Annotated in this window: 53 protein-coding genes and 3 pseudogenes (1 of these 56 running past the window's edge); 42 read left to right on the top strand and 14 right to left on the bottom strand. The window is 39.9% G+C overall.

Annotation, left to right across the window (positions count from 1 at the left end):
* The 3 genes from lldR to dld form a co-directional block, all read left to right on the top strand.
* A protein-coding gene (gene lldR / locus KTI78_RS13025; RefSeq protein ID WP_016142560.1) for a transcriptional regulator LldR crosses the window boundary here: on the top strand, window positions 1–258 show its final stretch. 495 nt of this gene lie to the left of the window's left edge; only the last 258 of its 753 coding nucleotides appear in the window; its start codon lies off the left edge, out of view; the stop codon is at window positions 256–258.
* A complete protein-coding gene (gene lldD / locus KTI78_RS13020; RefSeq protein WP_002009553.1) occupies window positions 255–1,406 on the top strand; it encodes an FMN-dependent L-lactate dehydrogenase LldD in 1,152 nt (383 codons plus the stop codon). Before lldR ends, lldD begins: the two co-directional genes overlap by 4 nt.
* 314 nt (window positions 1,407–1,720) lie before the next feature.
* Window positions 1,721–3,427 carry a D-lactate dehydrogenase gene (gene dld, locus KTI78_RS13015; RefSeq protein ID WP_262446328.1) on the top strand — a complete coding sequence of 569 codons (1,707 nt, stop codon included), beginning with the start codon at window positions 1,721–1,723 and terminating at the stop codon, window positions 3,425–3,427.
* 48 nt (window positions 3,428–3,475) lie between these two features.
* Here dld and KTI78_RS13010 read toward each other — a convergent pair whose 3' ends face one another.
* Both KTI78_RS13010 and KTI78_RS13005 read right to left on the bottom strand, forming a co-directional pair.
* On the bottom strand, window positions 3,476–4,690 hold the full coding sequence (locus KTI78_RS13010; RefSeq protein ID WP_262446327.1) for an aromatic amino acid transaminase: 1,215 nt from the start codon (window positions 4,688–4,690) through the stop codon (window positions 3,476–3,478).
* A 335-nt stretch (window positions 4,691–5,025) separates the two neighbouring features.
* Window positions 5,026–5,160: pseudogene (locus KTI78_RS13005) on the bottom strand (hypothetical protein).
* Between the two features lie 45 nt (window positions 5,161–5,205).
* Between KTI78_RS13005 and KTI78_RS13000 the strand changes: the two are divergent.
* From KTI78_RS13000 to acnD, 4 genes are all read left to right on the top strand, one after another.
* Complete coding sequence (locus KTI78_RS13000; RefSeq protein ID WP_001153627.1) at window positions 5,206–5,916, top strand: GntR family transcriptional regulator; 711 nt, start codon at window positions 5,206–5,208, stop codon at window positions 5,914–5,916.
* On the top strand, window positions 5,909–6,793 hold the full coding sequence (prpB, locus tag KTI78_RS12995; protein WP_004706036.1) for a methylisocitrate lyase: 885 nt from the start codon (window positions 5,909–5,911) through the stop codon (window positions 6,791–6,793). Before KTI78_RS13000 ends, prpB begins: the two co-directional genes overlap by 8 nt.
* Before the next feature lie 329 nt (window positions 6,794–7,122).
* Window positions 7,123–8,280, top strand: a complete 1,158-nt coding sequence (gene prpC, locus KTI78_RS12990; RefSeq protein WP_004795430.1) for a 2-methylcitrate synthase — start codon at window positions 7,123–7,125, stop codon at window positions 8,278–8,280.
* A complete protein-coding gene (gene acnD, locus KTI78_RS12985) occupies window positions 8,280–10,886 on the top strand; it encodes a Fe/S-dependent 2-methylisocitrate dehydratase AcnD (RefSeq protein WP_262446326.1) in 2,607 nt (868 codons plus the stop codon). The genes prpC and acnD overlap by 1 nt, the downstream gene beginning before the upstream one ends.
* A 47-nt stretch (window positions 10,887–10,933) precedes the next feature.
* Here acnD and KTI78_RS12980 read toward each other — a convergent pair whose 3' ends face one another.
* Window positions 10,934–11,068, bottom strand: coding sequence for a hypothetical protein (locus tag KTI78_RS12980; protein WP_262446325.1), 135 nt, complete (start codon window positions 11,066–11,068; stop codon window positions 10,934–10,936).
* Window positions 11,069–11,244: 176 nt separating this feature from the next.
* Window positions 11,245–11,982: a hypothetical protein gene (locus KTI78_RS12975; RefSeq protein WP_262446324.1), complete on the bottom strand. Its 738-nt coding sequence runs from the start codon at window positions 11,980–11,982 to the stop codon at window positions 11,245–11,247.
* A gap of 641 nt (window positions 11,983–12,623) precedes the next feature.
* Here KTI78_RS12975 and KTI78_RS12970 point away from each other — a divergent pair.
* From KTI78_RS12970 to KTI78_RS12960, 3 genes are all read left to right on the top strand, one after another.
* Window positions 12,624–12,758 (top strand): zinc ribbon-containing protein, encoded by a 135-nt coding sequence (locus KTI78_RS12970; RefSeq protein WP_001983336.1) that lies wholly within the window; start codon window positions 12,624–12,626, stop codon window positions 12,756–12,758.
* 124 nt (window positions 12,759–12,882) lie between these two features.
* Window positions 12,883–13,458 carry a DUF4126 domain-containing protein gene (locus tag KTI78_RS12965; protein ID WP_262446323.1) on the top strand — a complete coding sequence of 192 codons (576 nt, stop codon included), beginning with the start codon at window positions 12,883–12,885 and terminating at the stop codon, window positions 13,456–13,458.
* A 266-nt stretch (window positions 13,459–13,724) separates the two neighbouring features.
* A complete protein-coding gene (locus KTI78_RS12960) occupies window positions 13,725–14,225 on the top strand; it encodes an NUDIX hydrolase (RefSeq protein WP_262446321.1) in 501 nt (166 codons plus the stop codon).
* Between the two features lie 355 nt (window positions 14,226–14,580).
* On the opposite strand, the gene KTI78_RS12955 is transcribed toward KTI78_RS12960, so the two are convergent.
* Window positions 14,581–14,865: a hypothetical protein gene (locus KTI78_RS12955; protein ID WP_262446319.1), complete on the bottom strand. Its 285-nt coding sequence runs from the start codon at window positions 14,863–14,865 to the stop codon at window positions 14,581–14,583.
* Window positions 14,866–15,536: 671 nt separating this feature from the next.
* The gene (locus KTI78_RS12950) at window positions 15,537–16,229 is read right to left on the bottom strand and encodes a tetratricopeptide repeat protein (protein ID WP_262446318.1); all 693 of its coding nucleotides are present in this window, start codon (window positions 16,227–16,229) and stop codon (window positions 15,537–15,539) included.
* Window positions 16,230–16,490: 261 nt separating this feature from the next.
* On the opposite strand from KTI78_RS12950, the gene KTI78_RS12945 reads away from it, so the two are divergent.
* The 10 genes and pseudogenes from KTI78_RS12945 (at window position 16,491) to KTI78_RS12895 (ending at window position 24,210) form a co-directional block, all read left to right on the top strand.
* Window positions 16,491–19,283 carry a type VI secretion system Vgr family protein gene (locus KTI78_RS12945; protein WP_262446317.1) on the top strand — a complete coding sequence of 931 codons (2,793 nt, stop codon included), beginning with the start codon at window positions 16,491–16,493 and terminating at the stop codon, window positions 19,281–19,283.
* Window positions 19,280–20,398 carry a hypothetical protein gene (locus KTI78_RS12940; RefSeq protein WP_410374418.1) on the top strand — a complete coding sequence of 373 codons (1,119 nt, stop codon included), beginning with the start codon at window positions 19,280–19,282 and terminating at the stop codon, window positions 20,396–20,398. The genes KTI78_RS12945 and KTI78_RS12940 overlap by 4 nt, the downstream gene beginning before the upstream one ends.
* Window positions 20,399–20,412: 14 nt before the next feature.
* On the top strand, window positions 20,413–20,928 hold the full coding sequence (locus KTI78_RS12930; protein WP_224993604.1) for a hypothetical protein: 516 nt from the start codon (window positions 20,413–20,415) through the stop codon (window positions 20,926–20,928).
* 54 nt (window positions 20,929–20,982) lie between these two features.
* Window positions 20,983–21,338 (top strand): annotated as a pseudogene (locus KTI78_RS12925) (hypothetical protein).
* A gap of 40 nt (window positions 21,339–21,378) precedes the next feature.
* Window positions 21,379–21,594: a hypothetical protein gene (locus KTI78_RS12920; protein ID WP_262446316.1), complete on the top strand. Its 216-nt coding sequence runs from the start codon at window positions 21,379–21,381 to the stop codon at window positions 21,592–21,594.
* A complete protein-coding gene (locus KTI78_RS12915) occupies window positions 21,595–21,888 on the top strand; it encodes a hypothetical protein (protein ID WP_224993606.1) in 294 nt (97 codons plus the stop codon).
* Between the two features lie 517 nt (window positions 21,889–22,405).
* A pseudogene (locus tag KTI78_RS12910) lies at window positions 22,406–22,893 on the top strand (hypothetical protein).
* An 8-nt stretch (window positions 22,894–22,901) separates the two neighbouring features.
* Window positions 22,902–23,312 carry a hypothetical protein gene (locus KTI78_RS12905; RefSeq protein WP_262446314.1) on the top strand — a complete coding sequence of 137 codons (411 nt, stop codon included), beginning with the start codon at window positions 22,902–22,904 and terminating at the stop codon, window positions 23,310–23,312.
* On the top strand, window positions 23,266–23,688 hold the full coding sequence (locus KTI78_RS12900) for a hypothetical protein (RefSeq protein ID WP_224993611.1): 423 nt from the start codon (window positions 23,266–23,268) through the stop codon (window positions 23,686–23,688). Before KTI78_RS12905 ends, KTI78_RS12900 begins: the two co-directional genes overlap by 47 nt.
* Before the next feature lie 45 nt (window positions 23,689–23,733).
* Complete coding sequence (locus tag KTI78_RS12895; protein WP_224993613.1) at window positions 23,734–24,210, top strand: hypothetical protein; 477 nt, start codon at window positions 23,734–23,736, stop codon at window positions 24,208–24,210.
* Window positions 24,211–24,287: 77 nt separating this feature from the next.
* On the opposite strand, the gene KTI78_RS12890 is transcribed toward KTI78_RS12895, so the two are convergent.
* The 5 genes from KTI78_RS12890 to KTI78_RS12870 all read right to left on the bottom strand — a co-directional run bounded on the left by KTI78_RS12890 (window position 24,288) and on the right by KTI78_RS12870 (window position 28,490).
* Window positions 24,288–25,346 (bottom strand): zinc-binding alcohol dehydrogenase family protein, encoded by a 1,059-nt coding sequence (locus tag KTI78_RS12890; RefSeq protein ID WP_224993615.1) that lies wholly within the window; start codon window positions 25,344–25,346, stop codon window positions 24,288–24,290.
* A 5-nt stretch (window positions 25,347–25,351) separates the two neighbouring features.
* Window positions 25,352–26,245 (bottom strand): AvrD family protein, encoded by an 894-nt coding sequence (locus KTI78_RS12885; RefSeq protein WP_224993617.1) that lies wholly within the window; start codon window positions 26,243–26,245, stop codon window positions 25,352–25,354.
* Window positions 26,246–26,300: 55 nt separating this feature from the next.
* Window positions 26,301–26,978, bottom strand: coding sequence for an AAA family ATPase (locus tag KTI78_RS12880; RefSeq protein WP_224993619.1), 678 nt, complete (start codon window positions 26,976–26,978; stop codon window positions 26,301–26,303).
* 82 nt (window positions 26,979–27,060) lie between these two features.
* Window positions 27,061–27,678, bottom strand: a complete 618-nt coding sequence (locus KTI78_RS12875; RefSeq protein ID WP_224993621.1) for an FMN-dependent NADH-azoreductase — start codon at window positions 27,676–27,678, stop codon at window positions 27,061–27,063.
* A 110-nt stretch (window positions 27,679–27,788) separates the two neighbouring features.
* Complete coding sequence (locus tag KTI78_RS12870) at window positions 27,789–28,490, bottom strand: SDR family NAD(P)-dependent oxidoreductase (protein WP_262446313.1); 702 nt, start codon at window positions 28,488–28,490, stop codon at window positions 27,789–27,791.
* Between the two features lie 79 nt (window positions 28,491–28,569).
* Here KTI78_RS12870 and KTI78_RS12865 point away from each other — a divergent pair, with 79 nt between their 5' ends.
* From KTI78_RS12865 to KTI78_RS12835, 7 genes are all read left to right on the top strand, one after another.
* Window positions 28,570–29,160: a TetR family transcriptional regulator gene (locus KTI78_RS12865; RefSeq protein ID WP_224993625.1), complete on the top strand. Its 591-nt coding sequence runs from the start codon at window positions 28,570–28,572 to the stop codon at window positions 29,158–29,160.
* A 120-nt stretch (window positions 29,161–29,280) separates the two neighbouring features.
* On the top strand, window positions 29,281–29,865 hold the full coding sequence (locus tag KTI78_RS12860; protein ID WP_224993627.1) for a TetR/AcrR family transcriptional regulator: 585 nt from the start codon (window positions 29,281–29,283) through the stop codon (window positions 29,863–29,865).
* A 197-nt stretch (window positions 29,866–30,062) separates the two neighbouring features.
* Entirely contained in the window at window positions 30,063–31,262 is a 1,200-nt protein-coding gene (locus tag KTI78_RS12855; RefSeq protein WP_262446312.1) for an MFS transporter, read from the top strand.
* A 683-nt stretch (window positions 31,263–31,945) separates the two neighbouring features.
* Window positions 31,946–32,647 carry a DUF1003 domain-containing protein gene (locus KTI78_RS12850; RefSeq protein WP_239969007.1) on the top strand — a complete coding sequence of 234 codons (702 nt, stop codon included), beginning with the start codon at window positions 31,946–31,948 and terminating at the stop codon, window positions 32,645–32,647.
* 111 nt (window positions 32,648–32,758) lie between these two features.
* Entirely contained in the window at window positions 32,759–33,424 is a 666-nt protein-coding gene (locus KTI78_RS12845) for an RluA family pseudouridine synthase (RefSeq protein ID WP_262446311.1), read from the top strand.
* Window positions 33,425–33,551: 127 nt separating this feature from the next.
* The gene (locus tag KTI78_RS12840) at window positions 33,552–33,932 is read left to right on the top strand and encodes a ribonuclease E inhibitor RraB (protein ID WP_004795383.1); all 381 of its coding nucleotides are present in this window, start codon (window positions 33,552–33,554) and stop codon (window positions 33,930–33,932) included.
* Window positions 33,933–33,960: 28 nt separating this feature from the next.
* On the top strand, window positions 33,961–34,338 hold the full coding sequence (locus KTI78_RS12835) for an ester cyclase (protein WP_262446310.1): 378 nt from the start codon (window positions 33,961–33,963) through the stop codon (window positions 34,336–34,338).
* Between the two features lie 45 nt (window positions 34,339–34,383).
* On the opposite strand, the gene KTI78_RS12830 is transcribed toward KTI78_RS12835, so the two are convergent.
* A complete protein-coding gene (locus KTI78_RS12830) occupies window positions 34,384–36,474 on the bottom strand; it encodes a TonB-dependent receptor (protein ID WP_262446309.1) in 2,091 nt (696 codons plus the stop codon).
* A 74-nt stretch (window positions 36,475–36,548) separates the two neighbouring features.
* Here KTI78_RS12830 and KTI78_RS12825 point away from each other — a divergent pair, with 74 nt between their 5' ends.
* On the top strand, window positions 36,549–37,694 hold the full coding sequence (locus tag KTI78_RS12825) for a DUF1624 domain-containing protein (RefSeq protein ID WP_262446308.1): 1,146 nt from the start codon (window positions 36,549–36,551) through the stop codon (window positions 37,692–37,694).
* A gap of 40 nt (window positions 37,695–37,734) precedes the next feature.
* Here KTI78_RS12825 and KTI78_RS12820 read toward each other — a convergent pair whose 3' ends face one another.
* Complete coding sequence (locus KTI78_RS12820; protein ID WP_001247568.1) at window positions 37,735–38,202, bottom strand: Lrp/AsnC ligand binding domain-containing protein; 468 nt, start codon at window positions 38,200–38,202, stop codon at window positions 37,735–37,737.
* 136 nt (window positions 38,203–38,338) lie between these two features.
* Here KTI78_RS12820 and KTI78_RS12815 point away from each other — a divergent pair, with 136 nt between their 5' ends.
* The 5 genes from KTI78_RS12815 (at window position 38,339) to KTI78_RS12795 (ending at window position 44,503) form a co-directional block, all read left to right on the top strand.
* On the top strand, window positions 38,339–39,604 hold the full coding sequence (locus KTI78_RS12815; RefSeq protein ID WP_262446307.1) for a D-amino acid dehydrogenase: 1,266 nt from the start codon (window positions 38,339–38,341) through the stop codon (window positions 39,602–39,604).
* A gap of 20 nt (window positions 39,605–39,624) precedes the next feature.
* A complete protein-coding gene (gene alr / locus KTI78_RS12810; protein ID WP_262446305.1) occupies window positions 39,625–40,728 on the top strand; it encodes an alanine racemase in 1,104 nt (367 codons plus the stop codon).
* A gap of 10 nt (window positions 40,729–40,738) precedes the next feature.
* Window positions 40,739–41,098, top strand: a complete 360-nt coding sequence (locus KTI78_RS12805) for a RidA family protein (RefSeq protein WP_016142534.1) — start codon at window positions 40,739–40,741, stop codon at window positions 41,096–41,098.
* 161 nt (window positions 41,099–41,259) lie between these two features.
* The gene (locus KTI78_RS12800) at window positions 41,260–42,699 is read left to right on the top strand and encodes an amino acid permease (protein ID WP_262446304.1); all 1,440 of its coding nucleotides are present in this window, start codon (window positions 41,260–41,262) and stop codon (window positions 42,697–42,699) included.
* A 370-nt stretch (window positions 42,700–43,069) separates the two neighbouring features.
* Window positions 43,070–44,503, top strand: a complete 1,434-nt coding sequence (locus KTI78_RS12795) for an amino acid permease (RefSeq protein WP_262446303.1) — start codon at window positions 43,070–43,072, stop codon at window positions 44,501–44,503.
* A gap of 55 nt (window positions 44,504–44,558) precedes the next feature.
* Here KTI78_RS12795 and KTI78_RS12790 read toward each other — a convergent pair whose 3' ends face one another.
* A complete protein-coding gene (locus KTI78_RS12790; protein ID WP_016142532.1) occupies window positions 44,559–45,440 on the bottom strand; it encodes a LysR family transcriptional regulator in 882 nt (293 codons plus the stop codon).
* 166 nt (window positions 45,441–45,606) lie between these two features.
* On the opposite strand from KTI78_RS12790, the gene KTI78_RS12785 reads away from it, so the two are divergent.
* The 9 genes from KTI78_RS12785 to KTI78_RS12745 all read left to right on the top strand — a co-directional run bounded on the left by KTI78_RS12785 (window position 45,607) and on the right by KTI78_RS12745 (window position 57,423).
* The gene (locus tag KTI78_RS12785) at window positions 45,607–47,124 is read left to right on the top strand and encodes a CoA-acylating methylmalonate-semialdehyde dehydrogenase (protein WP_262446302.1); all 1,518 of its coding nucleotides are present in this window, start codon (window positions 45,607–45,609) and stop codon (window positions 47,122–47,124) included.
* A gap of 11 nt (window positions 47,125–47,135) precedes the next feature.
* Window positions 47,136–48,026, top strand: coding sequence for a 3-hydroxyisobutyrate dehydrogenase (gene mmsB, locus KTI78_RS12780; protein ID WP_262446301.1), 891 nt, complete (start codon window positions 47,136–47,138; stop codon window positions 48,024–48,026).
* A gap of 77 nt (window positions 48,027–48,103) precedes the next feature.
* Window positions 48,104–49,753 (top strand): AMP-binding protein, encoded by a 1,650-nt coding sequence (locus KTI78_RS12775; protein WP_262446300.1) that lies wholly within the window; start codon window positions 48,104–48,106, stop codon window positions 49,751–49,753.
* A gap of 11 nt (window positions 49,754–49,764) precedes the next feature.
* Window positions 49,765–50,892 carry an acyl-CoA dehydrogenase family protein gene (locus KTI78_RS12770; protein WP_262446299.1) on the top strand — a complete coding sequence of 376 codons (1,128 nt, stop codon included), beginning with the start codon at window positions 49,765–49,767 and terminating at the stop codon, window positions 50,890–50,892.
* A 21-nt stretch (window positions 50,893–50,913) separates the two neighbouring features.
* A complete protein-coding gene (locus tag KTI78_RS12765) occupies window positions 50,914–51,687 on the top strand; it encodes an enoyl-CoA hydratase (RefSeq protein WP_016142527.1) in 774 nt (257 codons plus the stop codon).
* Window positions 51,688–51,699: 12 nt separating this feature from the next.
* A complete protein-coding gene (locus KTI78_RS12760) occupies window positions 51,700–52,725 on the top strand; it encodes an enoyl-CoA hydratase/isomerase family protein (protein ID WP_262446298.1) in 1,026 nt (341 codons plus the stop codon).
* A 121-nt stretch (window positions 52,726–52,846) separates the two neighbouring features.
* A complete protein-coding gene (locus KTI78_RS12755) occupies window positions 52,847–54,199 on the top strand; it encodes an MFS transporter (protein WP_262446297.1) in 1,353 nt (450 codons plus the stop codon).
* Window positions 54,200–54,467: 268 nt separating this feature from the next.
* Window positions 54,468–55,184 (top strand): LuxR family transcriptional regulator AbaR, encoded by a 717-nt coding sequence (abaR, locus tag KTI78_RS12750; RefSeq protein WP_262446296.1) that lies wholly within the window; start codon window positions 54,468–54,470, stop codon window positions 55,182–55,184.
* Between the two features lie 385 nt (window positions 55,185–55,569).
* The gene (locus KTI78_RS12745; RefSeq protein ID WP_262446295.1) at window positions 55,570–57,423 is read left to right on the top strand and encodes an alpha/beta fold hydrolase; all 1,854 of its coding nucleotides are present in this window, start codon (window positions 55,570–55,572) and stop codon (window positions 57,421–57,423) included.
* The last annotated feature ends 248 nt before the right edge of the window (window positions 57,424–57,671 follow it).

The raw sequence follows: 57,671 nt of genomic DNA, 5'->3' as shown, positions 1-57,671 counted from the left end.
ATGCGTAGTTTGTTCGATTTGCTGCAATACAACGTCTTGTTAGGGCGTAAGAAAGTTTATAACGACCCCGTAAATGGTGACTTGCTCAGTGAGCAGCATTTTCAGGTGATGGATGCTATTGATCGTAAAGATCCCGAGGCCGCACGCCAAGCTGTCTGCGGTCATATTGAATTTGTGATTAATCATGTGCGTTCTCTGGATGAAGACGAAGCTCGCCAGAAACGTGCAAATCGTTTAAATAGAGTTGATTCAAAATGATTATTTCTTCTGGCAATGATTATCGTGCTGCGGCACAGCGTCGCTTACCTCCATTCTTATTTCATTACATTGATGGTGGAGCGTATTCGGAATATACCTTAAAGCGTAACGTACAAGATTTGTCAGAAATTGCATTGCGTCAACGTGTGCTCAATGACATGTCAGCGTTAAGTTTAGAGACAAAACTGTTTAACGAAACCTTGTCGATGCCGGTTGCGTTGGCACCAGTTGGTTTAACAGGCATGTATGCGCGTCGTGGTGAAGTTCAGGCGGCGATGGCAGCCGACAAAAAGGGCATTCCATTTACGCTTTCAACAGTTTCTGTTTGTCCGATTGAAGAAGTTGCACCTGCAATTAACCGTCCTATGTGGTTCCAGCTTTATGTATTACGTGACCGTGGTTTTATGCGTAATGCTTTGGAGCGTGCAAAAGCGGCAGGCTGTTCAACACTGGTGTTTACTGTAGATATGCCTGTGCCAGGGGCGCGTTATCGTGATGCTCATTCCGGTATGAGTGGACCAAATGCAGCGATGCGTCGTTATATGCAGTCTGTATTCCATCCGCATTGGTCATGGAATGTCGGCTTAATGGGGCGTCCACATGACTTGGGTAATATCTCTAAATATTTAGGTAAACCGACTGGACTTGAAGACTATATTGGTTGGTTAGGCTCGAACTTTGACCCATCAATTTCATGGAAAGACCTTGAGTGGATTCGTGAGTTTTGGGATGGCCCAATGGTAATTAAAGGCATTTTAGACCCTGAAGATGCCAAAGATGCTGTGCGTTTTGGTGCAGATGGGATTGTGGTGTCTAACCATGGTGGTCGTCAGTTAGATGGCGTGATGTCGTCTGCTCGTGCATTGCCTGCAATTGCTGATGCGGTCAAAGGTGATTTGGCGATTTTGGCTGACTCCGGCATTCGTAATGGTTTAGATGTCGTGCGTATGTTGGCACTTGGCGCCGATACAGTTTTACTTGGCCGTGCGTTTGTTTATGCCTTGGCAGCAGCAGGTGGGCAAGGCGTGTCGAACCTGCTTGATTTGATTGATAAAGAAATGCGTGTTGCGATGACGCTGACAGGTGCTAAGTCGATTTCGGATATTAATGCGGATTGTTTAGTACAGGCGATGAAGCAAGGTTTTTAAGAAATAATTTTTAAGTGAAGCAGTAAGCACAGCCTCAAAATTTGATGATTTGCTAATGTTTTGCGTATAGGCATTTGTCACTTTTGAAAGGTCAAAAGTAACCAAAAACCTTTTGTTGAGCAAACCGCACTTCCTTGTACGGTTGCTCAACAGGCGGCATCCATGCCGCCCCACGATAGTAAATGTAGGGCTAATTCGAATTAGAGAATGGGCTAATTAAATTATAAATTACAAATAGTAAGCTCCGTCGTGCTGATCTGGTTCTAGCGTGGATTACAGCTAGATCTTATATGGATGACTAAAAGGAAACCATCATGCAAACATTTTCTCCTCAAGCAGTGATTGAACGTTTACAAAACATTGTAGGGCGTTCGCATGTTTTGACCGATGACCAAAGCACGCGTCAGTACCGTCAAGGCCGCCGTTTTGGTGAGGGGAAAGTGCTTGCTGTAGTGGTACCAGGCACATTGTTAGAGCAATGGCAGGTGCTTCAAGCTGCCATTGATGCAGATTGTATTGTTATTATGCAGGCGGCAAATACGGGACTCACAGGTGGTTCAACGCCATATGGCGATGACTATGACCGTCCTGTTTTAGTCATGAGTACGCGTCGTTTAAAGGGTATACAAGTTATTCATGATGGTAAGCAAGTGATTTGTTTACCGGGTGCGACCTTAGATAATTTAGAGCAAATTTTAAAAGGTTATGACCGTGAACCACATTCGGTGATTGGTTCATCTTGTATTGGTGCATCGGTACTTGGCGGTGTGTGTAATAACTCGGGCGGTGCCTTGGTACGTCGTGGCCCTGCATACACTGAACTGGCGTTATATGCTCAGGTGAATGCTGCCGGTCAATTAGAATTAGTGAACCATTTAGGGGTTAATTTAGGCGCGACTCCCGAAGAAATTTTGACGCGTTTAGAAAAACAGCAGTACCAAGCGGTAGATATTTTAGATGATAGCGAAAAGCAGGCATCGGACCATCGCTATGCGCATGATGTGACTCAAGTTGATGCAGATACGCCTGCTCGTTTTAATGCAGATCCATCACGTTTGTTTGAGGCATCGGGTTCGGCAGGTAAAGTCTGTGTGTTTGCGGTACGCCTTGATACTTATGAAAAAGTAGAAAGTAATGTCTTTTATATTGGTACTAATGATGCCGATGACTTAACAGCCATTCGTCGTTATTTACTGACCTCACTGCCAAGTCTACCGATTGCGGGGGAATATATTCACCGAGACGCTTACTTAATTGGTGAAAAGTATGGAAAAGACACCTTCTTATTTATTGAAAAGTTCGGTACAGCCAATGTTCCAAAAGCTTTTGCGATGAAAGATAAAGTTGATGGCTTTTTAGAAAAATTTAAAATTAAAGGCTTAACAGATCATATTTTGCAGGCCATTACGTTCTTTTTACCGAGTCATTTACCTAAGCGTATGACCGAATATCGGGATCGTTATGAGCACCATTTAGTTTTACGTGTCGAAAATAATTCGAAAGCACAGACTGAGCAGTTTTTAAAAGAATATTTTGCAGTGCATCCGTCAGGCAGCTATTTCGTATGCAGCGAAGAAGAAGGGCGAAAAGCGTTCTTACACCGTTTTGCGATTGCAGGGGCGGCTATTCGTTATCGCGATACGCACCGTAGTGAAGTTGAAGATATTGTCGCGCTTGATATTGCGTTACGTCGTAATGACCGCGAATGGGTAGAGCAACTGCCAGCCGAGATGGAAAAGAAAATTCTCTATAAGCTCTATTATGGGCATTTCTTTTGTCATGTTTTTCATCAGGACTATATTCTTAAAAAGGGCCATGACCCATTAGAAATGGAACATCAAATGTGGAAATTACTCGATGCACGACGTGCTGAATATCCGGCAGAGCATAATGTCGGGCATCTCTACATTGCTAAACCTGCATTGGCCAATTTCTACCAAAAACTCGACCCAACCAATAGCTTTAACGTAGGTATTGGACATACCTCAAAACTGAAATATTGGGGCAAAGCTAAATCTTAACCTCGATAAATAAAAAAAGGCGCCGAAGCGCCTTTTTTAATGGATGATTTATGCTGCTTCTACAGATTTAGCAAGCACTTCTGCCATCGCTTTAGCAACAGTGTAAACATTGTTCATGTTTAAACCTGCTACACAAATACGACCACTACGTACTAAGTAGATTGCATATTCTTCACGCAAGATATCAACTTGCTCAGCAGTTAAACCAGTGTAGCTGAACATACCTTTTTGGTTTACAAGGTAGTTAAAGTCACGGTCTGGTAATGCTTTAGTGAGTTCATCTTTCAAGATGCTACGCATTTTAATAATACGCTCACGCATTTCTTTTACTTCGCCTTGCCATTGTTGGTTAAGTTCAGCGTCATTTAACACTTCATCAACTAACCAAGCACCTGTTGTAGGAGGGCTAGAGTAAATACGGCGTACAGTTGCTTTTAACTGACCAAATGTACACTGAGCAGCTTCTGCATCGTCACATACGAAAGTTAAACCGCCAACGCGCTCACCATATAAAGAGAAGATTTTAGAGAACGAGTTGCTCACAATGAAGTTTAGACCCGCTTGGTCTAAAGCACGGATTGCATACGCATCTTCTTCCATACCGTCACCAAAACCTTGGTAAGCGATGTCTAGGAATGGAATAAGGTTACGGTCTTTTAATACCGCAATTACTTGGTCCCACTGCGCTGGGTTTAAGTCAGCACCCGTTGGGTTGTGGCAGCATGGGTGCAATAACACAATGCTTTGCTCAGGCAAAGTTTTAAGTGTTGAAAGCATACCGTCAAAATCTACACCACGCGTTTCGTTATCGAAATATGGGTAGAAATGAGTTTTGATACCAGCGCCATTGAAAATCGCAACGTGGTTATCCCAAGTTGGTTGGCTTACCCAAACGTCAGAATTTGGGAAATAAGTTTTTAAGAAATCCGCACCAACTTTCAATGCACCTGAACCACCAAGCGTTTGGATGGTTACAGCACGGCCAGCTTTAACTGCTGGGCTGTTTGCACCAAATAAAAGTGCTTGAATTGCTTCACGGTAAGGTTTGAAGCCTTCCATTGGCAAATAAAGTTTGGTTTTACCGTTTTTAGGCTCGATACGCTTTTGCGCTTCAATAATGGTCTCTAACTGAGGAACAATACTGTCTTCGTTATAATAAAGACCAATACTCAAGTTTACTTTTCCAGAACGAGTATCAGCATTGAACTGTTCCATTAAAGAGAGAATTGGGTCGCCTGCGTATGGGGGGATATGTTGAAACATCAAAAAAGTCCTTTCATTCAACAATATGCATAGTGCTGGGTTTTTTCTGTCTCGAAAAATACGCCACAACTATGTCGATGCTCAATAATGTATCAATAAAGCTACCGTGAAGCACCTGATAATTTCACTAATATCGATATTTTCTGGCTGAAAATGATAAAAAGATTTAAAAGAAATTACGGTAAATAGATACTAATTTCTAACTCATGAATTCATTCAAGCAGATTGTCTACAATCTTGCTGTAATACATTGGTTGTAGACTAAAGTTTGAAACAAAAGATTAGAGGCCCAAAAGCAACTGAAAAAGAGCCATAAAAACATAGATAAATTGAAACTAAGTTATTGTCTTATAAATATTAAATAGCAAGTGGTGTAATGCTTTAAATATAAGGTGATATAAGCGGTCAAACGATAAAAATTGACCTGATGCGTTCTATAAAGTGTCAACAATCACCTTGATTTTTTTCATTCACCCCGCTATAAAACTCATAATTGATTAAAAATTGTCGACAATATGCAAGATTTGACCTTCGCACCAGAGCCATTACAAAGTCAGGGAAGAACACTGACCGAGAATGTATTTAAACAAATACAGACGGCAATTGTTTTGGGTCAAATTCCGGCAGGTAGCAAAATTTCAGAACCTGAACTGGCACGGACTTATGGCATTAGCCGCGGGCCTTTACGTGAAGCGATTCATCGCCTTGAAGGGCAACGTTTGGTTGAGCGCACGGCACATGTGGGCGCGCGCGTGGTTTCGCTGTCACTGCAACAGTTTAAAGAGCTTTACCAGATTCGTGCATCATTAGAAGGTTTGGCTTGCAAACTTGCTGCTCAGCATATTGATAAAAAGCAAATCTTGGCGTTACGTGATGTATTGCGTATGCATGCCGAAGATGAAAACTTTAAAGCAGGTAAAGGATATTACTTGCAAGAAGGGCAGGACGATTTTCACTACTGCATTATCAAAAGTAGTGGCAATAAAACCTTAGAAAAAATGCTATGTGATGAGCTTTATCATCTCATTCGTATGTACCGAATTCAGTTTTCAAACACACCTGATCGACCGAGCAAAGCTTGGGACGAACACATCCGTATTTTAGATGCAATTGCAGAAGGCGATGGCGAACTTGCCGAGCTGCTGATGCATCGACATATCAATGCTTCTTACAAAATTATTGAGCAAACACTGCTACAAGCACAAGGAGAACATAACAATGGCTAAACAATCCGCAGGTCAGCTATTTCGCGATGCAGTAGCCCAAGAAAAGCCATTACAAGTGGTTGGAACCATTAACGCCAATCATGCACTTTTGGCAAAACGTGCAGGTTATAAAGCGATTTACTTATCAGGTGGTGGTGTAGCCGCTGGTTCTTTAGGCTTACCTGATTTGGGAATTAGTAACCTTGATGATGTGTTGACCGACGTACGCCGTATTACTGATGTATGTGATCTTCCATTATTGGTTGATGCCGACACAGGTTTTGGTGCTTCTGCATTTAACATTGCTCGTACTACAAAAGCACTGATCAAGTTTGGTGCTGCGGCAATGCACATTGAAGACCAAGTGGGCGCAAAACGTTGTGGTCACCGTCCGAACAAAGCCATTGTGACTCAAGAAGAAATGGTTGACCGTATTAAAGCTGCGGTTGATGCGCGTGGTGATGACAGCTTCGTGATTATGGCACGTACCGATGCATTGGCAGTAGATGGTTTACAAGCTGCGATTGACCGTGCGGGTGCCTACATCGAAGCGGGCGCAGACATGTTGTTCCCTGAAGCAATTACCGAGCTTGATATGTACAAGCAATTTGCTCAGAAGACTGGCGCACCAATTTTGGCAAACATTACCGAGTTTGGTTCTACACCATTGTTTACTACTGAAGAGTTAGCATCTGCCGATGTAAGCCTTGCGCTTTATCCGCTTTCTGCTTTCCGTGCCATGAACAAAGCAGCCGAAACTGTCTATGAAACCTTGCGTAAAGAAGGCACGCAAAAGAACGTGGTTGATATTATGCAAACGCGTAAAGAGTTATATGAACGCATTAACTACTATGCGTTTGAAGACTACTTAGACAACGCATTTGCTAAAAAGAAATAATAAATTAAAAAGTTGATTAATTGGAATCTGATACTCGGAGGCGTCATCTGCAACTGTTTGAGACAGGACTACATTTTTTAAAAATGGTTCTGCGATAGATAGGATATTCGATGGTTGTGGACGAGTTTTGCAGATGACAATGGTTTTGCCTACTTTTCCCGAAATGAGAAACATCGTTTCGTAAGGTAGGTCGAACCTGAGCAAGTCGAAGCGATTAAAGCTTTGTCGAAGCGCAAGACGAAGTAGTTAATCCTGAAATAAGAAGTGAAAATGGTACGACTCCGTCGTGCTTAATAAATAAATTCAGATAGATAGGAAAGGACAATCTTATGAGCTCAAATGAAACAACAACAGGCTTCAAACCAAAAAAATCAGTTGCACTTAGCGGACAAGTTGCAGGCAACACAGCACTCTGTACCGTAGGACGTAGCGGTAACGACTTACACTATCGTGGCTATGACATTCTTGACCTTGCAGCGGGTAGCCAGTTTGAAGAAGTTGCTCACTTGCTCGTACATGGCAAACTACCAAACAAAGCTGAACTCAAAGCCTATAAAGCAAAATTAAAAGCACTTCGTGGCTTACCAGCAGCACTGAAAACAGCACTTGAGCAATTACCACCGTCTGCACACCCAATGGATGTGATGCGTACAGGTGTTTCAGTGCTTGGTTGTTTAACGCCAGAACACGAAGATCACAATGAAGCTGGCGCAAAAGACATTGCTGATAAATTAATGGCAAGCCTAGGCTCAATGTTGCTTTATTGGTATCACTTCAGCAACAACGGTCGTCGTATTGAAGTTGAAACTGATGACGACTCAATTGCAGCGCATTTCTTACACTTACTTCATGGCGAAAAGCCATCTGAAGAATGGATTCAAGCAATGCATACATCACTTATTTTGTATGCTGAGCATGAGTTCAACGCATCTACATTTACTTCACGTGTGGTTGCAGGTACAGGTTCTGACATGTACTCGGCAATTACAGGCGGTATTGGTGCACTTCGCGGACCTAAGCATGGTGGTGCGAACGAAGTTGCATTCGTCATTCAACAACGTTACGACAATGCAGACGAAGCAGAAGCTGATATCCGTAAACGTGTTGAAAATAAAGAAGTTGTGATTGGTTTTGGTCACCCTGTATACACAGTTTCTGACCCACGTAACGAAGTGATCAAGAAAGTGGCGCACGACTTAGCAGAAGCACAAGAGAACACCAAAATGTACCTTATCGCTGAGCGTTTAGAAGCCGTGATGAAAGAAGTGAAAAACATGTTCCCGAACCTCGACTGGTTCAGTGCGGTGAGCTATCACTTAATGGGTGTTCCAACTGCCATGTTCACACCACTGTTTGTGATTGCACGTACAGCAGGTTGGTCAGCGCACGTGATTGAACAACGCCAAGACGGCAAAATCATTCGTCCAAGCGCGAACTATACTGGCCCTGAAAACCTCGAATTTAAACCATTGGCGGAGCGTGGTTAATGAACACAAAATACCGTAAACCGCTGGCAGGTACCCAGCTTGAATATTACGACGTGCGTCAAGCCGTTGAAGATATTCAGCCAGGCGCATACGAAAAACTGCCTTACACCTCTAAAGTACTCGCAGAGCAATTGGTACGCCGTGCCGATGCCGAGAACTTAACTGCTTATTTAACCCAGTTGATTGAACGCCGTCAGGACTTGGACTTTCCTTGGTATCCTGCGCGTGTGGTGTGTCATGACATCCTAGGCCAAACTGCATTGGTTGACCTTGCAGGTTTGCGTGATGCGATTGCTGACAAAGGTGGTGACCCATCTAAAGTTAACCCAGTTGTACCGACTCAGCTCATTGTCGACCACTCTTTAGCAGTGGAATACGGTGGTGCTGACCCAGACGCTTTTACAAAAAACCGTGCTGTTGAAGACCGCCGTAACGAAGACCGTTTCCACTTTATTGAGTGGACCAAAACCGCATTTAAAAATGTTGATGTGATCCCTGCGGGGAACGGCATCATGCACCAGATTAACCTAGAGAAAATGTCTCCGGTGATTCAGGCGCGTGATGGCGTAGCATTCCCAGACACATGTGTCGGTACAGACTCACATACACCACATACAGACGCTTTGGGCGTAATTTCTGTGGGTGTGGGTGGCTTAGAAGCTGAAAACGTAATGTTAGGCCGTGCATCTTGGATGCGTCTGCCAGACATTATTGGTGTTGAGTTTGTAGGTCAGCGTCAGGCGGGCATTACTGCAACAGATATCGTACTTGCTTTAACTGAATTCTTGCGTAAAGAGCGCGTGGTGGGGGCATATCTTGAGTTCTTTGGTGAAGGCGCTGACAGCATGTCTGTGGGCGACCGTGCAACCATTTCGAACATGACACCAGAATATGGCGCTACGGCTGCGATGTTCTACATCGACCAAAACACAATTGACTACTTACGCCTAACAGGCCGTGAAGATGCTCAAGTGGCATTGGTTGAACAGTATGCAAAAGAAATTGGCCTTTGGGCATCGGATATGACCAAAGCAGAGTACCCACGTGTACTTCGTTTTGACCTATCGACAGTAACTCGTAATATTGCTGGTCCATCAAACCCACATGCACGTGTTTCAACTGCGGATCTAAAAGAAAAGGGTATTGCGGGTGTTGTTGAAAACCGTTCTGACGGCTTAATGCCAGATGGCGCGATTATTATTGCTGCAATTACTTCATGTACTAATACCTCTAACCCACGTAACACTGTGGCCGCAGGTTTGTTGGCCCGTAAGGCAAATGAACTTGGTTTAGTTCGTAAACCTTGGGTGAAATCATCATTTGCACCAGGTTCAAAAGCGGCTGCACTTTATCTTGAAGAAGCCGGCGTTCTAAAAGATTTAGAGCAACTTGGTTTTGGTATTGTGGCTTACGCTTGTACGACGTGTAACGGTATGTCGGGTGCGTTAGATCCAGTCATCCAACAAGAAATTATTGACCGTGACTTGTATGCAACAGCAGTACTCTCTGGTAACCGTAACTTCGACGGCCGTATCCATCCATATGCAAAACAAGCGTTCTTGGCATCTCCACCGCTTGTCGTAGCGTATGCAATTGCGGGTACGATTCGTTTTGACATCGAAAAAGATGCGCTAGGACATGACAAAGAAGGTAACCCGATTTATCTCAAAGACATTTGGCCATCTGACGCTGAAATTGATGCCTTAGTTAAAGAAGCGGTGAAGCCTGAACAGTTCCGAAAAGTCTACATTCCAATGTTTGACTTAGGCGAAGTTGAGCAAGCGAAAAGCCCACTTTACGACTGGCGTCCACAAAGTACTTACATCCGCCGTCCACCCTATTGGGAAGGGGCGTTGGCTGCACCACGTACTTTAGCGAACATGCGCCCGCTTGCAATTTTGGGTGACAACATCACCACCGACCACTTGTCGCCTTCAAATGCGATTTTGATGGACTCGGCTGCGGGTGAATATCTTCACAAAATGGGTGTACCAGAAGAAGACTTCAACTCATACGCAACGCACCGCGGTGACCACTTGACTGCACAACGTGCAACATTTGCCAACCCGAAACTGTATAACGAAATGGTAGTTCGTTCAGACGGTACGATTAAGCAAGGTTCAAAAGCGCGTGTAGAGCCAGAAGGCGAAGTGATGCGTATGTGGGAAGCGATTGAAACCTACATGAACCGTAAACAGCCGTTAATTATTATCGCAGGTGCTGACTACGGTCAGGGTTCAAGCCGTGACTGGGCTGCAAAAGGTGTTCGCCTTGCGGGTGTTGAAGCAATTGTGGCAGAAGGTTTTGAACGTATTCACCGTACCAACTTAGTGGGTATGGGGGTGTTACCACTTGAGTTTAAACCGGGTGTAAACCGCAAGACTTTAAAACTAGATGGTACAGAGCTTTATAGCGTGATTGGTAATATTGCGCCGCGTTCGACTTTAACTTTAGTGATTGAACGTGCCACAGCGGATGGTAAAGAAGAGATTGTTGAAGTGCCTGTGACTTGCCGTTTAGATACAGAAGAAGAAGTTTCTGTATATGAAGCGGGCGGTGTATTACAGCGTTTTGCACAAGACTTTTTAGAAGGCCAAGTGGCTTGATTTTTAAGAGAGCCAATAGTTCACTTGTGAACTATTGGCTATTTTTTTTACATTCGAACTAAAAAGCAAAAACATTCAGCTGTTTTCGGATATACATCTTTACCTGAACGCCAGTGTTTAAAGCTCTTACAGAATACCCAGCGATAACCTGCAGGCGCAGGAAATGGTGGTTGATGCTTCATTCTGAACTCCAATTCGAGTTCCTTGACATCAGCTTATTTTTTTTACACAATAAAAATGCTTACTTTTCTATGTGTATTTATAAGTCTGACCCTCCGTTGGATAACTCGATACACCCATGGAAGATTATTTTGCTAAGTACCTATGTTTGCAGACATAGGTACTTAGTTCATAAAGCCTATTCTTCAGATTTATTTAATTTCTCTATTAGCATCCTCTTTATTTTCTTTAATGTGATATCAATAATTGCCAAATCATCCTCGTCATTAATTACTAAATTTACATTGGTATTTGGTCCTGTAATTAATATGGAATAATTTTGGCTTTCTTTACTCCATTCCAATGGTTTTTGCTGCTCATATGTTGATGTAGATAAGGCTAGAGGAGCTGAAATATTTTCCTTATCGCTTATTATTGGTTCTTCAAGAAAGTTATCTTCTTGAAGAGGTCTATAATTGATAAAGCCATCATCACTAAGAATTTCACACTTTTTTGCTCCATCAATAAAGTATCTCTCCACTCTTGAGCTGTAATTGTCAGGTATATTGAATTCTTTAATTAATAACTTTTCAAAATGGCTTAGGGGTAGTGATTTATTATTAAATCTTTCTACAATTTCTGTAAACAATTGTGGTGTAAGAAAAGCAGTTCTAAGTTCTCTGATTTCTTCTTCTGGGGTGTATGCAAGCTTATAATTTTTAAATAAATTTGTAATATCTAACTGGCCCCGATTATTTATCAATAAACCAAATGCAACAGCAGCACTAATAATTGCTGAAAAAGCCCCACTAACTTTTTTTCCAAGTTTTTCAGCGGCCATTTCACTTGTACAACTTCCACCTAAGTCAGAAACTGCATTGGCAAGTTCCAAACTATTCTCAAAAGATGCTCTTGGGAAATAACTTGTTTTGCTCATTTATTTTGCCTATAAGTTTTATTTTTTCTATATTATTTTTCTTTGGAGAGTATGTAAAGAGAATTTTTTGAGTAAATAAAGAAAGTTTTTTATAATTTAACATAAGTACTTGTTATTTAATTTATTTTAATTTTACATTTTTTCTTTTATTATTCTTTTTGTTAAGATTGTTGAGAGAAAGTGTGGTTCGTTAAATTATTTATCTGTAAATTTGAATCAAATTTGTATTCTCCAATTCAATAACTTAGCGCTGCCTAAGCGGCACATACAAACAAGCTTGCTTAGAACTGAAAAAATACTATCCTCCCGTAAAGTTTTATAGATATAAAAAAGCCCGACATCCTGTCGGGCTTTTTCGTATTTGGTTGCTAGATATGACTCCTGTCGTATCTCACGCTCCTGGTGCTTGAACCTATTATTGTTGTTTTGTGTTCCGGAACATCCTGTTCCTGTATGAACTCATCATAGGAAAAAAGGGGGGAGTCGCCAATCCGTTAAATCCCTAAATCTATGTAAGATAAATCGTACAAATAACATTTTTTGCATTTATGCCATCATCATCGGGCGAAATGGACAATTGACATTCACTTTAAGTGGGTTATATTCCTGTTTAATATATATACGATTATAGGAATGTAATCATGGTAACAGCTGGCGAAAAACCCGGAACAGGCTTTTATTTCTGTGCTCAATGCGGACATCGAGTGTTTTTAGAAATTAACACCGACCCTTTACCACCTTGCACGAAATGCTACTGCACACAATTTAAACGTTAAGAATGAAATAATATTTGCGTTCGCATTTAACAAAAAGCCCTGTCACCCGATGGGGCTTTTTGTTAATTTAAAAATAAGACTTACATAACAAGACCCGCGATGGGCATTAAAAAAGGAAACCGTTATGGAAACAATATTGGGTTTATGTATTGGTGTGGGCCTGAGCGCTGCCTGCGGTTTTCGGGTGTTTGTGCCGCTATTGGTCATGAGCATTGCAACCATGATGGGATGGTTTGAGCCATCGAAAGGTTTTGAGTGGTTGGCTATGCCGTCGGTGTGTTTGGCTTTAGCTGTGGCAACGATGTGTGAAGTTGCGGCTTACTATATTCCGTGGGTCGATAATGCCTTGGACACAGTCGCAACCCCTGCGGCTATGATCGCGGGTACGTTAGCAACGATGGCGGTCAGTAGTGGAGAAATGTCTCAGTTTGCCAGTTGGGCAGCAGCCATTATTGTCGGTGGTGGTACGGCAGGTGTGGTGCAAATGAGTACTGTTGCTGCACGTGGTGTTTCAACGGCAACTACGGGTGGCTTGGGTAATTTTGTCGTTGCGACAGGTGAGTGGATTGGTGCAATCTTACTTTCAGTTTCAGCTATGTTAGTGCCTGCGCTTGTGGCAGTAGTGGTGCTGATTGCAGTTATCTGGGTAGTGCGTTGGATCCGTCATAAAAAGCAGGAACAGGCTCATAGTCCTCTATAGGTTTAGCCTAAATATCACTTTAAATAGCAATAAAAAAAGCCCAACGTCCTGTTGGGCTTTTTCGTATTTGGGTACTAGATATGACTCCTGTCGTATCTCACGCTCCTGGTGCATGAACCTATTATTGTTGTTTTATGTTCCGGAACATCCTGTTCCTGTATGAGTTCATCATAGGAAAAAAGAAGGATGTCGCCAATCCGCAAAATCCCTAAAAGTTTGTAGGATAAAACGTACATTGTGAAATGATTTAACTTTTCAAATTGAATATGAATAATAGCCACCTTGTTACTTTAAGAAAAAATCAAATGCGTATTAGAAAATCTTCAAGACTATTAGTTCTTAATGAAAATCATCAAATTTTGTTATTTCAGTTTACTCATACAAATGATGCTTTGGCTGGACAATCACATTGGGCAACTGTAGGTGGCGGGCTTGAAGACGGGGAAACCTTCGAGCAAGCAGCTTGCCGAGAGCTTTATGAAGAGTTAGGTGTAGTACGACAAAATGTAGGTACTCATGTTGCAACACGCAATTTTGAAATGATGTTACCAAGTGCAGAAGTTGTGTTTTCTGAAGAAAGGCTTTTTATTGTTTTTATTGAAAATGAAGAAGTAAATACAGCAAACTGGACTGAACAAGAAAAGCTTGTAATTAGTAAAAGTCGTTGGTGGACGTTTGATGAGTTAAGCCAAACAGATGAGATTGTTTATCCAAACAATATTCCTAATATTCTTGCAGAGAGTCTGCCAGAGATTTTTAAACCCTAAAATATTCCCAATATTCAGATATAAAAAAAGCCCGACATCCTGTCGAGCTTTTTCGTATTTGGTTGCTAGATATGACTCCTGTCGTATCTCACGCTCCTGGTGCATGAACCTATTATTGTTGTTTTGTATTCCGGAACATCCTGTTCCTGTATGAGTTCATATTAGGAAAAAAGAGGGATGTCGCCAATCCGCAAAATCCCTAAAAGTTTGTAGGTTAAAACGTACAAGATCGTCTTTTATATATCTCATTTTGAACTCAACTTAGGCCTCTGCGCCACAACAGACTTTAATTTTTTGCGCTGATTTAAAGTAATAAACCATTGCAACACAGAGATAAGGGGGCCAAGCCAAACGCTTAACCCAGACTACTTTTGTCACACCGCTGCATGACGCTGAAAAAAGTAGGAGCAAAGTCCCGTGGGAGAACAGGACTTTGCAAACTGACATGTTCTAGCTGCTGCATCAGCTTGGGAGAGTAGGCTTGTTCAAGTCGCTGATAAATACATTCACAACTGGTTTTGCTGTGCCCACCCGACAGACAAATTTTTTCAAACTCCTGTTGAGTGTGTAAGTTACAACCCGAAATTCCCAAGCTCGCTAGAACCAAACATAAAGCCAAAATAGGTTTATAAATTTTCATATTATTCTCATAATGATTTATATCTATGAGTCGAATAAAAATATAATTCGTTTTAAGATTTAAAATAATTTTAGGTAATAATTAATCCTCCCATAAATTTAGGAAAATAAAATAATTAAAATTTTAAAATAAAAATAAATTATAAATTTAAAAAACTAGGCAATAGAAAACCTAAATTTTAAATAAAATAGTTAAATAAGAGAGGAAGTAAGTTTAAAAAATGTCATGGTCAACTCCTTATAATTTATGGAGTCCTACCACCAGATTACCGCGAATTAATTTATGGTGGTAGAACGAAAGGGGGTTGACAGACTGGGATCCATGGAACCAGCACGCACGGGGCGTCCCCCTCCCGTCCTACCGCAAAGAAAAGGGGACGCAAGGGTCTAACGACTTATAGATTGTACTATAACCCGCCGTGGATCAACGGTCTGTCAAAACCGACTGGCAATGTGGCCAGCAACGAAATAATAATTGGTGATTTTAATTACGTCAATTTAATATTTAAAATATTTTTGATTTAATAATAAAACTAAATATATTTTTAAAATAATGGAATTAATGTTTATATTTAATTAGAAAAAATAAATAATAAAATAATTGTGCATGCAGTTTTATTAATAATAGTAATTCATCATCTTATAAGTAAAATATTATAGAGATAGCTGCCTTTATTCTAAACTTTTAAGCATTTCTTTAGCATCTACATCGCCTGCATTGGCAGCTTGCTGAAACCATTTCTTTGCCAGTGGTAGGTTTTTTGGCGTGCCTTCACCATTTAAATACATCTGGGCCAAGTTGTACTGAGCATCGCTTTCATTGTGCTCGGCCGCTTTGGTGTACCACTTAAGGGCTTGCTCATCGCTTTGAGCGACGCCGCGACCTTTTTTATATAGCTGAGCTAAATTATATTCTGCGGGTGGGTAGCCTTGCTCGGCAACACGGCTAAACCATTCAAATGCCTTTCCATAATCTTGCGCAGTTCCTTCACCTCTGTCGTATAACACCCCTAAGTTATATTGTGCTTTAGCATGACCCTTGGCCGCAGCCTTAGTAAAATAGTCAAAAGCGCGTTTGGCATCTTTTTCGACGCCCGTACCTGTGTAATACATCATCCCTAAACTATATTTTGCCCCCATACTTCCATTTTGGTCAGCCGCAGTTAGCCATTTAAACGCTTGTTCATAGTTTTTAACAACGCCTTGTTCACCGCTTAAAAGCATCATCCCCAAATGATATTGAGCAACAGCTTGTCCTTGCTCTGCACGATATTGAATATCGGCGACACTCGGTTCCGCAAATGCTAAAGAATGAAGTGAGAAAATCACAGTAAATATATAAAAAGCAGACTTTTTTATTTTCATATCTCATCCTGAATTTTATTAATTTGAGTGGTTGATTTATTTAATATCTATTTGAATATAAAAGAAAAATATTAAATATATCTGGCTGATTTATAGCGCTTTAAAATGATCTGATTTTACGGTTTAAATACCTATTTAATAAGAAATTAACGTAAAACAGCATATTTAGACTAGTTACATTTTGAAAATGAGTATAGATAGACAGATTAGTCTTTTATTAATTAAAATACGGCTTAAATATAAGTTTGATTGATAATAAAAATGCAGATGAGTGTGTCGAGTATATTGGAGCGTTTAGGCCTTGTTTCACAAAATCGTGCCGTCCATATCCAATTCTCAAATCAGTCTTTAAACCAGCAAGTTTTCTTACAGCGCATTGAGGGCGAACATACGCTCAACCAAGGCAGCGTTGCTGAGTTACTGTGTCTGTCGACGAACGCACATATTGCATTAAAACAATTTATTGGCTGTCAGGTTGCTGTCGATCAGGTCACTGACACAGGCCAGTTCTTTAGAACCACGGGCATTATTACCGAAGCGAGCCAGGGGCAAAGCGACGGCTCACTCACCATTTATAACTTAACCTTAAAAGACCCAACTGCACTTTGGCATAAACGCCGTAATAGCCGCGTGTTTATGAATAAAAGCGTGCGCGATATTAGCGAAATTCTGTTTAAAGAATGGCAAGGTAAAAGCCCGCTATTTGCCTCAAGCTTAACGCTCGAAACGGCAGGGTTAAGCAAAGACTACGATGTGCGTCCATTTGTGATGCAGTCAAATGAAAGTGACTATGACTTTTTAACTCGTCTATGGCGTAGCGAGGGCATTAATTGGCTGGTCGATGAATCACAACTTTTTGTAGCCAACCCAAGTGCGTCCATTCAGCCACAAGTCTTGCGCTTAATTGACGATAACCAGCACTATCAAGCCCTTGACCGTCGTAGCCTACGCTACCAACGCAGCAGTGCGACAGAACAGTTCGATACCATTACTCAAGTTAAAGCTGAGCGAAGCTTACAGCCGACGTCTGTTCATGTGCAACGTTGGCAAGCCGATGCCCTGCAACAAGAAGAGGGTAGTGGTAGCGTGCAAGGCACACAGAAACACAGCGAACACTATGACAATGCTAGTCTAAACCTTGAAGATGCATGGCATGTTAGCCCAGCGTGGATGCAGGACTTAAACGGTGAAGACCAAGCCACAGCATCGGGCAATAGCCAGATTGAACAGCTTAACCAACACATCAATGCTTACCATTACTTGAACTCTAAACAATTTACCGTTTCAGGCAATGTCCGTGATGCACAGGTGGGTTACTGGTTTGAACTCAATGACCATCCAGAGCTCGATCAACATGACAGTGCTGATAAAGAGTTCTTAATCTTAAGCAAGCACTATTATAACCAGAATAATTTACCGAAAGAGTTACAGCAGCAACTTGAGCGTTTATTACCCAAAGACAAGCTTAAGGCCGTCCAACTCGACACGCAAAATCCTGAGCAGCGCCACTTTGCTGAGCTCAATGTTGTTCGACGCAACATTAAAACTGTGCCTGAATATAGCCCGCTAGAGCACCGTCCAGCGGCTTACCCGCAGCGCGCTAGAGTGGTGGGGTTAGAGGGTGAAAGCATTCATGTTGACCAGTGGGGACGCATTAAAGTCCGCTTCCTGTTTACCCGAGCTGACGACCATAGCCATGACGGTGGAGCGGGAAGTAACGACAATGACACTGACTCGGCTTGGGTTGATGTACTCACCCCGTGGGCAGGTGCGGGTTATGGCGCACGCTTCTTGCCACGTGTGAGTGAGATCGTGGTGATCGATTTCTTTGACGGCAATATTGACCGCCCATTTGTGGTGGGGCGTATTCACGAAGCTGAACGTTACCCGACCCAGTTCGACCAGAAAGGTCAATTACCTGATACTAAAAAACTCAGTGGTATCCGTTCAGAAGAAGTCGATGGTAAAGGCTTTAACCAGCTACGCTTTGATGACACCACAGGGCAAATCAGTGCCCAGCTACAAAGCAGCCATGCGGCAAGCCAATTAAACCTCGGTAACTTAAGCCATCCAAAAGACAAAGCGGAAAGTGATGGCCGAGGTGAGGGTTTCGAACTCAGAACAGATCAATGGGGCGCAGTAAGAGCTGGCAGTGGCTTACTCGTTAGTACCCATAAACAGGACCAAGCTCAAGGCGTACACTTAGACGCAGCTGAGGCCAAACAACAAGTTGAAGGCGGTCTTAGCAATGCCAAGGCACTCAGTGAAGTTGCCAAAAATCAGCAAACTGATCCATTAGAAAATTTAGAAAACTTAAAATCCTTTATTGAAAAACTTGAACAGCAAGACAACGCAAAAGCCAAAACCTTTAAAGAAGCAATTATGCTGTTGGCAAGCCCCAATAGCATCGCGCTGAGCAGTAACGAAGACATTCACTTAAGCGCAGATGGGCAGCTTAACCAAACTGCCGGAGACAGCATTAACCTGTCTACCCAAAAGAATTTAATCGCGCATGCCCAAAATAAAATCAGCCTTTTTGCGGCTCAAGAAGGGGCAAGACTCTATGCAGGCAAAGGCAAAGTCGAGATACAAGCGCAAGGTGACGGTGCGGATTTAATCGCCCGTAAAGCTGTTCAGGTGATTTCGACTGAAGACAAAATCGAAGCGACCGCAGCCAAAGAAATTGTACTTACCGCAGGTGGCTCTCAAGTCAAAATTACTGGTTCGGGCATTTTTATGACTACTGGTGGCAAGTTTGAGGTGAAGGCTGGGCAGCATTTATTTATGGGGGGGCAGACAGTAACAGCCGATCTTCCTAATCTTCCATCATCACCTAATGGAAAGTATATATTGGAATTCGATGTCCGTCATAAACTTGATAATTTGGCATTAGAAAGCTTACCAACATATAGTCTTATAGACTCTAAAGGTAATATTAGAACTGGTAGTGTTCCAAAAGACGGAATTGTGCGTGTCGCTTCATCGGATAAAGAAGAAAAATTTACCCTCATGGTTCATAAGTATGATGTAGAAGCTAGGGAGGAAAAGGAGTGAGTTATACGGCTCGTTTAAAGGTATTTTGCGATAGTAAAGAAGTCCTGACCAAGCTAAATTATACTTTTACAAATACAACAACAAAACAGAACTATGGAGGCAAGCTTGATGCAAATGGATGTACGAGAGTTTATCCCTGCAATAAGTTGGATCTAATTTTTGTTGAACTCATTTTAAACAATTCAAAGCTCGCGAGAATTCGCGTTCCTGCATTAGAAAATGGAGAGTTTAATAAATCCACTTTTCAATTAAAAATAACCAGTGGCTCAACAAAACAGGCTGATACTAATAAAGTACCTGTTAAAGTAAAAAATGAACTTGAAATAGCATTAGATAGTTTAAATGGTACTGCTGTTTATTTTGGAAATAATTTCTTAGCTCATGATTCTCATCTCCGTGAAATTTATATCCGTGAAGTGAAAAAGATGAGTGACCGCTACCTTCAGTTAGTCAAAGAAGGAAAGATGACAGTAAAAGAGGCAGCATCAGAGGCAACGAGTTTAAGAAATGAAATATTAGAAGGTATTCGAAAACGTAATTCACCAGTGGGAAGAGCTATTGCAGAAAAAGAAAAACTGCTCACGAAAACAATGGATGAATTCATGGAGTACTATGCATTACAAGAGAAAAATCCCAAACTATTTGATGAGCTTAAGAGTAAAGGGCGTAGTGCGATAGATAGTTATGTTAAGGCATCGGCAAAACAAGGTAACCCTATTTTTAAATCGCTCAATGATTCACAAAAGAACCGAGTGTTTTACAGTATATTAAAAGGTTCTGGGAAAACTAATGCAGGGTTTAATTCTAAGATTACATTTATGAAATGGGGGGGAAGAGCAATTGTTGTCTTTTCCGTTGCTTATGCCGGCTATGAAATCTATAACGCTGAAAACAAAGAAAAAGAAATTTATAGGCAAGGAGCCTCTATTGGCGCTGGCATTGCAGGAGGTGCGGCAGGTGGAGCGATAGCAGGAGGAATTTGTGGTCCAGGGTCACCTATATGTTCTGGTATTGGTATCCTCATTGGCGGTGCAATTGGGGGAATTGCTGCATATCAACTAGTAGATGCATTTGATAAAGAACTAGAAGCATTTACTGCTTGGACTGTATTTTAAGAAGAGGCAAAACTATGCTATTTAATTTTTTTAAACAAGAAAGTAATCATAAAGAAGAAAAGTCTTCTCCATATTTAACGAAAGAACTATCTTGGGATGAAGAAAAAATAATAGCAATTCGATTTAATGGTACACAACGGACTATATATTATAAAAATATTATACGAATAGAAATTATTATTACTGATCTTTATTTGCCCGTACCTAAATGGGTTATACAAGATGATAATTTAGATGATCATACGACAATAGATTTTTATAATGACCTAAAGCCAAATATCAACGATTTGGTTATAGATATGTTTAATAAAAAAATAAAAGATTATGATAATCAAAAGGTTCACGAAAAAGTTATAGAGGCGATGGGTGCGAGTAGTGGCTTATTTCATTTATGGAGTAGAGAAGATATTGATCAGGTACTAAATAAAATATGGGATAACAATAAAGATAAAATAGAAGCTGATATTAATAAGGCTATAAAAGACGCGGAAGAGCAGAGAAAAAGTAAGCAATGGTGGAAAATTTTTTAATAGATTTAAAGGATAGGTTATTTGTAATTAACGCTGAAATTTAGAGAAATAAAGATGAGCTTTAAAAAAATAATAATATTTTTTTAATGACAAGCTTTTTAGGGTGTAGTAAGGGTTATAATATTGAACCAAATAAGCTTCCGATAGCACATATTGGCAAAGAATATAATCAGACATTAAAAATTACTGGTGGTAAAGTCTCAGAGCAACATTTTGAATTAACTTCTAATATCCCAGAGAATCAGGAGATTAAAATTACTCCCGTAGATGATATAGATCAATACAATCACATAAAAATAGAAGGTATTCCTAAATATAAAGGAAAATACAAAATTATAATTAATACATATTTTTATGGACGAGGCGATGATAAGCTAACTAAAACCTATGAATTTATAGTTAAAGAATAAAAGATATTTTTAATAAGAAGTAGATTGTCCTTTTATTTCAGTGACTACTGATCCACGGGTTGCTGAATATTTCGCTACAAACGAAGGGGAAAGGTCAGGTACGGTTTATGAGTTAAAAGTTGAGTTTGGTAGAGCAATTAAAAATAAATTTAATAAAAAAATGCTGTTCATTGGAGGTAAATGGGTTTCTGAAGAAGAATGGTTAGTACCAAGGTATATAAAACCTAGTGAAGTTGTTGGAAGAAGGAGAGTTTAAATGAAAACTATTATAACGAAGCAATTAAATATTGAAGATATACCTTTACAATACGAATGGAAAAAATTTGTTCAGTTTGCATTAAGTTTTGATCCTAGATTAGAGATGAATCAATGGAGTGAGAGTGATTATATAAGTCCAAGTCGTTTACCAAATCAAACCGATTCTGTGATAGGATTAAGAGGTTATTTATATCATCTTCAAAGGGTAAATAATCAGGATATCATTGATGAAAATACATTAAAATTTAGAGTAGAAAAGACATATGATTTGTTGAGAGAGAAGTTAAAATAGGTTTTTCGATTAATTGTCATTATTAATTTAATAAGCTTATTTTAAATAAGCTAATAGTAGTTAAATAAAAAATTATTTTAGCTTTATAAGAGGAGGTGAAAACTCTATTGATAATAGAGCTGTCTGAATTGATAAGCTAAATTTTCGAAATAGAAAGTATATATTTATAGGTACTTTTTAATCTGTGAAATTGGTTCAAAAGAAGTATTAATAAGAAGCAGTTGTAAAAAATATCTGATGGTGTTTAGAGTTAGCAATCAAAAATATCAGGTGAAAGATTAATAGCACCCTCTTTTTAAAGTTAAAAACTAATTTCCCAAATGATAAGTTTTTCTATTAATCCAATAGATAAAAAATCTATGCATATAATCATTTAGTTATTTATGGAGTTGCAATATATAGTGGTGATTTTAAAGTTAAAATCTCTGGTAGAATATATGGTAGTGGTGATGGCAAATTTACAAAGGAATATACTTACAGATTTGATTCTAAATAAAAATATTTCACAGATTGATAAATGATTTATGAGAATTTTTTAGTTATTATATGTATTCTATTGTTAGGTAGTAATCCTTTAACCAAAAATGAGAAAGAAAATTTTAAGGATATGGCCCTTAAGAATTTAACTTATTCTCATATGGATGGTATGAGTGGTGATATTTTTAAATTTAATTTAGAAACAACTGATGATTTAAAGAATGTTTATCAAAACGGGAATTATAAATATTCACATTTTAAGTGCGATAATATTAAAAATTATCTTATTGTAGGTGCTATCTCAGTCGAAGGAGAAAAGTTAAAGAATGGAAAACATACTTTGTTTGGATACTTCAAAGTTTGCGAAGATGAATCAATGAATGTATCGCTAAGAACCCATTGCAAAAATTATTAACTAGCAATATGTCGTGTAGAGTAGTCTTTGGTGGCTTACTACAAAGTAGTAAAGTTGTGGCAGATAATATTTTAATATCAAAAGAAGCTATAAGAAAATCCAATTTCCAATAGAGTTTTAAATGAAAAAAATTCTTTACCTATCAGGGCTAATTTTTTTAACTGGATGTAGTGAAGGAATTTCAAATTTCACAATAGATCATATTATGAAAAACAATGAAAAATTAAATTTTTCTATTAATTTTAAGAATAATGAGGTTCTAGATAGAGTAAAAGAATCTTCACCAAAAAAAATTGTTTGCAAAAATACTGCTAATAACAATCAAATGTTGGATGCTTATATCGATAGATTTGAGAATAACCAAATTGATGTATCTGTAAAATTCTGCTCAAATAATGACAATAGAAGCTGTGAATCTATAGATATCAGTTCAGTTAAAAAAATCAATTTAGAATGCCAAGCAATTTTCTCTGCAATAATTGGTAATGTGTCTAAATCAGAAAAATTTTCAATTGTATGGGAAGGAAAATAATTTGTTTAAAAATCTGAAACTTAAGTTAATAAATTTAAGTGTTCCATTGTTGGTTATGACAGGGTGTGGTCACGACTATACAATTGAGCCTGCAAGACTTCCAGTGGCCTATGTAGGTAAGGCATATAATCAGCAATTAAACATATCAGGTGGTAGAGTGATACCATATACTTTTGAAGTTGAAACTAATTTCCCTAGTGATATGAATATCTCTATTGAGCCAATAGATCAAAATGAAGCGGATGCTTATAATAATTTAAAAATTTCTGGAGTTCCAAAGTATAAGGGAAATTTTACGATTCATATATATGCGGGTTTTTATGCTAGTGGGGATGGGAAGTTAGATAAGACCTATGAATTTATTGTAAATGAATAAGATATTTAACAATATGATTTTATTTGGTTTAAATAAGAGATAAGTATGAAAAAGAATATACTAATTACCATACTAATCTTACTTTTCATCCTTCAGTCCTTATTAAATTATTACTTCTGGAATCGTACAAAAACACCAGAAATTCATGTTCTAGAAAAACCTTTAAAGATATATTCTTTTGAAGAGAAATATTCGAAAAATAGCACTTTGCCAGAATATTATATTTTGCCAGAAGGTACTGTTTTATATGATGATAGTGACTCTTTGAACAGAAGGGTTATGGTTTACTTTAATTTGCAAGGTGTGGGTTTTAATTTCGAAGAACAAGATCCTGATATTTTAAAGCAACCTAGTGAAGTCAATGCTATAAGGTCAACGGACTTGCCTGATTTACTAAAAGAAATTCCTCTGACTAAAAAAGATATTTATTTAATTATTAAACATGATGACAGTATAAATGACTCCGTACGTTCTATTCTCTTTAAAAAATATAAAATTGATCCATCAGAGTATGAAAAATAATTAAAGAATTCCAATACATATACAAATAAATTTAAAAATTAGAAGAAGCATACTTTCTTAAGCTTCTTCTAATTTTACTACTCACTCACTACGACAATTTTGCCAATCGTCTTATTTGACTCAATCAACAGATGGGCTTGTTTGATGGTTTTAGCATTAATAGGATGTAGAGATGTAAGTCTTGGTGAAATAATAATATTTTGATCAATCATTTTTGCGATATGACTTAAAATTTCAGACTGTTTTGTCATATCTGGGGTTTGGAAACTGGAACGAGTAAACATAAGTTCCCAATGAAATGACAAACTCTTTTTCATCAATAGATTGAAATCGTGGAGATGAGAAAAGGGAACAATACTGCAAATTTTTCCAAATGGCTTAGTAATACTTGGCAAAATATTAAAGTATGAATCTGGTGAGTTACAGATTAAGATATAGTCGACCTCTGCATAACCTATCTGGGCCAATTGAGTCGGAATGTCTTGAGTGTGATCTACGATATGATCTGCCCCTAATTTTCGACACCAATCACTCGTTTGTTGCCGTGAAGCAGTGGCGATAACAGTTAACTGTGGTGCCAGTTTAGCGAGCTGAATAGCCATTGAGCCTACGCCACCAGCACCCCCTATAATCAGTAAAGACGCTGGTTGACTATGAGTATCTTGAGGCGAGTTTTTTGAAATAGTGCTGATCTGGAGTGATAGTCTTTCAGCTAATGCTTCCCATGCAGTTAATGATACTAAGGGAAGAGCTGCCGCATCTTCTATAGAAATGGTGGTAGGCGTATGAGTAATTAATCTTGAGTCAATTGCATGGTAAGTACAATTACCTCCGGAACGGCTAATATCACCTGCATAATAGACCGTATCTCCAATGTTAAATTTTTCAGAAACATGTGTACCCATTTCGGTAATAGTTCCAACAACATCCCATCCTAAAATTGTAGTTTGGCCGTCTTTAGTTTTTCTACGTCGCGCACGTGTGTCGGCAGGATTAATAGAGATTGCTTGAACTTTTACAATAACATCGTGTGGCAGTGTTTGTGGGTAAGGAATTTGAACATCCAGAAATGAATCTGGATGCTCAAGTTCTAATGGCTCACAAATAGCAACTGCATAATTTATTTTGCTATTCATAGGGACTAAGAAGTATGGGGGAGTTGATGAGTAACACTACAAATAATTTTTGTATTACCAAGAATTGAATAGATATCAGCTTTTCGCCAATCATGGTCACCCGCTTTATAGCGTCTTACATTATCTAAACGAGTAAAGATAGGATGCGAGGCATCCATATTTGGTCGATCTGATAGAAAGTAAATTTCCGTCTTTTTCATCCACAAGGTATTACTTTCAGCCCGACTAATTGAATCTAATTGGTACAGCAAAATTTGCCCTAGCTGTAAACCGACTGAAAATAAACAGGATGTTGACCAAGGTTCAACATTCTCATTTAAAATCCGTTTATTGGTGACTAATGCAGAAGCTTTCAGTTCATCTACATTAATCATGACGTCGTTAATGTCTAGTGGAGTTTTGAGGTATTCTCCAAACTCACTTGATTCCATTTTATTTGCGTCATTTTTATAGATAATCTCAATACTCATATTTGAAATATTCAGATTCATGACATTGGTATTTTGAGCTGCTTTAGACATGCTGCCACTAATTGCGATCTTATCAAAGTCAGATTCAATCGGACTTTTACCTGCACGAATCACCATTTTATGGATTAGTTTTTTATAACAAATTGTGCGGTTGTAGAGAGTCTGGATCAGTTGATCAAAGGTGAGTAAAGTAAGCTCAATAATATCGATTGTACTTAAATGCGGTTTTTGGCTTCCATTACTTTTGATAGACCATGTTGGAGGCAAACCAACTTTGCCTAAACAATTAAATTTTATAGTTTCTAAATCTTCAGGCTCATATTGAAAATTATAAATATCATGAGTACTGTTAATATAGCCAGCGCCAAAATAGCGCGTATTTTTATCACCTAAAAATTCATCAACCTCTTTGAAAAATGATAGGTTCACTTCACACCTCTATAGTATTTGGATGTTGAATGGTTGTTATTGTTTAAGATGAAATTTACATAATTAAAGTTTTATATTTTTCATTTGCTACTGCGATTGATTCCTTAATAGATTTAACGGGTTTAATTTTTAAAATTTCTGAAATACTATTTGCACGTTCTTCTAAGCTACCGCCAACAATGTGATATTGGATTCCCAATTCATCAAATGTTTCTTTTAAAAGGTCATCTGAAGCTGAACGGAAAAGCTCATTCACTGGTCGATGCCCATCTTTTGCTAAAGGAAGCTCATTGGGTAAGTGAATGAATGCATCAAATGATTCTTTTACATGACGCTTAAACACTTTACCTAACTCGCTCATAATACTTTCAAAATAAGCAAGCTCAGTGGTTTTAGAAACACTTTCACCTTGTTGTAAATGGATAGATTGATTTGGATTCATGCCATATTTAACGCGGACACTTCCGTAAATCCATTCTTGCAAAGAACAGCCATCTGAAATAAAACGTTCTTTATGTTTATATTCATGAATGACACGGTCCATGTGTCTAGTAATAATCATTTGAATCAATTCAGGAGAACTCACTTCTTCAAGTGTTTTACCAGGTGCTGCATGTGGCAAGATTTCACGCATTGTTCTTGCTTCTGTACGAGGGAGATTTAAATAATCACTAATGATTAAAGAGGTTAAAGTTTTACCAGATGAATATGTTCCAGTTAAGCCAATACGCATTATTATTACCTTCTTATAAGAGTTTATTATTAAGTTAAGTTGTTGAGGTTTATTAATAAATTAATAAACCTCTTTTTTGTGATTAAGCGATTAGTTTCTCAACATCGCTAATAACTTCATTTTTTGTTTTTTCATAATCCATATTTAATACAGTTGGCGAAATTCGGATATTTTCAATATCGCTTATACCAATAAATTTTAACCAGTCATTTAAGTAAGGTGTTGCAAAATCAGAGCCAAAGTTATTAGAAATACCTTCGTAGTAAACGCCACTTGCAATCACTAAATACGCTTTTTTGCCATTTAATAAACCGGTATATCCAGTGTTTGGATCAAAGCCAAATGACCAGCCCGGTTGTGTTACAACGTCGATAAACTGCTTTAGGATGTAAGGAATATTGTTGTTCCAAAGAGGGACGTTAAATACATAGATATCAGCAGATGCAAAGCGATCGTAAACTTCTTTAATTTTTGTCCATGCTTCTTTTTCTTTAGAGTTTGACTCTTGTCCTGTGAACAATGCCATTTTTGCGCCAACAGCATTTTTATCAAACGCAGGGAGGTCATCTTCAAAAAGATTAAGTTCATCTACAACCAAATCGTGATGCTTAGCCTTAAGTTTAGTAATCACTTGTTCGGCAATAAGTAATGATTGACTATTCTCACCACGAGTTGATGAGTTGATATGAAGTACTTTCATCGTATCCTCTATATTAGAGATGTTGTTAAGATATTGTTATTTAATAAATATTATTAAGATTTATTAAATGTCTTATTCATAATAAATTTATAAATTATGAATTTTGTGTTTTAAGCGACTTTAATGGTCTTACCACACAGCACCGTGGTTTCTTTCTTGTGTTGTTGTAAATGCCAGAACTGCTCTGCAATAGTTTCTGGATGTACCGTATAAGCTTTATCTTCTGCCCCAGGTGTTCCATCTACAAAGCCATTCACAATAACTTGGCTCACATATACATCAGAGTCTGCTAGCGTATGAGCAAGTAAATTGGTTGTTTTATATTGGGCAGCAGCGGCAATTGCTAAAGATGAGTATTCTTTTGCGACGAAGTCTATGCCCACTAAATCAAGCGAAAATACCCCGTTAGTCGATAAAATACTGCCTTGATTTCTTTTTAAATCATCTAGACAAGCTTGTACTGTTGCAATATAGCTTGAAACACGAATATGGAAACTTTTGGTCAGGTCAAGTGGATTGGTTGTTAATAAATTTCCTTCAATTTCATGGAAGGCATTCCAATGAATATTTTTAATCTCTCCAAACTGCTTTTTAATTCTTTTGATGAGTTCAGGAATATTTTCGATATTACTTAGGTCACTTGAAAATGAATAAGCTTCAATATTATGTGTGTTAAGTTCTAGAGTTGCCTGTTCAAGTTTCTCCGCATTTCTTGCAACTAAACCTACAGCATAACCCTCTTTCCCAAAGCGATAAGCGAGTGCCCGAGAAATTCCTGTTCCATAACCAAAAATTATAATATTGTTGTTCATTATAAAGTTCCAAAAAATCCAACCATTTGGTTGGAGATACCTTATAATATTTTTTTATAATATATGCAAGAGGAAATTTATGTCTTGGGATACGGAAGGGACGAAGCAAAAAATTTTAGATGCGGCGATTGGCGAATTTGCCAAGTACGGTCCAGATGGCACAACAGTTGATAAAATTGCAAAGATTGCGGGTGTTAATAAAGAGCGTATTTACAATTATTTTGGAGCAAAAAGAGAGCTATTCGACGTTGTTTTAAGTAATGAGTTAATAAAAGTTGCGCAATCTGTACCCCTTAAATCATTTGCAGAAGAAGATATTGCTGAATACGCAGGCCGTGCCTATGACTATCATTATGCACATCCTGAGCTAAGTCGTTTATTGCTTTGGGAAGGACTGATCTATTCATCAGACGAAGTACCAAATGAACGTAGTCGTCGTGAAAACTATAGTTATAAAATCCAAGCGATTAAAAAAGAACAAGACCAAGGAAAAATAACTGATGAAATTGAAGCAAGCTATTTAACTTTCCTGATTTTAGCACTTGCAAATAGTTGGTTTATGTTGCCTCAAGTTGCCAGAATGTTTACCCCGATTGAGGATATTGATAATCCTCATGAAAAGCGTAGAGCAATGATTATTGAATCGGCTAAGCGGTTACTAATGAAATAGTTTTTATAAATAACCTCAATCTACAAATTCTAATTAAATCATCTGATTAATTTTTTAGTTTGACTTCTCTATCTTCCTAGCCTAAATTAACTGGAACGATCGTTCCTGTTAAGTCTAATTATGCGTACAAAAGAATTTGAAACTGATGAAATTGCTGATGCTGCAATGCAGGTTTTTTGGCGTCGTGGTTATGCTGCAACTTCAGTTCAAGACTTGGTTGATGGTACGGGCTTATCTAGAAGTAGTCTTTATAGTACTTTTCAGAGTAAACAAGGGCTTTATCAAAAAGCATTACAACGCTATGAGCTTTTAACCACACTTAATAATGTGGAATTGTTAGGTGGTTCAGGTTCTCCAAAAGCACTTATTAGGCAGTTACTTGTAAATATTGTTGAAGATGAGCTGAACGATTCAGAGCATAAAGGCTGCCTCATCGCAAATGCCTGTTTGGAATTGGCTGGACATGACGAAGATGTCTCCAAATTCGTTATAAGTAATTTACAGAAAATCCAGCATGCTTTAGAGAATTTGTTAATTAAAGCTCAACAATCTGGTGAAATTTCTTCTACGCAAAACCCACGTGCATTAGCGAGTTTCTTTGTAAATACTATTCAAGGTTTACGTGTTTTAGGGAAAGGTAGTCCGCTTGAACAAAGAAAGCAATGTTTAATGGATGTGGTCGAAATTGCTTTAAACGTTTTATAAAACTCATTTAAACCTTAACTATTGTTGAGCTGAATAGTTAAGGTTTTTATTTAACTTAAATTGGAATGATTATTCCAGAATGTGATTTTTAGTTTACACGGAGAACAAATGCCTTCCCATCCTAACGTTATTAAACAAGCTTGTAGCTATACAGAGCAGATTAAGTACGCTGCAAGCGAATTTGAGAGAAAACCTTTATGAATATTAAGTGTGATGAAACATCTCCTCAGTTAACTGATGAATTCACTGCTCAATTACCGATTTGGAAACTGTTGGCTTTTACAGTTGCAGGCTTTCTAACGATCATGACAGAAACTATGCCAGCAGGGCTGTTGCCCCAAATCAGTCAAGGGCTACATATTTCAGAAGCTTACGCAGGTCAGTTAATAGCAGTATATGCCTTAGGTTCGGTTTTAGCCGCAATACCTCTGATTAGTCTTACTCGTAGTTGGAATCGAAGACCCTTGTTACTCAGTGCTATGGCGGGTTTACTTTTATTTAATGCAATTACTGCTTTATCAAATGATTATATTTTGACTTTGATTGCTCGTTTTATTGCAGGGATGGCCGCGGGTGTTATATGGGGGCTTTTAGCAGGTTATGTAAGACGCATGGTGTCAGCATCGTATCAAGGACGAGCTTTGGCAATTGCTGGGGTTGGGCAGCCAATTGCTTTGGCGATTGGTGTTCCTTTGGGTGCATGGTTAGGAACACTGTTTGAGTGGCGTGGCGTATTTTGGATTATGTCTTTATTGGCATTGATTTTATTTGTCTGGATTCGTTTTAGTATTCCTGATTTTGCGGGACAGTCAGCACAAAAAAGATTGCCCATTTTAAAAGTTCTTTTAATGCCAGGCATTAGAGCTATTTTATTCGTTGTCTTTCTTTGGATATTGGCTCATAACATTCTTTATACCTATATTTCGCCATTTTTGGCCTCGACAGGGCAGGCATACAAAGTTGAGACCATTCTTTTTATGTTCGGCATTTCTTCTATAGTGGGTATTTTCCTTACGGGGATGTTCATCGACCGTTCATTAAGAAAAATAACACTTATCAGCTTATTTATCTTTGCAATCGCAACAGTACTATTAGCAGTTTATAGTTCTTCAAGTTTTGTCGTACTCACGAGTGTAGTGTTATGGGGAGTCACTTTTGGTGGGGCTCCGACCTTATTACAAACAGCCTTGGCAAATACTGGGGGTCACGAAGCGGATCTGGCACAGTCGATGTTGGTCACGGTATTTAATCTTGCGATCGCATTTGGTGGTATGGTGGGTGGGGGCTTGCTTGAAAGTTTTGGCGCGGCTTCTTTTCCATGGTTTATGCTGGTTTTTGCCCTTATCGCGTTATCTATCGTTTACCTTGCCCATAAACATGGTTTTATTTCTTCATAAAAGATTTTTGCCCTTCATGGCTATGAAAGTGAAGGGTGAGTTACTTTTTATATCCTGATGTACTGCTAATAAAAATAGTTGATGATTTGGTAAAATAAACCGAAAAATACAAATAAAGTGGAATTTAAATTTAACTAATTATAGGTAAATGGGAATATATTCTTTTAAATTTGCAAAATGAAGTAAAAATTACCAAAAATAATGAAAATTCGCTTTTCTTAGAAAAACAATCCCGCAGGGTGCTGGCTAAACTATATCTCAAGGGTGTGATAGGGATCGAAAAGAGTAGCATGCACCAAAACGTATAACGTTAGTGTGTACTCACCCAAAAGGTCTCGATTCGGCTTAGGACGCTATAGATCAAAAGTTTATAGGCACAAGGTTATAACTTACAAAGTTATGATTGTTGAAGTAAACCATAGATGTTTTCCCTTGACACCCTAAAAAATTCTCTACAATAAAAACGATACTTTACAAGAATATAATTCATATATAAGCCTTATCTTTCTGCGCTACCTCCTGACATTAAAATCTCATCATATGAAGCCTGTGATGTCTGCCTCTCGAAAAATAGTACCAGCGGCTTTACAGATTTTAGGCTAGATTACTATTTTTATTTACGATGTGATCAGCCAAAATTGTTTATATAATAATCTTATTATCATAATAACGAGCTGAATAATATGGAGAATAAAAATCAGTGTCGGCAATGCGCCGTTTGTGGAAAGAGCTTTCCCTTAAAAGATCTGGTGTCTGGTGAAGTCATTCGTAATGTGATCAGTGATGAAATTATAAAAGATCACCCAGACTGGACTTACTCAAGCTTTATTTGTCGGGCCGATCTGGCAGATTATCGAATTAAATATGTTCAGTCGCTATTACGCTCGGAGAAAGGCGAATTATCGAATTTAGAAAACGAAGTGATTGGCAGTATGCAACGCCATGAATTAATTAGCCGAAATACCGAATCCGACTTTGATCAAAAATGGACGTTTGGGGAAAAATTAGCAGATAAGATCGCAACCTTTGGTGGTAGTTGGGCTTTCCTTATTTGCTTTGCTCTATTTTTAACGGGATGGATTATTTTAAATACAGTCGTGATGGTAGTCCGCCCCGTCGATCCTTATCCCTTTATCTTGCTGAATCTAGTATTGTCATGTTTAGCTGCAATTCAAGCGCCTATTATTATGATGAGCCAAAATCGCCAAGAAGCCAAAGATCGGCTGCGTTCCCAACATGACTATCAAATTAATTTAAAAGCTGAGCTTGAAATTCGCCATTTGCATGAAAAAATGGACCATCTTTTATCGCATCAGTGGGAAAGGCTTGCGCATATTCAAGAAATTCAGCTCGATCTTTTAGCTGAAATGAATAAAAAGCGATAAAGATTTTCCGAGTTTCACGTGGAACATGAGTAGAGCGCTATAGATTATTTTGCGGTAGGTCTGAAATTTCTTTATGATTTGCCGCCATGCTCCTTTGCTGTTTCTACGACCATGCCTTTAAACGACAACTTTGTTTACGCTCCACCACAAGATCCGCTTTCAATTTTATTTGAAGATGACGATTTAATTGTGGTTGATAAACCTGCGGGCCTGTTGTCGGTCATGGGTCGTTTACCTGAACATCATGACAGTGCTTATTTACGGGTGCTGGAAAAGTTCCCTTTGGCTAAGGTCACTCATCGTTTAGATATGGCGACATCAGGCTTGCTTATGTTTGCCAAGCATCGTGATGCAGAAGTTGCGGTAAGTAAAATGTTTCAGGCCAGAACAGTCAAAAAACACTATATTGCTTTGGTACAAGGCCAAGTCGCACAAGAGGGAAGCGTTGAAGTTCCGCTCATTACCGACTGGGAAAATCGCCCAAGACAAATTGTACATTTTGAATTAGGTAAACACGCTAAAACCTTATTTCAACCTCTTATCTATGATGAAAATACTGATCAAAGTCGAGTATTACTTGAACCAGTCACAGGGCGTTCACATCAGCTACGCGTGCACATGATGCATATTGGCCATCCGATTATGGGTGACAAGCTTTATCATCCTGAACCTAAACGTTTTCACTTAAACCGTATGGCATTACATGCTGCATATTTGGCTTTCCAACATCCTTTGAAAGGAACAGATGTGGTGATTGAGTCGCAAGTGCCTTTTTAAAATTTATACAATTAAAAAAATTAATTTGATGCAATTGGGAACGGAATATATACCCAAATTGCAATAAAAGTCGGGTATTCTTGATGTCGAATAATATTAATACTGCGACAACAACAAGGATCACTTTATGACTCGTGACTACGAACAATTTCCAGATGACGATAATGGCAACGTACTTTGGCAAATGGCTGAAGATGGGGATGATTTAACCGAGCTGCATGAAATTGAATTTTCTATTGCTTTTCAAGATCAGAAAAATGCAGAGCAATGCGCACTCTATTTGCTTTACCAAGAACAAAAAGTTTCACTTTTCCAAGATGATTCTGTTGAGCCAAATGAATGGGTGATTACCATCTTTGTCAACATGGAACCTGAGTACTCAGATATTGTTGATTTAGAGCAATGGTTTGCCAGTATCGCTGAGAAATTTCAAGGCGAATATGATGGATGGGGCTGTATGGCTTATGTCTTCGAGGAAGGCGATGACGAAGATGACCTGTTGCAGTAAGGTCTAAAATAAAGAGTAGGAGATAAATATGAACTTATCTCAAAAACAAATTGCAGTACGGTTTTTAGAGCTTGCCGCAGCTGGTGAAGTTGATGAAGCCTATAGCAATTACACTGCGCCGAACTTCAAGCATCACAACCCTTATTTTGCAGGTGATGCGACTTCTTTGAAGGAAGGTATGCGTGAAAGTGCAATTGAAACTCCTAACAAAGTCTTTGATGTTCAACATGTCATTGAAGAGGGTGATTTGGTTGCTGTGCATTCAAAACTTGAAATGCAAATGAATGGCTTAACCACCTTGACCGTGGTTCATATTTGTCGTTTTGAAAAGGGTAAAATTGCTGAGTTTTGGGATATCGGTCAAGTACAGCCCGACCCTCTCATCAATGAAAATGGTATGTTTTAATGAGAAGCCCGAAAAATAATTCGGGCTTTTTTATTTATGTATGAATTAAAACTTCCACTGTGCCGAAATTGAGGCGTTTAGTGGTTCACCTGGTTGAACCCACAAATCGCTATAGCTTGAAACATAGTAAGTTTTATCAAACAGGTTGTTCACATTGAGCTGATAGCGTAAACGGTCAGATGGGGCATAGTAGCCATTTAAATTGACCAATGTATAACTCGGTAAATTAAAGCCATTATCAAGGTTATGTCCGCTGCGCTCGCCAACATAAGTAAGGTTGGCACCTACACCTGCTTTTCTCGGACCTTCTTGTAGAAATTCATAATTAGTACTTACGGAGCCTTGGTGTTTTGGAACATTGCTTAGACGTGCACCTTTTGCCAAGTCTTGGTCTTTTTCAATTTGGGCATCGGTATAACTATAGTTAGCATTGACGAACCAGCGGTCATTGATCTGACTATTTAAGTCAAACTCAAGCCCTTTACTACTGACTTCACCTGCTGCGGTTTGAAAGTTACTATCGATTGGGTCTGTCGTTAGCACGTTTTGTTTTTTCATTTTAAACAAAGCGAGACTCAGCACACTTTGGTCATTCACTTTATATTTGGTGCCGACTTCATAGCTTTCGCCTTTTTCAGGGGCAAAAGTCTGACCATTTCGGTTCATACCACTATTCATGGCAAATGAGCGGCCATAGTTTGTATAAAAAGCCCATTGCTCAGAAGCTTTAAAATTTACTCCGAAACGCGGACTATTTTGATGAAGGGTCTGGTTGCTTTCAGTCTGGGTCAGGTGATTCTTAAAATCTTGTTCGACCTGATCAAAACGGTTGCCGAAAAGCACACTCCACTGATCATTGAAAAAGATCTGATCTTGTAGATTAAGTGCAAAGTAACGCTGCTGTTCTTTGGTGTTGGTAAACGGTGCTAAGTTTGGTAAATATTTGCCATATTCAGGTTGGTAAATATCAATTGTGTTTGGTGAGCCTGTGCTGTGGTTGCGACGAAGCTGGTTTTGTTTGTAGTCGAGTTGACCAAGTTCAGTTGAAAGTAAAATTTCATGGCGAGCCCAAGACGTATCAAGCTTGCCCAGTAACTCTGTCTGAGCCAGAACATCTTCACTCGTATAATCACGATAGCGGCGTTGGCGCTCTAAAGTATGACCATCGGCCTGCATACGTCGTGGTTCGGTTGAAAAGCCGATCATTTGAGCGTCTTTATAACTGACCGCACTATTAAGTTTCCAGTCAGGGTTGAATTCATGATTAAGGCGTAACTGGTAAAAGTAGTCTTTTACTTTCATATCGCCGTCATCAGGCTCGCCTGTAAAGGTTTCTGGGTCCATCACAAACTGGTGATTGACTGTGCTTACCCCACGGTCAAAGGTTCCTTTGTGCTCTGTAAATTCACTGTCAAAGTCGAGTTGTGTCTGGTCTGAAATTTTCCATGTGAGCTGTGGCGAAAAGAACCAGCGTTCACTGCTGACATGATCACGAAAGCTTTGATTATCTTCGTGAGCCACTGCTAAACGATAAGCCAGTTCATCGTTTATAGGCGCGGTGTGTTCCAGACTAATTCGATATTGTTCTTGGGTATTGGCGCGTAGATTAAGTTCACTTTCGCTTTCCCACTGTGGTTTTTTACTATTGAGATTGAGCAACCCCCCTGTTTCGCCGCGGCCATATAAAGCCGCCATTGGTCCTTTTAAAAACTCTAAAGATTCAATGTTCACTACATCTTTTGGGGTACTAATCCCTCGGTTGACACTCAAGCCGTTTCGAATCATAGCTGCACCTAAATTTGGGTCACCACTAAAGCCTCGGAAAGAGTAGTTATCCCAAAAGCCGCCGCCATAATTATTTTGATGAAAAACTCCACTCACTAAAGTTAACGCGTCATCAATCCGTTGAACGTCTTGTTGTTCCATTATTTGTTTAGAAAGATAAGCACGGTTAAAAGGGACATCTAAAACATCGTGAGTAAATTTAGTCGCCGAGCTATTTTGGCTCACATCTTCTCGGGTGCTTTCAGCCTGAACACGTATGGTCTCAAGTACCGCTGACGTTTCTTCTCCCCAAGTGAGTGTTGATATAAAAGAAAGACCCAACGAAGACAACAATCCTAATTTGTGTCGCATAAATCATCAGCCATAAAAGACAAAAGGAAATAAATGTAATAGTATAACGTTACATTATTTTATTGATTACCGCTATGTCTTTAGAAAAAAATATTGAGCGTTTACAGTCGATTGATGCCTTACGTGGTTTGGTTATCATCATTATGTTACTCGACCATGTAAGGGAAACTTTCTATTTACATAAACAAGTTATCGATCCAATGGACGTAACAGTAACGGAACCAGCTTTATTTGGTAGTCGATTATTGGCCCATATTTGTGCTCCGGTTTTTGTACTTTTAACCGGCATTTCCGCTTTTTTATTTCAATCAAAAAAACAAGATTTACGGCAAACGCGTGCTTTTCTATTAAAACGTGGCTTATTTTTGATTGTGCTAGAACTTACGCTTGTGAATTTTGCATGGACAGCGACTTTTCCGCCTGAAGTCATTTATTTACAGGTAATTTGGGCAATTGGTATTAGTATGGTGGTGTTGGCTTGCTGTGTGAGTTTACCGTTGCCTGTTCTTGCTGGTGTAGCGTTGGTCATTATTTTTGGGCACAACTTATTAGATTCTGTGCACTTCTCACAAGGCATCCTACAGAATATATGGTTCGTTTTACATGATCGGGGTTGGATCGAGTTCGCGGGCATAAAACTGCGTACAAGCTATCCTGTTTTACCTTGGATTGGGGTGATTTTATTAGGTTACGTTTTAGGTCAGTTCTTTAGTTCAAAATATACTGCAAAGCAAAGAACCCGCGCTTTACTCAGTATCGGTTTGGCAAGTCTTGGGTCGTTTGTTTTACTGCGTTTTATCAATGTCTATGGCGACCAGCCTTGGCAACATTTTGAGTCATTACAACTGACGTTAATGAGCTTCTTTAACCTCACCAAATACCCACCATCTTTACTATTTATTTTGCTAAATGTTGGGATTGGCTTGCTTGTGCTCGTTGCTTTTGATCGTATGCAGCAATACTCATTTTTAAAACCATTGGTCGTGTTTGGTTCAGTGCCTATGTTTTTTTATTTATTGCATTTATATGTGCTGAAAATGATGTATGTGTTTGCACTCAGTGTGTGGGGAGCTAACTACGGGAATTATTTGTCGGTCAACCATGTGTGGATGTTGTGGCTAATTATGATTGCGCTGTCTTTTGCACTCTATCCAGCGGTTAAATGGTTCTCGAAATTTAAACATCAAAACAAGCATATTTCGATTTTAAAATATTTCTAATTTCCAAAACGTGGGTAAAGCGAGTTCAATAATGCTCGCTTTACTTGCTTACATCTAAATACAGAGTTTCTTTCACTTCTTCCATGACGACATAACTGTGTGAAGATGCCGAAGCGGGAAGTTTCTTTAATAGATCTCCCAATAAGCGGCGGTATGCACTCATTTCTTTTAAGCGAGCTTTTACAAGGTAGTCAAATTCGCCTGAAATGAGGTGACATTCGAGCACTTCAGGAATCTCAACTAAGTCTCTGGCTACCTGATCAAATACATCACCAGATTTGGCAGATAACTTAATTTCTAAAAAGACCAGCAGGTTACGGTCTACGTAAGCTGGGTTTAGACGGGCGTAATAACCCATGATAATACCATCGCGTTCAAGGCGTTTTACACGCTCTGAACAGGGGGTGGTAGACAGGTTGACTCTCGATGCCAATTCACTAATCGCAATTCGTCCTTCGCGCTGCAAAATGTCCAGAATCATGCGATCTATACGATCTAAGGGGCGCATAGATATTTCCTCTTTTTTTAAAATTCTCGCGAGAAAAACATAAATTTACCTAGATTATACCCTGAAAAACAGTGAAATAAACTATTGAAGCAGAAATATACTAGTGAAATAAACTGGTGTGCGTGAGGGAATGGAAATGCGCGTAATTGTTTTAGGTAGCGGCGTTATTGGAGTGGCAAGTGCCTATTATCTAGCTCAACAAGGAGCTGAGGTTACTGTTCTCGATCGCCAGTCAGGTCCTGCTGAAGAGACAAGTTTTGGTAACGCAGGGCAAATTTCGCCTGGGTATTCGACCCCTTGGGCAGCACCAGGAATTCCTTTTAAAGCTGTGAAGTGGATGTTCCAACATCATGCACCGCTTGCCATTAATTTAGATGGCAGTATGTGGCAGTTACAGTGGATGGCGCAAATGCTGAAAAACTGTAATCCACAAAGTTATGCTGTGAACAAAGAACGTATGATGCGCGTGGCTGAATATAGCCGTGATTGTTTACGTGAACTCAGAAAAGATACAGGTATTAACTACGAAAACCGTGCTAAAGGCACGTTACAGTTATTCCGCAAAGAAGCACAAATGGAAGCGGTTCAACGCGACATTAGCGTGCTTGAAGAGTGCGGCGTAAGCTACGAATTATTAAATGGCAATGAACTTGGTCGTGTAGAACCAGCGTTGGCAAATGCGCAAGATAAACTCGTTGGTGGTTTACATTTACCAAATGACGAGACAGGTGACTGTTATTTATTTACTAATGCTTTAGCTCAAATTGCCAAAGAGTTGGGTGTTAACTTCCAATTCAACCAAAACGTAGAAAAATTGATTGTTGAAGGCGATCAAATTAAAGGCGTTCAGGTCAATGGTAAGGTCTTAACTGCTGACCGTTATGTTTTAGCGTTTGGTAGCTATTCACGTGATTTCTTGAAACCACTTGATCTACAGTTGCCTGTATATCCTGTGAAAGGTTATTCGTTGACGATTCCAATTGTTGACCCAGCTTTTGCTCCGCAATCTACAGTGCTTGATGAAACCTACAAAATTGCGATTACTCGTTTCGACCAACGTATTCGCGTAGGCGGTATGGCAGAGTTAAGTGGATTCAATTTAGGTCTAAATGAAGACCGCCGTGCAACCTTGCAAATGGTGACTCAGGACTTGTTCCCAGGCGGTGATATGGCACAGGCGTCTTTCTGGACTGGTCTACGTCCAATGACTCCAGACAGTACTCCAATTATTGGTGCGACTCGCTTTAAAAATCTGTTCTTGAATACAGGCCACGGTACTTTAGGCTGGACCATGGCATGTGGTTCAGGAAAATTAATCAGTGACATCGTATTGAATCATAAGACTGAAATCAGTACAGATGGTCTTTCAATTCAGCGTTATTCACAAGCGCATGCTGCATAACGGACGTTAGGAAAGTAATCATGCCTCGTCCTATTACCGCAGTGATCCACCGTCAAGCCTTACAAAATAACTTAGCGGTGGTACGCAAGGCTATGCCAGACAGTAAGGTCTTTGCCGTTGTAAAAGCCAATGCTTACGGACACGGAATTGAACGTGTTTATGAGGCATTTAAAGCAGCAGATGGCTTTGCCTTACTTGATCTTGATGAAGCAAAACGAATTCGTGCTCTAGGTTGGACAGGTCCGATCTTGTTGCTCGAAGGGATTTTCTCTCCTCAAGATCTATTTGATTGTGTGCAATATCAACTCAGTTTCACCATTCATAGTGAAGTGCAAATTGAGTGGGTTGAAAAGCATCCTTATCCTGCTCAATTTGATGTTTGCCTAAAAATGAACAGTGGTATGAACCGTCTCGGTTTTAAACCACAGCACTATGTTCAGGCTTGGGAACGTTTAAACAATTTGGCGAGCGTGTCCAAGATTACCCACATGATGCATTTTTCAGATGCAGATGGCGATCGTTTTGGCCAGAAGGGTATCGATTATCAAATTACTGCATTTGAAGAAATTATTAAAGATTTACCGGGTGAAAGGTCGGTAAGTAATAGTGCGGCAATTCTGCGTTATCAAGATCAGCTCAAATCAGACTATGCACGTAGCGGCATCATGCTTTATGGCAGCTCGCCAGACTACCCAACGCACAATATTGCGGATTGGGGCTTACAACCGACCATGAGCTTACGCAGTGAAATTATTTCTGTTCAACATTTAGAACCGAATGAAAGCGTAGGTTATGGCTCAAACTTTGTCGCAGAGCAGCCCATGAAGATTGGGATTGTGGCTTGCGGCTATGCCGATGGTTATCAGCGTATTTCTCCAACAGGAACACCTGTTTTAGTGGACTCTGTTCGCACTCGCACAATTGGCCGTGTCAGCATGGATATGTTGGCAGTCGATTTAACGGGTATTGAGAGTGCCAACATCGGCAGTGAAGTCGTGCTCTGGGGCCAATCAAGTACAGGCATCGTTTTACCTATTGATGATGTCGCAGTTTCATCCGGTACGGTGGGCTATGAACTGATGTGTGCTGTCACCGCCCGTGTTCAATTTATTAATCAGGTATAAGGAAATCCGAATGTCGAATTCAGATATACAAAAGATCAATACTAACGAAGTCATGAGTGCCGTGACTGTTTTTAACAAAGTGGTTTATCTGTCAGGTCAGGTCCCTAAAAATACCGAGCAAGACGTGGCAGGCCAAACTCGTGAAATTCTTGCAACGATTGATGAACTGTTGGCATTAGCCAATACAGATAAATCTCGCTTGCTCTCTGCACAGCTCTATTTAAAAAATCTTTCTGACTTTTCAACCGTAAATGCAATTTGGGTTGACTGGTTAAAAGGGTGTGTTGCTCCATCACGTGCCACAATTCAGGCCGATTTGGTCAATCCGGAGTGGCTCATTGAAATTGCCGTGACGGCAGCACAAAAGTAATTCGTTTTTACTCCAAAAATGATGATGTATCTAACAGAAGGAAGATAGATACGGTTTAACCAGTCATTTTTGGTGAACAGATTCAGTGACCTATGGCATACGGTTCGATTTTCGCCATAGGTTGCTGATCTTAACAAAGGAATTCAAAAAGGAATTTTAATATGACAACGGCTCGTCATTCAGATACAGAAAATTCTCCTGATCATCTGCAACGAAAACTGTCTAACCGTCATTTACAACTGATTGCTATTGGCGGTGCAATTGGAACCGGCCTATTTATGGGTTCGGGCAAAACTATCTCCCTCGCAGGTCCTTCAATTCTTTTAATTTATATGATTATTGGAGGAATGTTCTTTTTCTTAATGCGTGCAATGGGCGAGTTGCTCCTTGCAAATCTGCATTACAAATCTTTTGTTGATATGGCTCATGACCTGATTGGTCCTTGGGCTGGTTATTATTTGGGCTGGACCTATTGGTTAGGCTGGGTGCTGGTCGGTATTGCGGACCTTTCAGCAGTCATAAACTATTTGAGCTTCTGGTTGCCGGATGGCACGAGTTTTTCACCAATACAGCAGGCCATGATTAGTGCAGGCTGTGTATTGTTTGTGATGGGTCTTAACCTACTGACAGTACGCCTATTTGGTGAAATCGAATTTTGGTTTGCACTCATTAAGATTTTGGCCATTATTGGTCTAATCGGTGTGGGCGGCTATATGATTTTCAGCCATTTTCAAGCTCCACAAGGTGCTGTAGCAAGTTTTAGTAACGTTTGGTCGCATGGCGGTTTATTCCCGAAAGGTACGGAAGGTTTCTTGGCAGGATTCCAGATTGCCGTGTTTGCTTTTGTTGGGGTTGAACTGGTGGGCACAACAGCTGCTGAAACCAAAGATCCCCAAAAGAACTTACCGAAAGCAATTAACGCGATTCCGGTACGTATTATTTTGTTCTATGTGCTAGCACTCTTTATTGTGATGTCAGTAACACCTTGGGACCATATTCGTGCAGACAAAAGTCCGTTTGTTGAGTTGTTCTTAAATGCGGGCATTCCTGTTTCTGCCATTATCATGAACTTGGTGGTGCTATCTTCAGTCATGTCTTCAATGAACAGCGGTGTATTTTCAACCAGTCGTATGCTGTTCGGTTTATCAAAAGATGGTCAGGCACCGGGAGCATTTGGTCGCTTATCAAAACGTGCAGTTCCGTCGAACGGCTTAATCTTCTCATGTATTTTTATTATGGGCGGAGCAGTGCTTCAGTACTTTGTTCCCAACACCATGGAAGCATTTACCTTGGCAAGTTCACTTTGTGTGATTCTATTCATTAGTGTCTGGAGTCTTATCATGGTGTGCTATTTACGCTATCGTAAATTACGTCCTGAATTACATGAAAAATCGACTTTTAAAATGCCGGGCGGCGTTTGGATGAGTTATGTTGTTTTGGCATTTATGCTTTTCACTTTAGTCATCTTAGCGCTAGAGCCAGATACTTTAAAGGCGTTATATGTCAGTCCAGTATGGCTAGTCATTTTAGGTGTTACCTATCATGTGTTGTATAAACCACGGATGAAAAAAATAGGACGTGAACTCGTCAACGATCATTAAGTTTTATTAAAAAGCCAATCCATTATGATTGGCTTTTTTTATTTCTATTAGATTTTTTATCGGAATAATATTGTTTATTTTTGGATCAATAGAGCAATTTGGAGGGTGTTGGAAAAGTACATCTAGCATGATCGCATGCTACACTTCGGCTAATCTGGAAATCCAGATTGGTTAATTAAAATTGCCGTGAAGGCACTACATAAATAATGTGACTTAAAAAAATCAGGACAAACGATTTATCAATTAAGGGAAAAATATACTTGAACATCTTGTCCTGAGGTATAGACTCAGCAACCCACGATATATGGTTCGTTTTTCTCCCTATAGGTTGCTGATTTAAATTAAGCAAAATATAAAAAGGACTTCTAATATGACAATGGTTCATCATTCTGATGAGGCAAGCTCCCCTGATCATTTACAACGGAAATTAAGTAATCGCCACTTACAATTGATTGCAATTGGCGGTGCAATTGGAACGGGCCTATTTATGGGCTCGGGCAAAACCATCTCCCTCGCAGGTCCTTCAATTCTCGTTATTTACATGTTAATTGGCGGGATGTTCTTTTTTCTAATGCGTGCATTAGGTGAATTATTACTTGCTAACTTACATTACAAGTCATTTGTTGATATGGCGTATGACTTGATTGGCCCATGGGCTGGTTATTATATCGGCTGGACCTATTGGTTAGGCTGGGTACTGGTGGGTATTGCGGACCTTTCAGCGGTTATTAACTATTTAAGTTTCTGGCTGCCCGAAGGTGCCAGTTTCTCACCCATGCAACAGGCCATGATTAGTGCAGGCTGTGTACTATTCGTTTTAGGGCTGAACCTGCTTACAGTAAAGCTATTTGGTGAAGTTGAATTCTGGTTTGCACTGATTAAGATTTTGGCGATTATTGGCCTGATCGGCGTAGGTGGCTACATGATTCTCACTCATTTCCAAGCCCCTCATGGTGATGTTGTGAGCATCAGTAATGTATGGTCACATGGCGGTATATTTCCAAAAGGTGTAAGCGGATTTTTGGCAGGTTTCCAGATCGCCGTGTTTGCCTTTATTGGCGTTGAACTGATTGGTACAACAGCGGCTGAAACGAAAGATCCACAAACCAACTTACCGAAAGCAATTAACGCGATTCCACTACGTATTATCCTGTTCTATGTGTTGGCACTTTTTGTCGTAATGTCAGTAACACCTTGGAATCACATCCGTGCAGATAAAAGTCCGTTTGTTGAGTTGTTCTTAAATGCAGGTATTCCGATTTCAGCCATCATCATGAACTTGGTAGTGCTATCTTCAGTCATGTCTTCAATGAATAGCGGCGTGTTTTCAACCAGTCGTATGCTGTTCGGTTTATCAAAAGATGGTCAAGCACCGAGCGCATTGGGACGTTTATCAAAGCGTGCAGTGCCATCGAACGGTTTAATCTTCTCATGTATTTTCATTATGGGCGGAGCAGTACTTCAGTACTTTGTTCCAAACACGATGGAAGCATTTACTCTGGCAAGTTCACTTTGTGTGATTCTATTCATTAGTGTGTGGATTTTAATCATGGCGTGTTATTTACGTTATCGTAAAACTTGTCCTGAACTTCATGCCGCATCAACCTTTAAAATGCCGGGTGGTGTGCTGATGGCTTATGTCGTTATTGCATTCTTCTTGTTTACTTTGGTGATTTTGGCACTCGAGCCAGATACATTAAAAGCTGTATACGTGAGTCCACTATGGTTGGTGGTTTTAAGCGTAACTTATTTTGTGTTCTATAAGCCACGTATAAGAAAATTAGGTCAAGAAACTTTTGATTAATGTTTCATAGTTTCAAAAAAGCCAATCATCAGTGATTGGCTTTTTTATTTAATATTTAATCAACTAACAAATGTTGGTATTTATCGGCTTGTTTGCGTAAATAATCCCAAACTAACTTAATGCGCGGTTCATGTTGTAAATCAACAAAGGTCAGCATCCAGAAAGTATGGGTAAAGCGAACTTGCTGTTCTAATACTTCTTCGAGTTCAGGCTTATCATCTGCCAGAAACTTGGGCAAAATCGCAAGCCCCGCACCAGCGCTCACGGCAATTTGTTGAGCCAAAATACTGCTGCTACGGAAGTTGGCATTCAGTTTTAAAGGTAGCCGTTCTAGACAGTACAGTTCAGGGCTATATACCAGATCATCAATATAATTCACAAAACGATGTTGGGTTAAATCTTCTAAACCACGAATGGGTGGGTTTTGTGCCAGATAGTTTTGGCTGCCATAAATTTTTAAGCAGTAGTCTGATAACCGCGTAATGATATAGGGGCCAGACGTTGGACGATCAATTGACACCACAATGTCTGCTTCACGGTGTGAGAGCTTAATCATTTTCGGCACAGGAATCAGGTCGATGGTGAGCAGTGGATATTGAATAGAGAACTCAGCCAGTAAGCGGGCCAAAAACGCAGTACCAAAACCTTCAGGTGTGCCAATTCGCACACGACCTTGCAAAGGTTGATGTGGTTTTTCAATTTGTAAGAAAGCTTGTTCCATTTGCTCGACTCGAGGAACGAGTGCCATCCCTTCGAGTGTTAGCTCATAACCCGTCGCTTCACGCTTAAACAACGTTGTACCTAAAGCAAGTTCTAGTGCCTGAATCCGTCTAGCAACCGTACTGTGCTCGACACCAATAATCCGTGCAGCATTGGTTAGGGTTTTAGTTCGAGCTAAAACCAGAAAAAAATGTAGATGATCCCAATCCACTTTCATTTTTGTTGTGATCCTTGTGCATATTTGCACAACAATCGTGCATGAATTTCCGTTGGTGGTCAAAGTTTTCTTTGTTAGTCTCAATTGAAACTGGAATAAAGAAAATACGATCAAAAAGTATTTTCTAATAATTGAACACAATAAAAATATGGCCTACGGAGAGGTTATGAACACAATCCAAAAAATCGAATTGGAAACCGCTAAATTACTCATTAACGGAAATTTTATCGAGTCTGAAACACAGGAATGGCAAGACATTATTAACCCTGCAACTCAGGAAGTGATTGGTCGTGTACCATTTGCAACGGTTAAAGAAGTTGATGCTGCTATTCAATCTGCACAAGATGCTTTTGCTTCTTGGCGTCAGACCCCAATTCAGGCACGCATGCGCATCATGCTCAAGCTACAAGACTTGATTCGTGCCAACATGAAAGAAATTGCGCAAGTACTGACTGCTGAACAGGGCAAAACCTTGGCAGATGCTGAGGGTGATATTCAACGTGGTTTAGAAGTCGTTGAACATGCTTGTTCGATCGGCACCTTACAAATGGGAGAATATGTTGAGGGTGTCGCGCGTGGTGTAGACACGTATACCTTGCAGCAACCTTTGGGTGTATGTGCGGGTATTACTCCGTTTAATTTTCCGGCCATGATTCCACTTTGGATGTTCCCAATGGCAATCGTATGCGGCAATACCTTCGTTTTAAAACCATCAGAACAAGATCCGTTATCAACCATGATGCTGGTTGAACTTGCGATTCAAGCAGGTATTCCAGCAGGTGTGCTCAACGTTGTGCACGGCGGTAAAGAAGTGGTTGATCGCTTGTGTACTCATAAAGATATTAAAGCAATTTCATTTGTAGGTTCAACTGCGGTTGGCACACATGTTTATAACCTTGCAGGACAACATGGTAAACGCGTGCAGTCGATGATGGGTGCAAAAAACCATGTTGTGGTCATGCCTGATGCCAATAAAGAACAAACATTAAATGCTTTAGTCGGTGCAGCGTTTGGTGCGGCTGGGCAACGTTGTATGGCATTGTCTGTTGCAGTCATGGTTGGCGACAGCAAACAGTGGATTCAAGAGTTAGTTGAAAAAGCGAAAACCTTAAAAGTAAATGCAGGCTATGAGCCAAATACTGATATTGGGCCAGTGATTTCAAAACGTGCTAAAGCGCGAGTGCTTGACTTGATTAATAGCGGTGTCGAGCAAGGTGCAGAACTGCTGCTCGATGGTCGTGATGTTCAAGTACAAGGCTATGAGTCTGGTAATTTTGTCGGCGCGACGATTTTTAGCGGCGTAAATACCGACATGCGTATTTATAAAGAAGAAATCTTCGGTCCTGTTCTTTCTATTATTTGTGTAGACACACTTGACGAAGCGATTGCTCTTATCAACGCCAATCCATTTGGTAACGGTGTAGGTCTATTTACACAAAGCGGTGCGATTGCACGTACTTTCCAAAACCTGATTGATATTGGTCAAGTCGGTATCAACATTCCAATTCCTGTGCCAGTACCTTTCTTTAGTTTTACCGGTTCAAGAGGCTCTAAACTTGGTGATTTGGGACCATACGGCAAACAAGCTGTGCAGTTCTATACTCAGACCAAAACGATTACCAGTCGCTGGTTTGAAGATAGCCATGAAGTTGGCGGTGTAAATACAACTATTAGTTTACGTTAAGGGGATCACGGATGAATATCGCCTTTATCGGTCTAGGTAATATGGGCGGCAGAATGGCCCAAAACCTACTCAAAGCCGGAATCAAAGTTTATGGTTATGACCTCAGTGAAGTCGCGATTCAGCACTTTGCCGAGGCAGGTGGTGTGGTATGTGACAGCCCGCAGGCAGCAGCAAAACAAGCTGATGTGGTCATTACTATGTTGCCTGCAGCCAAGCATGTTAAAGAAGTTTACTTGGGTGAAAATGGTGTATTGGAAGTGCTAAAAGCAGGTAGCTTATGTATTGATAGCAGTACTATTGACCCGCAGACTATTAAAGACATTGCCGCTGTTGCAGAGAGCAAAAATATTAAAATCTGTGATGCACCAGTTTCAGGTGGAACCATTGGTGCCCAAGCAGGAACTCTAACCTTTATGGTGGGTGCCGATGAGCAAACCTTTAATGAAGTAAAACCTGTGCTTAGTCACATGGGCAAAAATATTGTTCATTGTGGTGATGTCGGTGCAGGTCAAATTGCCAAAATCTGCAATAACCTGATTTTAGGTATTTCAATGGCTGCTGTTGCCGAAGGTATGGCGCTGGGCGTGAAGTTAGGTATCGACCCACAAGCATTGGCTGGCGTCATTAACACCTCAAGCGGTCGTTGCTGGAGCTCTGATGTGTGTAACCCATGGCCGCATATTAATGAAAATGCGCCAGCATCTCGAGGTTATCAAGACGGCTTTGCGACTCAGCTGATGCTGAAAGATTTGGGCCTTGCGGTAGAAGCGGCAGGGCAAGTGAAACAACCTGTGGTGTTGGGCGGTATGGTGCAACAGCTCTATCAGCAAATGTGCATGCGCGGGAATGCCAATCTTGATTTTTCGAGCATTATTCAGCAATACCTGCCACAAGAGGCATAATGACAAAGCCAAAGGATGGCTTTAAACACATTAAACTCTGTCGTGAATAACAAAAAATCCGGACTGAGGGAAAAGATATGATGGATTATCAAAATGCTGCACAGGCTTTCGATTTGGAAAGTACTGCAAAACAGATGTTATCAGGTTCACTTGATGCCTTAAATGCTTGTTATGAATGCTGTGATCGCCATACAGATGGCGACAAAATTGCGCTGTATTGGCAAGGAAAAGACGGCCGAAAAGAGCAGTATACTTTCCGTGAATTAAAGGAATGGTCGAGTCAGTTTGCTAACTTCTTAAAATCACAAGGTGTAAAAGCGGGTGACCGTATTTCAGGGCTATTACCAAGAACACCTGAATTGATCGTGACTATTTTTGCAGCTTGGCGAATTGGTGCAGTTTATCAACCACTCTTTACTGCGTTTGGTCCAAAAGCGATTGAGCACCGGATTCAGCTTGCACAAAGTAAGCTGGTGGTGACCGACATAGGCAACCGTAGCAAGCTTGATGAAATTGAAAATTGCCCTGCAATTGTGACGGTGGCCGATGCACAAGGTACTCCGCTCAAAGCAGGTGATTTTAATTTCTGGAATGAAGTGAAGCAGCAGTCCGATCAATGTGATCTGGTCATGCGTAGCATCCAAGATCCATTTTTACTCATGTTTACGTCTGGTACTACAGGGCCTGCCAAACCATTGGAAGTGCCTTTAAAAGCACTGATTGCCTTTGGTCGATATATGCAAGATGCCATTGGGTTAACCGAAGAAGACTCGTTTTGGAATATTGCCGACCCGGGTTGGGCGTATGGTCTGTACTATGCGATTACTGGGCCGTTATTCTTGGGTCACGCTACCTTGTTCTATGAAGGTGGTTTCAGCACAGATAGTTTATGCCAAATTGTGAAAGATTATAAAATTAACAACTTGGCAGGTGCACCAACGGCTTACCGCATGATGATGGCAGCTGACTCAGCACAAATGGCGCCGTTAAAAGGTCAGTTCCGTGTGGTGAGTAGTGCAGGCGAGCCACTCAACCCAGAAGTAATCCGCTGGTTTAAACAAGTGCTTGATGCTCCGATTTATGACCACTATGGGCAAACTGAAGTCGGCATGGTGGTGTGTAATCATCATGGTTTAAAACATGAAATTCATGCCGGTTCAGCAGGTTTCCCAAGTCCGGGCTACCGTGTTGCGATTGTCAATGAACAAGGTGAAGAACTTCCAGCCGATACACCGGGAATTTTAGCAGTCGATATTAGCCAGTCTCCAATGATGTGGTTTGGCGGCTATAAAGAAAGCCGTAAATCACCTTTCGTTGGTCACTACTATTTAACTGGTGACACTGCCGAGCTTCATGCTGATGGCAGCATGAGCTTTGTTGGTCGTAGTGATGATGTAATCACCACATCGGGTTACCGCATTGGTCCGTTCGATGTAGAGAGTGCTTTACTCGAACATGAAGCGGTGGTTGAAGCAGCAGTGATTGGTGTACCTGACCCAGACCGCACCGAAATCGTTAAGGCATTCGTGATTTTAGCCGCAGATGCGCAACCTTCAGAGGCACTTGCTGAACAACTTAGCCAATTTGTAAAAAAACGACTTTCTGCACATGCTTACCCACGTTTAGTTGAATTTGTGAGTGAATTACCTAAAACTCCGAGTGGCAAAATTCAGCGCTTTTTACTGCGCAATCAAGAAATTGCTAAACAACAAGCTAAAGCAGGGTAAAGGAAATAACAATGCAATTTACCGAAGAACAATTACTCATTCGTGATATGGCGAAAAGTTTCGCTCAAGAACAAATCAAACCCAATGCCAGTGATTGGGACCGAGACGGAACATTCCCGAAAGACACATTGGCTCAAATGGGTCAACTCGGTTTTATGGGAATGCTTGTTTCAGAGCAATGGGGTGGTTCAGATACAGGTAACTTGGCGTATGTACTGGCGCTTGAAGAAGTTGCTGCAGCCGATGGTGCAACCTCGACCATCATGAGTGTACATAACTCGGTTGGTTGTGTGCCTATTTTAAAGTTTGGTACCGATGAGCAAAAAGAGCGTTTTTTAAAACCTTTAGCACAAGGTGAAATGATCGGCGCTTTTGCTTTAACCGAACCGCATACAGGTTCAGATGCAGCGGCCATCAATACCCGTGCGGTGAAAGATGGCGATGATTACATTTTAAATGGTGCCAAGCAGTTTATTACCTCGGGTGATAATGCAGGCGTGATTATTGTGTTTGCAGTAACCGACCCAAGTGCAGGCAAAAAGGGGATTAGTGCATTTTTAGTCCCACGTGAAACACCGGGTTACGAAGTAATTCGTGTTGAAGAAAAACTCGGTCTGCATGCTTCAGATACCTGTCAGATCGCGCTGACCGATGTGCGCATTCATAAAAGCCTCATGCTAGGTAAAGAAGGCGAAGGTCTGAAAATTGCTCTTGCCAATTTAGAGGGCGGACGTATTGGTATTGCTGCACAAGCAGTCGGTTTAGCACGTGCGGCGCTCGAAGAAGCAACCCGTTATGCCAAAGAGCGTATTACTTTTGGAAAACCAATTTTTGAGCATCAAACCATCGCGTTTCGCCTTGCCAGTATGGCAACTGAAATTGAAGCAGCGAGACAACTGGTTCACTACGCTGCGCGTTTAAAAGAAGCAGGACAACCGTGTTTGAATGAAGCTTCAATGGCCAAGCTATTTGCTTCAGAAATGACTGAGCGAGTGTGCTCGAGCGCGCTACAAGTGTTTGGTGGTTATGGCTACCTGAGAGACTTCCCAATTGAGCGTATCTATCGTGATGCCCGTATTTGTCAGATTTACGAAGGCACCAGTGATATTCAACGTTTAGTGATTGCACGTAGTCTGTAAAACTAGAACAAGGAATAAATAATGCAGTGGCAAAGTATTTTATTAGAAAAGCGTAATGGGGTTGGACTGATTACACTAAATCGCCCTCAAGCGCTTAATGCTTTAAACAGTGAATTAATTAGTGAAATTAATCAGGCATTAGATCAGCTCGAAAAAGACCGCGAAATTGGTTGTATGGTATTGGCAGGTTCTGAAAAGGCCTTTGCCGCAGGGGCTGACATTAAAGAAATGGCTGATTTAGCATTCCCTGATATTTATTTTGATGACTTTTTCCATCTTGCAGACCGTATTGCACAGCGCCGTAAACCTTTAATTGCAGCTGTCAGCGGCTATGCGTTAGGTGGCGGCTGTGAATTGGCACTCATGTGTGACTTTATCTATTGTGCTGACAACGCCAAGTTTGGTTTGCCTGAAGTGACTTTAGGCGTAATTCCAGGTATTGGTGGCACACAGCGCTTAACCCATGCAATTGGTAAAGCCAAAGCGATGGAAATGTGTTTTACCGCTCGTCAAATGGGCGCTGTAGAAGCAGAGCAAAGTGGTTTGGTTGCACGTGTGTTTAGCAAAGAAGAATTACTTGAACAAACTTTGCAAGCTGCAGAGAAAATTGCAGCACGATCTTTAACTGCCAACATGATGCTCAAAGAAACGATTAACCGAGCTTTTGAGGTGAATCTCACCGAAGGTCTACGTTTTGAAAGACGTATGTTCCATTCAATTTTTGCAACATCTGACCAAAAAGAAGGAATGCAGGCTTTCGTTGAAAAACGAAAGGCGAATTTTAAAAATCAATAAGAGATCAATAAAATGAATACAGAAAATCACTTAATGATTGAGCAACAAGGTAAGCTTGGCGTAATTACCTTAGACCGTGTGACTCATCTCAATGCATTGTCGCTAGATATGATTGAAGGCATTGGTGCCCAATTGGAACTTTGGCGAAATGATGCTGCTGTTCAGGCTATCTTAATCAAATCGAATAGCCCGAAAGCCTTCTGTGCAGGTGGAGATATTCGCTATCTCTATGACAGTTATAAAAATGGCACGGCCGATTACAAAGGTTACTTTAGTGCCGAATATAAAATGCTCAATACAATGCGTGAATATACAAAGCCAATTATTGTTGTACTTGATGGCTATGTATTAGGTGGCGGTTTTGGTCTGGCACAGGCTTGTCACATTGTTGTGAGCAGCGAAAAATCCAGATTTGCCATGCCTGAAACAGCGATTGGTTTTTTCCCAGACGTGGGCGCAACGCATTTCCTGTCTCGCCTTGATGATATCGGCGTTTATATGGCAATTACGGGAGAGCAGATCAGCAGTAGTGATGCACTCTACCTCGATTTAATTGACTACCATGTACCAAGCGAGCAGTTACAAGCTTTGCAAGATGCTCTCGTTGAAGCGCCAAGTTTAAGCAAAGAGGGAATTGAACACATCATTACCCGATTTATTACTCGCCCCGCTGAAAGTGAGTTAAAACAATTGGCAGAAGGTATTCGTAAACACTTCGGATATCAGCATTTAGATGAAATCGAGCAAAGTCTTGAAAATGAACAAGATGAAAGCTTAAAAACTTGGGCAAGCAAGATGCTCAGCATTTTGCAGCAGCGCTCATTTATTGCCAAACAAACCAGTTTGAAACTGCAACATTTAGGCCGTGGGCTTTCTTTACCGCAGTGTATGCAGCTTGAACGTGATTTACAGGACATCTGGTTTGAGCATGGTGACTTTATTGAAGGTGTTCGTGCACTCATTGTCGATAAAGATAAACAACCACAGTGGCAAGAACGTAATCCGGAGCTAGAGCAAATTTTAGAAAAATTGAGCTAAACCGTATTACAAAAACATAAAAAGCTTAAGGAGATAAAGCGTGACCTGAAAATGCTTATGGTCAGGACTGGTCATAAGCATAAAAAAGACAAAACAAGAAAATCTGAAAAAGGATATTACGATGCAAACAGTACATGGAAACGGTTCAAATACTAAAAAGTCGTCACATCGATTAGCAGGCATCTCTAGCATGGTCGGCACCACCATTGAGTGGTATGACTTTTTTATTTACGGTGCGGCGGCGGCGCTGATTTTTAATAAATTATTTTTCCCAAATCTGGATGCCCTTACGGGTGTGCTTGCTGCATTTGCCACCTATGCCGTTGGGTTTATTGGACGCCCATTAGGAGGCCTGGTCTTTGGTCATTTTGGTGACAAGATTGGCCGTAAATCGATGTTACTGTTGACTCTTATGCTCATGGGAATCCCAACAGTACTGATTGGCTTATTACCAACTTACGAGTCAATTGGTTACTGGGCTGCAATTTGTTTAGTTGTCTTGCGATTTATTCAAGGGATGGCAATGGGCGGTGAATGGGGCGGTGCTGTGCTTATGGCTGTTGAACATGCACCCGAAGGCGGTAAAGGGTTCTGGGGAAGTTTGCCTCAAGCTAGTACCGGCGGCGGTTTAATGCTGGCCTCAATTGCACTAGGATTGGTATCGTTATTACCTGAACAAGCTCTATTTAGTTGGGGGTGGCGTCTACCATTTCTTGCCAGCATTATTTTACTAGCAGTAGGTTGGTACATTCGAGTGAAAGTGCCTGAATCACCAGATTTTGAAAAAATAAAACAGCAGTCCGAAGAAGTTAAAGTTCCTGCTTTACAGGTTTTTAAAAACCATCCGAAGCAACTCATCACCATTATTTTGGCCCGCGCTGCCGAAAACGCATGGTTCTATATTGCCTCAACCTTTACCTTGGCTTATACCACTGCGCAACTTGGCATCGCACGTCAAGACATTTTGTTTGCTACCATTTGCGGTGCAGTAGTCATTCTATTTATGACACCGTTATGTGGACATTTGTCAGATAAAGTTGGCCAACGCAATATGTTTATGTTTGGGCTGTGCATATTGGCACTTTACTGCTATCCATTTTTCACCATGCTCAACACAAAAGACCCTGTGTTAGTCTGGACAGCAATTGTTTTAGCAATTGGCGTGGTCTTTCCCATTATGTACGCACCACAAGCTCAGCTTTTTGCCCGTCAATTTCCTGCGGAAATTCGTTATAGTGGAATTTCAATTTCGGTACAGTTGGCTGGCGTATTAGGTGGCGGTTTAGCACCGATGATTGCGACTAAATTATTGAGTGTTGGGCAAGGCAATCCATACTTAATTATGCTTTATATTGGAAGTATGGCAGTGGTAGCAATTATATCGACCTCATTTATGCCACGCGATTGGAGTTATAAAACGGATGAAGCTTATTATAAAAAATCAAATTTAAATTTGAAAACCAAGATCGATTAATATAAGTTAATATTTTTTAGAATCATTGTTGTTTTTTTAATGAAAATATTGAAACTCATGCCTGTCTTTGGTGTGAGTTTTCTTGTTAATAGGCTTATATTTTTAAATGAGTTATATTATTTAAAATTAAAAATATTCTAGTATAATTATCACGTATAGTATCCCTATAAATTAAAAATTTCCTCAGGTTAAAATACTATTAATAGTATATAAATTTATAATGAAAGACTGTGAAAGATAATTTATGAATGAGGTCTAATGAGGGGAAATGGAAAATTGGCAAGAAGATTTATTATCAGCATCATTGACTGTAAAAAGTGAATATCAGTTATTTGAGATTGTTGAGTCTACAGCTTTAAAGCTTGGATTTGAATATTGTGCTTATGGTATGCAATCACTCTTATCAATTGCCGAACCAAAAACAATTATGTTGAATAATTATCCAGAAGCATGGCAGAAGCGTTATATGGAATGGCAGTATGTGAGGATAGATCCAACCGTACAACATTGTATGATGTCACTCCAACCACTTGTCTGGTCGAGCCAATCTGCGAAGACACAAGCACAAAAAGATTTCTGGGAAGATGCGCGTTCTTATAATTTAAATTTTGGCTGGGCACAATCAAGCCGTGATTTTATCGGTACGCGTGGGATGTTAACGTTAGCAAGATCCGTTGAGGAGTTATCAGAAAAAGAGCAGAAATCTCAATCTATAAATATGTATTGGCTGTCTCAAACAGTGCATTCTAGTATTGCTAAAATTATCAATGACACAGAATTTGCTCGGTTTAATCTTTATTTAACCAATCGTGAAAAAGAAGTACTACGTTGGACAGCTGAAGGTAAAACATCAGGAGAGATTGCTCAGATACTTGGAGTGACTGAAAGAACAGTAAATTTTCATCTCGTAAATTCAATGCAGAAGCTGAATGTGAATAATAAAATTTCAGCTGCTATCCGGGCAGTGATGTTAGGGATTTTATAGAATTATAGAAATAATCAAGAAAAAGGCTATAAAGTAGTTTTTTGATAAATATAAATCAACCTGTAAATATTTACAGGTGTAATAAAAGATATTAGTACATAAAATAAAATTTGAATTTATTTTTATTAAAATAGATAACTGGTACTTTAATTGAAGAATAACCTAATTTGAAGGTTGAGTATGATTAATTAGGGAAATTATGATTTTAATAGGTATAGATAGTAGTATTGCAACTTGGGGTGATCATAAAATCTTTGAATGAAAATAAAACAGCTTCTGAGTATTTAGGACAGAAAACTGATGGAATTCAATCTCTGAAATATATAGATGAATATGCGAATTCAATATCAAGCCCCCCTTGTTATAGTCCCTAATAAGGTGATTTATGGATAATTTAAATAACGCAAAAAAAGATAATTTTTCACGGAAGACCATATTAGTAACAGGTGCAGCGGGTTTTATTGGTAGTAGATTAATCGTTGAGCTTCTGCGTGAAGGTTATCAGGTGATTGCTGCGCTGCGTAATGTCGCAACCAAGAAAGATAAGCTGTTAGGTTTCATTGCAGCAGAAGGGCTGGTCGATCCGTCTATTTCATTTGTCGAATATGATTTAAGCCGCGATTTCAAGCTGGGCTCTTTACTGTTAGATGCTCAGACAAAGATCCATGTGATTTATCATCTGGCTGCATCATTTAATTGGGGCATTAGCAAAGCTGAAGCTGAGCGTACGAATGTTAAGTCAGGGCTTGCTTTGATTGAATGGGCTGCAACATTGACGCAGCTTGAGCGATTTATCTGGATTGGTGGGTATCGTGTGGCTGCTCCGCCGCAAGAATCGACTGATGAGTTGTATTGCAAACATGGTGGCTATGAAGCTTCAAAAATTTTGGGATATCAAACTTTCATTGAGGCCTGTAATCGTTTAAATGTGCCATGGACTGCAATCAATCCAGCGACAGTCATTGATGGTTTTTATAACTATGGCGATATGCAATATATCGGTATTGCTGACATGATTGATAAGCTCTATCAGGGGCGTCTGCTGGCATTGCCAGGTGGTCGTGACACATTCCTGCCACTATGCAATATGCAGTATATCGTGAGCTTTTTGATCCGAACGATGTCTTATCCTGAGACTATTGCTCAGGAGTATATGTTGCTTGATCCTGCGACGCCGAAATTTCATCATCTCGTTCACCTAGCTGCCGAGCATTTGGGAGTCAGCACACCACATTTACAAGTACCCAAAGGTCTATTAGAGAGATTGCCAGAAGTGTTGCTTGGTGGTTCTAAAGAGCAACTCTCATTCATTTCTACCGAGCACTATCATGTCGCTGGGGCAGAGGCGATGGCAACGAAAATGGGCATCGCGGACCTGATCAATGTCACTCCTTATTTTTCTCGCTGGATTGATCGTTTGGTGCTTACACGCTTTGGTCATATGCAAGTACCAACACCTAGTCATTTCAGCTATCAAAACCAATATTGGAAAGAAATCTATACTAAACAAACAGTTGTTTCGGAAAAATCTTCTGCATTATTTTTACATGGGATTCCATTTGATAGTGCATGCTGGTCTCCAATCATAAATAAAATCACATACGAACAGGTCGCTATGATGGACCTGCCGGGACTTGGGCGTTCAGGCAGTTATGAGATGATTGAAGACAACAACCATCAATTTATTGATGCCGCTGCAAAGCTTTTAGCGCCAAATAGTGTTGTTATTGCACACTCGTTAGGATGTCTTTTTGCGTTGAATCTTACAAAGAAATATCCAGATAAAGTTGCACGTCTTATCCTCATATCGCCTTATTTTGTTCAAGCACAGGCCGCTAAAATGTTTCAGATACAAGCCATATCTAATCTGATTTTCTGTTTTGTGCCAAAAGATATGATTGCTAAAGACCTACATCCAGGTGGACAACAAAATCCGTCTGTTGGTTATGCGATGGATTCATTACGTCGAGTGTCGGTAGCCAAGCATATTAGTGAGTATATGTACCGTATTAGTTTGCCGCAGCAGCGAGCAACTCAGACAGCTTTGTTAAACGAACTTAGTTCTAAAGTTGAAATCATTGTGGGAGATAAAGATCCAATTGTTACCACAATAAGCTCAGATATCCCTATACATATTATCGCTGGCGCAGGACATAATCCACACGTTACACATGTAGATGCGGTTTCTGACTATCTCGCACCTGTTCTGATGAAATACAACAGCACTACCGCTTCCTAATGTCTGATCGTGCCCAAGTCTAGATTTATATTTATTTCATTTTAAGGATACTACGAAATTTCATCTGGTCAGGAGCTATTTCCCTACAATGGATCATGTAAATAGATAGAACGTAAAAATTATAAATCAATGAAAAGAAAAAAGCCCCAGTCTTTCGACTAAGGCTTTTTAAATTTGGAGCGGGAAACGAGACTCGAACTCGCGACCCCAACCTTGGCAAGGTTATGCTCTACCAACTGAGCTATTCC

Origin of the sequence: Acinetobacter sp. WU_MDCI_Abxe161 (assembly GCF_025514355.1) — a bacterium.
GTDB lineage: Bacteria > Pseudomonadota > Gammaproteobacteria > Pseudomonadales > Moraxellaceae > Acinetobacter > Acinetobacter pittii_E.
Note: the sequence above shows the minus strand (reverse complement) of the source record. Positions and strands in the feature narration are given on the sequence as shown.

Bases quoted from the DNA above. Each gene is read 5' to 3' on its own strand.
- KTI78_RS12880 (WP_224993619.1), bottom strand. From the start codon at position 26,978: ATGCGTATTGGCTTAACTGGAACATATTCATCTGGTAAAACTTTAACC.
- KTI78_RS12840 (WP_004795383.1), top strand. From the start codon at position 33,552: ATGACTCGTGACTACGAACAATTTCCAGATGACGATAATGGCAACGTA.
- KTI78_RS12870 (WP_262446313.1), bottom strand. From the start codon at position 28,490: ATGAACAACAATATTATAATTTTTGGTTATGGAACAGGAATTTCTCGG.
- KTI78_RS12745 (WP_262446295.1), top strand. From the start codon at position 55,570: ATGGATAATTTAAATAACGCAAAAAAAGATAATTTTTCACGGAAGACC.
- acnD (WP_262446326.1), top strand. From the start codon at position 8,280: ATGAACACAAAATACCGTAAACCGCTGGCAGGTACCCAGCTTGAATAT.
- dld (WP_262446328.1), top strand. From the start codon at position 1,721: ATGCAAACATTTTCTCCTCAAGCAGTGATTGAACGTTTACAAAACATT.
- KTI78_RS12835 (WP_262446310.1), top strand. From the start codon at position 33,961: ATGAACTTATCTCAAAAACAAATTGCAGTACGGTTTTTAGAGCTTGCC.
- prpB (WP_004706036.1), top strand. From the start codon at position 5,909: ATGGCTAAACAATCCGCAGGTCAGCTATTTCGCGATGCAGTAGCCCAA.
- KTI78_RS12845 (WP_262446311.1), top strand. From the start codon at position 32,759: ATGCCTTTAAACGACAACTTTGTTTACGCTCCACCACAAGATCCGCTT.
- KTI78_RS12800 (WP_262446304.1), top strand. From the start codon at position 41,260: ATGACAACGGCTCGTCATTCAGATACAGAAAATTCTCCTGATCATCTG.
- mmsB (WP_262446301.1), top strand. From the start codon at position 47,136: ATGAATATCGCCTTTATCGGTCTAGGTAATATGGGCGGCAGAATGGCC.
- KTI78_RS12785 (WP_262446302.1), top strand. From the start codon at position 45,607: ATGAACACAATCCAAAAAATCGAATTGGAAACCGCTAAATTACTCATT.
- KTI78_RS12825 (WP_262446308.1), top strand. From the start codon at position 36,549: ATGTCTTTAGAAAAAAATATTGAGCGTTTACAGTCGATTGATGCCTTA.
- KTI78_RS12815 (WP_262446307.1), top strand. From the start codon at position 38,339: ATGCGCGTAATTGTTTTAGGTAGCGGCGTTATTGGAGTGGCAAGTGCC.
- KTI78_RS12980 (WP_262446325.1), bottom strand. From the start codon at position 11,068: ATGAAGCATCAACCACCATTTCCTGCGCCTGCAGGTTATCGCTGGGTA.
- KTI78_RS12790 (WP_016142532.1), bottom strand. From the start codon at position 45,440: ATGAAAGTGGATTGGGATCATCTACATTTTTTTCTGGTTTTAGCTCGA.
- KTI78_RS12775 (WP_262446300.1), top strand. From the start codon at position 48,104: ATGATGGATTATCAAAATGCTGCACAGGCTTTCGATTTGGAAAGTACT.
- KTI78_RS12850 (WP_239969007.1), top strand. From the start codon at position 31,946: ATGGAGAATAAAAATCAGTGTCGGCAATGCGCCGTTTGTGGAAAGAGC.
- KTI78_RS12860 (WP_224993627.1), top strand. From the start codon at position 29,281: ATGCGTACAAAAGAATTTGAAACTGATGAAATTGCTGATGCTGCAATG.
- KTI78_RS12915 (WP_224993606.1), top strand. From the start codon at position 21,595: ATGAAAACTATTATAACGAAGCAATTAAATATTGAAGATATACCTTTA.
- KTI78_RS12865 (WP_224993625.1), top strand. From the start codon at position 28,570: ATGTCTTGGGATACGGAAGGGACGAAGCAAAAAATTTTAGATGCGGCG.
- KTI78_RS12890 (WP_224993615.1), bottom strand. From the start codon at position 25,346: ATGAATAGCAAAATAAATTATGCAGTTGCTATTTGTGAGCCATTAGAA.
- KTI78_RS12965 (WP_262446323.1), top strand. From the start codon at position 12,883: ATGGAAACAATATTGGGTTTATGTATTGGTGTGGGCCTGAGCGCTGCC.
- KTI78_RS12795 (WP_262446303.1), top strand. From the start codon at position 43,070: ATGACAATGGTTCATCATTCTGATGAGGCAAGCTCCCCTGATCATTTA.
- KTI78_RS12760 (WP_262446298.1), top strand. From the start codon at position 51,700: ATGAATACAGAAAATCACTTAATGATTGAGCAACAAGGTAAGCTTGGC.
- KTI78_RS12900 (WP_224993611.1), top strand. From the start codon at position 23,266: ATGTGTCTAAATCAGAAAAATTTTCAATTGTATGGGAAGGAAAATAAT.
- KTI78_RS12955 (WP_262446319.1), bottom strand. From the start codon at position 14,865: ATGAAAATTTATAAACCTATTTTGGCTTTATGTTTGGTTCTAGCGAGC.
- lldD (WP_002009553.1), top strand. From the start codon at position 255: ATGATTATTTCTTCTGGCAATGATTATCGTGCTGCGGCACAGCGTCGC.
- prpC (WP_004795430.1), top strand. From the start codon at position 7,123: ATGAGCTCAAATGAAACAACAACAGGCTTCAAACCAAAAAAATCAGTT.
- KTI78_RS12855 (WP_262446312.1), top strand. From the start codon at position 30,063: ATGAATATTAAGTGTGATGAAACATCTCCTCAGTTAACTGATGAATTC.
- KTI78_RS12770 (WP_262446299.1), top strand. From the start codon at position 49,765: ATGCAATTTACCGAAGAACAATTACTCATTCGTGATATGGCGAAAAGT.
- KTI78_RS12820 (WP_001247568.1), bottom strand. From the start codon at position 38,202: ATGCGCCCCTTAGATCGTATAGATCGCATGATTCTGGACATTTTGCAG.
- KTI78_RS12755 (WP_262446297.1), top strand. From the start codon at position 52,847: ATGCAAACAGTACATGGAAACGGTTCAAATACTAAAAAGTCGTCACAT.
- abaR (WP_262446296.1), top strand. From the start codon at position 54,468: ATGGAAAATTGGCAAGAAGATTTATTATCAGCATCATTGACTGTAAAA.
- KTI78_RS12970 (WP_001983336.1), top strand. From the start codon at position 12,624: ATGGTAACAGCTGGCGAAAAACCCGGAACAGGCTTTTATTTCTGTGCT.
- KTI78_RS12960 (WP_262446321.1), top strand. From the start codon at position 13,725: ATGAATAATAGCCACCTTGTTACTTTAAGAAAAAATCAAATGCGTATT.
- alr (WP_262446305.1), top strand. From the start codon at position 39,625: ATGCCTCGTCCTATTACCGCAGTGATCCACCGTCAAGCCTTACAAAAT.
- KTI78_RS12975 (WP_262446324.1), bottom strand. From the start codon at position 11,982: ATGAGCAAAACAAGTTATTTCCCAAGAGCATCTTTTGAGAATAGTTTG.
- KTI78_RS12765 (WP_016142527.1), top strand. From the start codon at position 50,914: ATGCAGTGGCAAAGTATTTTATTAGAAAAGCGTAATGGGGTTGGACTG.
- KTI78_RS13000 (WP_001153627.1), top strand. From the start codon at position 5,206: ATGCAAGATTTGACCTTCGCACCAGAGCCATTACAAAGTCAGGGAAGA.
- KTI78_RS12950 (WP_262446318.1), bottom strand. From the start codon at position 16,229: ATGAAAATAAAAAAGTCTGCTTTTTATATATTTACTGTGATTTTCTCA.
- KTI78_RS12830 (WP_262446309.1), bottom strand. From the start codon at position 36,474: ATGCGACACAAATTAGGATTGTTGTCTTCGTTGGGTCTTTCTTTTATA.
- KTI78_RS12905 (WP_262446314.1), top strand. From the start codon at position 22,902: ATGAAAAAAATTCTTTACCTATCAGGGCTAATTTTTTTAACTGGATGT.
- KTI78_RS13010 (WP_262446327.1), bottom strand. From the start codon at position 4,690: ATGTTTCAACATATCCCCCCATACGCAGGCGACCCAATTCTCTCTTTA.
- KTI78_RS12805 (WP_016142534.1), top strand. From the start codon at position 40,739: ATGTCGAATTCAGATATACAAAAGATCAATACTAACGAAGTCATGAGT.
- KTI78_RS12930 (WP_224993604.1), top strand. From the start codon at position 20,413: ATGCTATTTAATTTTTTTAAACAAGAAAGTAATCATAAAGAAGAAAAG.
- KTI78_RS12895 (WP_224993613.1), top strand. From the start codon at position 23,734: ATGAAAAAGAATATACTAATTACCATACTAATCTTACTTTTCATCCTT.
- KTI78_RS12875 (WP_224993621.1), bottom strand. From the start codon at position 27,678: ATGAAAGTACTTCATATCAACTCATCAACTCGTGGTGAGAATAGTCAA.
- KTI78_RS12945 (WP_262446317.1), top strand. From the start codon at position 16,491: ATGCAGATGAGTGTGTCGAGTATATTGGAGCGTTTAGGCCTTGTTTCA.